The sequence below is a fragment of the Kitasatospora nipponensis genome (assembly GCF_039528135.1).
GTDB lineage: Bacteria > Actinomycetota > Actinomycetes > Streptomycetales > Streptomycetaceae > Kitasatospora > Kitasatospora nipponensis.
In genome coordinates this window covers 1-40937 of the sequence record NZ_BAAALF010000059.1, presented here as the reverse complement: position 1 = coordinate 40937, position 40937 = coordinate 1, and the positions used below count along the sequence as shown (strand labels likewise).

Below are 40937 nucleotides of genomic sequence, written 5' to 3'. Positions count from 1 at the left end.
CGCTGGGCTGGGCCCACGCGGCCGGGTCGGGCGCGGTGGGGCTGGGGGTGCTGGTGGCGGCCCTGGGGCTCTTCGTCGCACCGGCGCTGACCAGCGCGTACCTGCTCGCGGACGAGCGCGCCGAGCCGGCCGCCCGCACCCGGGCCGGCACCTGGGTGAACACCGCCTTCAACGCCGGCTCCACCGCCGGCACCGCGGCGGCCGGCCTGGGCGCGGGCACCCTGCCGCTGCCGCTCTGCTTCACCCTGGCGGGCGCCGTGCTGCTCGCGGTCGCACTCGCGCCGACCCCGGCCCGCGCGCGGGCCCGGGCCCGGGCTGTGGCTCGGGCTGTGGCGGCACCCGCCCGCTGAGCCGCGCCCTCAGCGGGCGGTGGTCGCGAGCAGCGGGGCGGTGCGCACCAGCGTGGCGACGGCGAGCTCGATCTGGGCGTCGGTCAGGTCGGCGCGCGCCGTCAGCCGCAGCCGGGAGAGGCCGTCGGGGACGGACGGGGGGCGGAAGCAGCCCACCGCGAGGCCGGCCCGTCGGCAGTCGGCGGCCCAGCCGAGCGCCTCCTGCGGCCCGGGGGCGCGCACCGAGACCACGGCCGCGTCGGGAACGCTGGCCAGCAGGCCGGCGGCGGTGAGCCGGTCGGCCAGGGTGCGGGCCACCTCCCGGGCACGCTCGGCCCGCTCGGGCTCGGCGCGCAGCAGGCGCAGCGCACCGAGCGCGGCGCCGACGGCGGCCGGGGCCAGACCGGTGTCGAAGATGAAGCTGCGGGCCGTCTCGACCAGGTGCCGCACCACCCGGCTCGGCCCGAGCACCACGCCGCCCTGGGAGCCGAGCGACTTGGACAGGGTGGCGGTGGCGACGGCCGACTTCCCCCCCGCCACCCCGGCCGCGGCCAGCAGGCCGAGCCCGCCGGGGCCGAGCACGCCGAGCCCGTGGGCGTCGTCCACCAGCAGCGCGGCGCGGTGCGCGCGGGCGGCGGCGGAGAGCTCGGGCAGCCGGGCGGCGTTGCCGTCCACCGAGAAGACCGAGTCGGTGACCACCACGGCGCGCGGCTGCGCGCGGTCGGCGAGCGCCGCGCCGACCGCGACCGGGTCGGCGTGCGGGGCGCGGAACACCTGGGCACGGGCGAGGCGGCAGCCGTCGATCAGCGAGGCGTGGTTGTTCGCGTCGGAGACGATCAGGGTGTCCGGGTCGGTCAGGGCGGTCAGCGCCGCCAGGTTGGCGGTGTAGCCGCTGGAGAAGACCAGCGCCGCCTCGACTCCGCAGAAGTCGGCCAGCTCGACTTCCAGCTCGGTGTGCAGCGCGGTGGTCCCGGTGACCAGGCGCGAGCCGGTGGAGCCGCCACCCCAGCGCAGCGCGGCCTCGGCGGCGGCCCGGGTGACCTCGGGGTGGTGGACCAGTCCCAGGTAGTCGTTGCTGGCCAGGTCGAGGACCGGGTCCTGGGCCGGGCGGCTGCGCAGGGTCCGGGTCAGACCGGCCCGGGACCGCAGCTCGGCCGCCTCGTCGAGCCAGTCGAAGACGGCGGCGGGGGCGGTCGGCCGGGCGGTCGCGTCGGTGTGCTGGATCATGCCCGGCAGCCTGGCACGGCCGCCCCCGGCCGGGCAATGTGCGCCGCGGCACAGCGCGGCGGCCCCGCGACGGGGCCGGATCGGGGGGGTGCCGGGCGCCCGGCCGGGCACCCGGTCTTTGCCCAGGTTGATCGGGACCAGGCAAGATAGGCCGGTGACCCTCCTCGACCTGATGCCCAAGCCCGCTGACCCCGACGCGCTGTACACCACCTTCGCCGCGTGGGCGGAGGAGCGGGGCATCACGCTGTACCCCGCTCAGGAGGACGCGCTGATCGAGCTCTTCACCGGCGCCAACGTGATCCTGGCGACCCCCACCGGCTCCGGCAAGAGCCTGGTGGCGGCCGGCGCCCACTTCGCCGCCCTGGCGGAGGGCAAGCGCACCTTCTACACCGCCCCGATCAAGGCGCTGGTCTCGGAGAAGTTCTTCGACCTGTGCAAGATCTTCGGCACCGAGCAGGTCGGCATGATGACCGGCGACGCGAGCGTGAACCCGACCGCGCCGATCATCTGCTGCACCGCGGAGGTGCTGGCCAACATCGCGCTGCGCGACGGCCGCCGGGCCGACATCGGCCAGGTGGTGATGGACGAGTTCCACTTCTACGCCGAGCCGGACCGCGGCTGGGCCTGGCAGATCCCGATCCTGGAGCTGCCGCAGGTACAGTTCCTGCTGATGTCGGCGACCCTGGGCGACGTCCGCCGCTTCGAGGAGGACCTCACCCGGCGCACCGGCCGGCCCACCACCGTGGTCCGCTCGGTCACCCGCCCGGTGCCGCTCTTCTACGAGTACAAGCGCACCACCCTGCACGACACCCTGGAGGAGTTGCTGACGACCGGTCAGGCACCGGTCTACGTCGTGCACTTCACCCAGAAGGAGGCCGTCGAGCGGGCCCAGTCGCTGATGAGCATCAACATGTGCACGAAGGCGGAGAAGGACGCCATCGCGGCACTCATCGGCAACTTCCGCTTCACCACCAAGTTCGGCCGCAACCTGTCGCGCTTCGTGCGGCACGGCATCGGCGTGCACCACGCGGGGATGCTGCCCAAGTACCGCCGGCTGGTCGAACGCCTGGCGCAGGCAGGGCTGTTGAAGGTGATCTGCGGCACCGACACGCTCGGCGTCGGGGTCAACGTGCCGATCCGCACGGTGCTCTTCACCGCGCTCTCCAAGTACGACGGCGTGAAGGTCCGCACGCTGCGCGCCCGGGAGTTCCACCAGATCGCCGGCCGGGCCGGCCGGGCCGGCTTCGACACCGTCGGCCAGGTGGTGGCGCAGGCGCCCGAGCACGTGGTGGAGAACGACAAGGCGCTGGCCAAGGCCGGCGACGACCCGAAGAAGAAGCGCAAGGTGGTCCGCAAGAAGGCCCCCGAGGGCTTCGTGGGCTGGAGCGAGGAGACCTTCGAGCGACTGATCGCGGCCGACCCCGAGCCGCTGGTCTCGCGCTTCCGGGTCAGCCACGCGATGCTGCTCTCGGTGATCGGCCGCCCGGGCAACGCCTTCGAGGCGATGCGCGGGCTGCTCACCGACAACCACGAGGAGCGCTCCGCCCAGCGCCGGCACATCCGTTCGGCGATCGCCATCTACCGCTCGCTGCTGGCCGGCGGCGTGGTGGAGCGGCTGCCGGAGCCGGACGCCGAGGGCCGCATCGTGCGGCTGACCGTCGACCTCCAGGAGAACTTCGCGCTCAACCAGCCGCTCTCCACCTTCGCGCTGGCCGCCTTCGAACTGCTCGACCCCGAGTCGCCGACCTACGCGATGGACGTGGTCTCGGTGGTCGAGGCGACCCTGGACGACCCGCGCCAGATCCTGGCCGCGCAGCAGAACAAGGCGCGCGGCGAGGCCATCGGTGAGATGAAGCGCGAGGGCATCGAGTACGAGGAGCGGATGGAGCGGCTGCAGGAGGTGACCTACCCCAAGCCGCTGGAGGAGCTGCTGAACCACGCCTACGAGGTCTACCAGCGGGCGCACCCGTGGATCGGCGACTACCCGCTGCAGCCCAAGTCGGTGGTCCGTGACCTCTACGAGCGCGCGATGACCTTCACCGACTACGTCGGCCACTACGACCTGGCCCGCACCGAGGGCATCGTGCTGCGCTACCTGGCCGGCGCCTACAAGGCGTTGGAGCAGACCGTGCGCGAGGACGCGAAGACCGACGACCTCAAGGACGTCATCGCCTGGCTGGGCGAACTGGTCCGGCAGGTCGACTCCAGCCTGCTCGACGAGTGGGAGCAGCTCGCCAACCCCACCGACGAGGCCGACAAGGAGCGGGAGTTGGACACCAAGCCGCTGCCCGTCACGGCCAACGCGCGGGCCTTCCGGGTGCTGGTGCGCAACGAGATGTTCCGCCGCGTGGAGCTGTGCGCGCTCGAGCGCTACAGCCAGCTCGCCGAGCTGGACAGCGAGTACGGCTGGGACGCGGACCGCTGGGCGGACGCGATGGACGCCTACTACGAGGAGCACGACGACCTCGGCACCGGCCCGAACGCGCGCGGGCCCAAGATGCTGCTCATCGAGGAGAACGAGGACGAGGGCTCCTGGCGGGTGCGGCAGATCTTCGACGACCCGGCGGGCGACCACGACTGGGGCATCAGCGCCGAGGTGGACCTGCACGGCTCCGACGAGGAGGGCCGGGCCGTGCTGCGGGTCACCGCGGTCGACCGGCTGGGCTGACCGGACGGCGGGCGCCGCGCCCTGACGGATCGTCAGGGAGTGGCGCCCGCTGCTGGGTTCAGGACCACATGAAGGCGGCGCCGGCCGTGTAGGAGGCGTCCCGGGTGGCCTCGGCGAGGTCCGGGTCGGGGCTGGTCGCGGGACCGTGCCCGTCCGCGAAGCGCGAACCGGTGACCGTCACATAGCGGTTGACCGCCTCGGCCCGCGGCGCCTGGTCGTTCTTCGCGCCGGCCGCCGGCGGGGTCTGCGCCACGCCGCTGTCCGGCGTCATGAAGCGCAGGGCGCCGCCCTGGCCCTGCAGCGCCGCCACCGCCTTCGCGGCGGCCGCGTCGTCGGCGAACCGCAGCACGGTGACGCTGGTGATCACCTTGGTGTCCTGCCGCACGAAGCTGACCGTCAGGTAGCCCTGGCAGTCGATGTCGTGCAGCGGGTTCTTCGCCGGGTCCTGCACGATCTCCGAGCAGTCGCCGCCCTGCTGGGCCCGCGCGCGCTTGGCGTGGAAACCGCCGAGGTCGATCTGCCGGGTCGGCGGGAAGTAGCGGTCCACCGAGAACGGGTTGGGGTCGGTGGCCGAGGTCGGCGCCGGGCTGCCGATCACCAGCGACCTGCCGTCGTCCTTGCTGGAGGGGCCCAGGCCCGGCAGCCAGTCGCCGGGGTTGGGACGGGTCACCAGCCAGCCGCCGGCACCCAGGGCCGCGACCACGACGCACCAGGTGACCACTCGCCTGGAACCGCCGCGCGGACTGCTTCTGACGGCTTCCCGGGTACGGTCGGAGTCGGCGGATATCGGGCGGGAGTCCCCCTGCGTGGTCATGGCGCAGATTCTAGGCGGGGATCGCCGACCGCAGGTCAGGGGGGATCCGTTGACGCCGGGACCCGGCCGGGCGGCCGGCCACGGTGCTTGCGGCGCGGCGGTGGGACGTCCACGACCGACCGGCCGGACGAGCACGATCCACCTGGTCCGGGGGCGCACTGTGACAACTCGCACACCTTTGCAGAGATCTTCTGGCCGGTTCGCTATGGCGCCGGTGAAGGTCGGCCGGGCAGGATCTGTGCCATGGATCTGCTTGACACCCTCACCGCCAAGGGCCTGAACCGCGAGCTCCCCACCAGGGAGGAAGCGCTGGCCGTCCTCGCCACCACCGACGACGAGCTGCTGGACGTGGTCGCGGCCGCCGGGCGGGTGCGCCGGCAGTGGTTCGGCCGCCGGGTCAAGCTCAACTACCTCGTCAACCTGAAGAGCGGGCTCTGCCCCGAGGACTGCTCGTACTGCTCGCAGCGGCTGGGCTCGAAGGCCGAGATCCTCAAGTACACCTGGCTGAAGCCCGGGGAGGCGGCCGAGGCGGCCACCGCCGGGGTCAAGGGCGGCGCCAAGCGGGTCTGCCTGGTGGCCAGCGGACGCGGCCCGACGGACCGTGACATCGACCGGGTCGCCGGCACCATCGCCGCCATCAAGGAGCAGGAGCCGGCGGTGGAGATCTGCGCCTGCCTGGGCCTGCTCTCCGACAACCAGGCCGAGCGCCTGCGCGCGGCCGGCGCCGACGCCTACAACCACAACCTGAACACCTCCGAGGGCACCTACGGGGACATCACCACCACCCACACCTACGCGGACCGGGTGGACACCGTCTCCAAGGCGCACGGCGCGGGCCTGTCGGCCTGCTCGGGCCTGATCGCCGGCATGGGCGAGAGCGACGAGGACCTGGTGGACGTGGTCTTCGCGCTGCGCGAGCTGGGCTCGGACTCGGTGCCGGTGAACTTCCTCATCCCCTTCGAGGGCACCCCGCTGGCCAAGGAGTGGAACCTCACCCCGCAGCGCTGCCTGCGCATCCTGGCGATGGTCCGGTTCGTCAACCCGGACGTCGAGGTGCGGATCGCCGGCGGCCGCGAGGTGCACCTGCGCAGCATGCAGCCGCTGGGCCTGCACATCGCCAACTCCATCTTCCTGGGCGACTACCTGACCAGTGAGGGCCAGGCCGGACAGGCCGACCTCGACATGATCAAGGACGCCGGCTTCGAGGTCGAGGGCCAGGGCGAGGCCACCCTGCCGCGCCACCGCGCCGAGCTCGGCTCGGCCTGCGGCGGCCACGACACGGCGGGCGCCGACGGCGGCAACGGCGGCGGGTGCGGGACGGGCGGCGGTGGCTGCGGCAGTGGCCGGGCGCCGGCGGCCGAGGCCGGTTGCGGTGGACACGGCACGGACGGCTGCGGGCCGTGCGGGGAGCCCGGCGACGAGGCGACCGGTGGCGAGGTGGCCGGTGGCGGGGCAGTTGCCGGTGGCGGCGACGAGGAGGCGCGCACCGACCTGGTGCGGGTGCGCCGCCGCGGCGCCGGCACCGAACTGGCCCCCAACGCCTGACGACCAGGAGATCCCTGCCATGTCCCCGCGCGAGGCGAACTCCCCGCTCACCGTGCCGTCCCTGCTCGCCCTGGACCGGGCGCACGTCTGGCACCCGTACGGTCCGATGCCCGGCACCGCGACCCCCTACGTGGTCGAGTCGGCCGCCGGGGTGCGGCTGCGGATGGCCGAACCCGTGGGCGGCCACGACGAGTTGATCGACGGCATGTCCTCCTGGTGGGCCGCCCTGCACGGGTACAACCACCCGGTGCTCAACGAGGCGGTCCGCGAGCAGCTCGGCCGGATGAGCCACGTCATGTTCGGCGGGCTCACCCACGAGCCCGCCGTGCGGCTGGCGGCCAAGCTGGTGGAGATCACCCCCGAGCCGCTGCAGCACGTCTTCCTGACCGACTCCGGGTCGGTCGCGGTCGAGGTCGCGCTGAAGATGTGCCTGCAGTACTGGCGCTCGCTCGGGCGTCCGGAGAAGCGGCGGGTGCTCACCTGGCGCGGCGGCTACCACGGCGACACCTTCCACCCGATGTCGGTCTGCGATCCCGAGGGCGGTATGCACCAGCTCTGGGAAGGGGTGCTGCCGCGGCAGCTCTTCGCGGGTGAGCCGCCGACCGGCTTCGACGCCGAAGTCGACCCGCAGTACGCCGCCGAGCTGGCCGACCTGGTCGAGCGGCACGCGGGGGAGCTGGCCGCGCTGATCGTGGAGCCGATCGTGCAGGGCGCCGGCGGGATGCGCTTCCACTCCCCCGGCTACCTCCGCCTGCTGCGCGAACTCTGCGACCAGCACGGGGTGTTGCTCGTCTTCGACGAGATCGCCACCGGCTTCGGCCGGACCGGCCGGCTCTTCGCCGCCGAGCACGCCAACCTCTCCCCCGACGTGCTCTGCCTGGGCAAGGCGCTCACCGGCGGCTACCTGACGATGGCCGCCACCCTGTGCACCGGCCGGGTCGCGGACGGCATCAGCCAGGGCGAGGTGCCGATCCTCGCGCACGGACCGACGTTCATGGGCAACCCGCTGGCGGCCGCGGTCGCCAACGCCTCGATCGACCTGCTGCTCGGCCAGGACTGGCAGGGCGAGGTCAAGCGACTGGAGAGCGGACTGCTGGCCGGACTGGCCGGCGCCGCCGACGCCCCCGGCGTCAAGGACGTCCGGGTGCTGGGTGCCATCGGCGTGGTGCAGCTCGACCACCAGGTGGACATGGCGGCCGCCACCGAGGCGGCGGCCCGGGCCGGGGTCTGGCTGCGGCCGTTCCGCGACCTCGTCTACACCATGCCGCCGTACGTCACCGGCGACGACGACCTGGCGCGGATCTGCGCGGCCGTCACGGCGGCGGCGGTGGCCGGATGACCCGCCTGCTCTTCGTCACCGGCACCGGCACCGAGGTCGGCAAGACCGCGGTGACGGCCGCGGTGTCCGCGCTCGCGGTCCGGGCCGGCCTGCGCACCGCGGTGCTCAAGCCGGGCCAGACCGGGGTGGCCCCGGGCGAGGCGGGGGACGCCGAGGAGGTCGTGCGGCTGGTGGACGCCCCGGTGGCCGGCGCGTCGTCGGGCGGGGCAGCCGGCGGGGCGGCGTCGGTCGGGGCACCGTCGGGCGGCGGCTCGCTGACAACGCGCGAACTGTGCCGCTACCCCGAACCGCTGGCGCCCGAGCGGGCCGCCCAACGGGCCGGGCTGCCGTATCTGACCTTGCGTCAGGTCAGCTCCACGATCGACGAGTTGACCGCCGCGCATGACCTGGTCCTGGTCGAGGGCGCGGGCGGCCTCCTGGTCCGCTACGACGCGGACGGGCTGACCCTGGCCGACATGGCCGGGGCCGCCGGAGCGGCGGCGGAGGTGCTGGTGGTGGCCAGCGCCGGGCTCGGCACTCTCAACACGACCACCCTCACCGCCGAGGCGCTGCGCGCTCGCGGGCTGCGCAACGCCGGTGTGGTGATCGGCAGTTGGCCGATCGCCCCGGACCTCGCCACCCGCTGCAACCTGGCCGACCTGCCCCGGGCGGCCGGCGCACCGCTGCTCGGCGCGCTGCCCGCCGACGCCACCGGCACCGGCGGGGCGGCCTTCGCCGAACTCGCCGCCGCCGCGCTGGCCACGGCACTGGGCGGGGTCTGGGACGCGGCGGCGTTCAGCGCCACGCACCGGGCGCGGTAGGCACGGTAGCCGGGTCGGGCGCGGAGGCCGGGTGGCTCAGCAGGTGGGCGGCACGGCTGATGGGCGGCGCGGCTGGTGTGGCGGCTCAGCCCGTGAGCGGCTTGACCCAGCGGCGCCAGCGTTCCTCGCGCTGGTAACCGGCCGCCTGCCAGGTGCGCCGGCCCGGCGCGTTCGCCTCCAGCACCATGGCGTCCGCCCGGCGCCCGCCGACCGCCAGGAAGCGCTCCTCCGCCGCCGCCAGCAGCGCCGCGCCGATGCCCTGGCGGCGCTGCGCCGGGTCGACCGCGAGCCGGTAGAGCGAGGCGCGCCAGCCGTCCCACCCGGCGATCACGGTGCCGACCACCGCGCCGGCCCGCTCGGCGACGATCAGCGCCTGCGGGTCACGGGCGATCAGCCGGGCCACCCCCGCCGGATCGTCGGAGATGCTGGTGCCCTCGGCCGCGCGGGCCCAGAAGGCCAGCAGTGCGGGGATCTCGTGCTCGGTCGCCCGGCGGATGGTGATCTCGTCCATCACCCGATCCTCACAGCCCCGCGCGGCCGGGCGCACCCGGATTCCACGTCGTGGGACGGCCGGTGCGGGCGGTTCACCCCAACTGCCACACGGTGGTCCGCTTCACCGCCCGGTCCTCCAGGTCGGCCAGCACCGGCACGTCGTACTCCGCGAGCGCGGTGAAGCGCTCGCGCGGCAGGTACGCCCGGCCCGGGTCGCCGACCAGCACCACCGCGCCGCGGGCGACCGCCCGTTCCAGGAACGGCAGGAACCGGGCCGCCATCGCGCGCTCGTAGAACACGTCCCCCGCCAGCACCACCTCGGCGGGGGCGCCGTCCCCGTCCAGCAGGTCGGCGCAGCGCGCCTCGATCCGCACCCCGTTGGCCTCGGCGTTGAGAGCGATGGCGGCCACCGCGTAGGCGTCGATCTCGGCCGCCCGCACCACCGCCGCCCCACGCAGCGCCGCCGCCACCCCGACCAGCCCCGACCCGGCGGCCAGGTCCAGCACCTGACGGCCGGCGACCAGCTCGGGGTGGTCCAGGACGTAGCGGGCCACGCCCAGGCCGCCCGCCCAGGCGAAGGCCCAGAACGGCGGCGGCAGCCCGATCTCACCACGCTCCGACTCGGTCCGCTCCCACAGCTCGATGGCCTCCTCGGCCAGGTGCAGGCTGATCTCCGGCACGAACGGCACCGCGGCGAGCCGGGTCTGCGCCCGCACGAAGTCGGCACCCGCGGTGGCGGCGCCGTCCCGCGCGGCAGCGGCATCGGTGTCGGTATCGGCAGCGGTATCGGTGCCGGTCGGGGCGGGCGTCGTGACGAGGCCGGACATGGCGCTCTCCTCTGGTCAGGGGTGGCGCGTGGGGGCGGTGAGCCGACCCTAGTCCACCCGGCGCCCCCGCTCGCGCACGCTCGGCGCCCACCGGCGGGTGATCGGGGCCCGGCCCCGCTGACGTCCGGTCAGCCGGGCCCGCGCGGGCCCGGCACACCCACGGTGGCCGGTAGGTCAACTTTCGATACCGAACCGGTCATGAGCTGCACAGATGCTCGCGGCGGCCGGGGCTCGCGGGTACGATCCGGCTGACGCCCTCCGGTACGCGGCACCTGGTGCCGCACCGCCGGACGGCCAATCCTCGCGGGGCACCGGACGTCACCGCGCACTCGTCACCGCGCGCCAGGGCTGTCGCGCGAACGCGGAAAGGCAGCGTCTTGGCGGATCGGCTCACCGGAGGAGACTCCTCGCTGCTGCGTCGGATCAACGCCGCGGTCACCCTGCGCGCGCTGCGCGACGGGCAGTCCGTCACCCTGACGCAGCTGGTCGGCGACACCGGGCTGTCCCGGCCGACCGTCGAGGGCGTGATCGAGGGCCTGGTGGAGTCGGGCCTGGTCGCCGAGGTGGAGCAGACCCAGGACAGCGGACGCCAGCGCGGCCGCCCGGCCCGCTGGTTCCGGTTCCGCGCCGAGGCCGGGCACACGCTGGGCGTGGAGATCGGCGTGCACGGGATCCGCGTGGTGCTGGCCGACCTGACCGGCCGGCAGATCGGCAGCCACGCCCGCGCGGTCGACGAGGCGCTGGACGCCGAGGAGCGGCTGGGTGCGGTGCGCACCGCCGTCGCCGAGGTGCTGCGCCGGGCCGGGGTCTCGCGCGACAGCCTCTGGGCGGTCGGCGTCGGCACCCCGGGCATCGTGGACAAGGACGGCAACGTCCAGTTGGGCACCGCGATGCCCGGCTGGACCGGGCTCGACCTCGGGGCGCGGCTGCGCCGCTCGTTCCGCTGCCCGGTGCTGATCGAGAACGACGCCAACCTCGCGGCCATCGCCGAGCACTGGCAGGGGGTTGCGGTCGGCATGGGCGACGTCGTCTTCGTCCTGGCCGGCCTCAGTCCGGGCGCCGGCTCGCTGATCAACGGGCGGCTGCACCGCGGCTTCGGCGGCGCGGCCGGCGAGATCGGCGCGCTGCACCTGCTGGGCCGCGAGGCGACCCCCGAGCGGCTGCTCTCCACCACCGGCAAGCCGCTCGACCCGCTGGACGAGGCCGCGGTCGCCCGGGTGCTGACCCTGGCCCGCGAGGGCGACCAGGTGGCGATGGTCGCGATGGACCGCTTCCTGCGCCGGCTGGTGCACGACGTCACGGCACTGGTGCTGGCGATCGACCCGCAGCTGGTGGTGGTCGGCGGCTGGGCGGCCGGACTGGACGACGTGCTGGAGCCGCTGCGCGAACAGCTGGCGCTCTACACCCTGCGGGCACCGGAGGTGGCGCTCTCCGTCCTGGGCGAGGACGTGGTGGCGCTCGGCGCGCTGCGCCTCGCGCTGGACCAGGTGGAGGAGCAGCTCTTCGCCGTCGACCAGCCGGTCTCCCGGAGCTGACCCGGGCCCACCACCGGGCAGGGACACCGTCCGAGACGGAACGGGGCAGGACGGCACGGGGCGTGAACACGACGCGCCCCCGGGCCCTGGAACTTCAGGGACCGGGGGCACGCTCACGTCTCAGCGGGTCGTGGTGACGACCTCAGGCAGTCCTGGTGGCGGTCGGCGTCGCGGCCGCGACCGGGGTGACCTCGACCAGTCCGGTCTCGCCGAAGGTCAGCCGGCAGGTGTCGGCACGGTAGGTGGAGACGCCCAGCGCCGCCAGCCGGCCGGCCGACGCGTACTGGGTGGTCACCACCAGCACCGGGGTACCCGGCGGACGCTGCAGCAGCGCGGCCTCCTCGGCCTCGGCCACTCCCAGCTCCACCGCGCGCGACTCGCCGTCCACGGTGAGCCGCTCCAGGCGGCGCATGAGCGAGCGGGCCTGGTCGTCGCCCTCGGCCGCCGCGCCCGACAGGCGGATCGCCGGCACCTGGGCCACCGTCGCGTCCGGCACGTGCAGGGACTCGGTGGCCACCGTCTGCCCCTGGGTCACCCGCACCCGGCGCACGGTGTGCACCGTCTCGCCGGCCTGGATGCCGAGCGCCTTGGCGAGCTGCTCGGACGCCGGTGCGCTGGTGCAGTCGATGTTCTGCCAGACCTGCTCGCGGGTACCGCCGGGCCAGCCCTCCTCGCGCCGGCTGACCGGGACGCCGACCCGCGGAGCGGCCACCAGCGTGCCGATGCCGCGGCGGCGGACCAGCCGGCCCTCCAGCTCCAGCTGGTCGAGCGCCTGGCGCAGGGTCGCCCGGGCCACCCCGAAGCGGGCGGCGAGATCGCGCTCGTTCGGGATCACCTGCCCGGTGGAGAACTCCGAGTCGATGGCGCGCAACAGCACCGAGCGCAGGTGCCAGTACTTCGGCTCCGGTACCGCCGTCAGCTGAGCTGTCCCCACCGTGTCCTCCACCCTGGCCGGCCTCCGGTCGTGCGGGGCGACCGCCGGCATCCTGAAGGACCGTGTGCGCTCCGGCCGCACCGGCAGGTTCTGCCAGGTGAGGGCTCGGGCTTTATCCGTCCTTCTTTATTAAAGGTCTTTGCAGTAAGTGACCCTAGGCCGTCCGGCCGGAGATGGTCAAGACCAATGGCAGCGGTCGGCGGGGCCCGCGGGGACATTCATGCCGTGTTCACGATTCGCCGTCGCCGCCCGCACACCTGCCCACCGCGGGGGCACCCGCAGGCCATCCGCCCCGCCGCCCACCGGCCGTCGCGGCGACCGGCGCGCGGCGGGGCGGCGCTGTCCGGGCGGGCGGGTAGGCTGCCGGGGTGACCGTGGTAACGACTGTGAATGTGAACGGGATTCGGGCCGCCGCGAAGAAGGGCTTCCTGGAGTGGCTGGCCGGCACCGACGCCGACGTCCTCTGCCTGCAGGAGGTCCGCGCCGAGGCCGGGCAGTTCCCGGCCGAGCTGCGCGAGCTGCCCGGCTGGCACGCCCTGTGGGCGCCGGCCGCCGCGAAGGGCCGGGCGGGTGTGGCGGTCCTGTCGCGGACCGAACCGCAGCGCACGCAGATCGGATTCGGTTCGGCGGAATTCGACAATTCGGGCAGATATGCCGAAATGGACATTCCGGGCCTTACCGTGGCGAGCCTCTATCTCCCCTCCGGCGAGGTCGGCACGGAACGCCAGGAGGAGAAGGAACGCTTCATGGCCGAGTTCCTGGTCCACCTCACCGACCTGCGCGCCCGCGCCGCCGCCGACGGCCGCGAGGTCGTGATCTGCGGCGACTGGAACATCGCCCACCACGAGGTCGACCTCAAGAACTGGAAGGCCAACCAGAAGTCCGCCGGCTTCCTCCCCGAGGAGCGCGCCTGGCTCACCCGCGTCCTCGACGAGGCCGGCTACGTCGACGTGGTCCGCCGCCTGCACCCCGGCCAGGAGGGCCCCTACTCCTGGTGGTCCTACCGCGGCCGCGCCTTCGACAACGACACCGGCTGGCGGATCGACTACCTGATGGCCAGTCAGAAGTTGGCGGACTCCTGCAGCAAGGCCCACGTCGAGCGGGCCGCCACCCACGCGGAGCGCTGGAGCGACCACGCGCCGGTCACCGCCGTCTTCGACCTCGACCAACTCCGGTAACCCTGAGAGAAGTTCGGCTAGCTGGTTTCAGCTCACGCGGTCGTCGCACTGCCCTCCCGGAGCGACGACTGCGGCTGTTTCCGGCACGGCAACTGCACTACTACGCGGTTGACGGCGATGCGACCGGCGCACGTCGATGCTCACCGGCCCCGTCGCCCACCGTCGCCGGCGCTGGCGGCGGCGGCAGCAGCGGCGCCTACGGCTCTGGTTCGAAGACCATGACGAACTGAGTGACCCGCTTTCGGTCGCTTCCGTGGACGCCGACCCGGTAGAGGCCCGGCACGGGCAGGGTGACGGTTGCCGTAAGACCGCCGTCGGAGGTGGACGGGCGTGGCCGGGAGATGGTGGCACCGGTTTCGACCTGGACGATCTCGCAGGTCACTCCGGTGGGGCGGGTACGTCCGGTGAGCCGCAGCCGCCAGGGCCGGCCGGCGATCACGCCCGCATCCGGCAGGTCGAGTCCGAGTTCGCCCGGTGCCATCGGGGGGCCGGTGTGCGGTTCCTGCTCGGTGAGTACGCCGTGAACATACGCCAGCGCGTGGCGGTCCTTGGCGAGAGCCCCGTGCTGCAGGGGGAGGGGAACCGGTTTGCCGGTGCCGCCGCTCGCGGCGTCACGGTAGACCGTGCCGTCGCCCTGGCGGTCCGACCAGACTGGCATGCCGTTCGCGTCGCGGACCAGGAGACCTCGGGCGTCAGCTCTGAAGGCCCGGTGCTGCGGGTGGACAACGCCGCTGTCGATGCGGATGCTCTGCACGGTCGGCTGGGAGGTGCCGTACACGGCCCGGTGGTCGGGCAGACGGGGCGGTGGCTCGGAGCGCATCGCTTCCCGAAAGCCGGCGGCGGTTGCGCCGAGATACGGATCGCCGCCGATGCCGGCGATCATGGCCGGGGTGAGACGAATGACGTCCCTGCCCTCGTCCACACAGCGGTAGTCCGGCACGAGGTCGTATACACCGGGCATCGTCGCAGCCATGGCCTGCGCCCGGTCCCGGACCGCGGCCTCGGCTCCCGAGGCATTGCGGCCGCCGTTCAGCATCAGGGCGGCTTTGGCCGCGCCCAGGAACGGCGTGCCGAGGGTGATCACCGTCCGCGTGTCGGACGCCAGGTCCCCCTGCCGGGCCAGCGCGCTCCGGGTGACCAGCCCGCCCATCGAGTGGGCCACGAACACCAGGCGCGGCATCCCGTCCGTACACAGGCCACGCAGCTCAGGGCTACGGGTGACGGTGGCCGTCCAGGTGTCCAGATGCCGACGCGCCTCCTCCGCGAGGAGTCCTCCGTTGTACGCCACCGACAGCCGCCAGTCGTATGCGAAGCGCAGGATCGCCCGCTCATCGGCCACCGCACCGAGTACGGTCCGGCAGAGGTCGTGGTACGGCTCTGCCCCTCGCAGGACCGGGAGCCAGGCCGGGAAGGCCAGCAGCCCGGACGCCCGCACCCGCACGGGCCGTTCTGCTGCCAGCTCCGCCTCCGTGACATGGAGTGCGGCCAGGCCGCCGTCGCGGCCCAGGGCGCGGCCGATCATCCGCGGTTTCAGGCCCCAGAGCAGATCACCGGTACGGGCGTCGCGTAGTTCGCTCCCCATGATCCCTGGCACGATCACCACCGCGTCCCGGGTGACGTCCCGCGCCCGCCCGGCCTCCGGGTGCCGGAGGGGACCACTGGTGTCCTTCACGGATTCTCCCCCTCACCCGTTGCTCGTGCAGCACACTAACGGCCATGACGAGCGCGCGAGAGGCCGTTCCCGAAACCGACCGAACGCAACGCCGTCTTCTGACAGTCGTCGTGACGGGCTATCAGGATGGTGACGAGGCCTTCACCGACGGGATGAAGGAGCAACTGCGTGCCCTGGAGGCCTGGTGGTGCGATCCTGCCCTGGGCCGTCGACGCTTCACCGCCGAGCACGCGACCGGTCTCTCCAGGCGCAGCGACATCGACGGCTTCCTGCACGCCAGTGACCTGCGCGAGGCCCCGGCGGGCGACGCCTTGGTCCTGTTCGTATCCGGTCACGGCGAGGCCACCGCGGCGGGGAGCCACTTCCTCCTCTTGCCCGGAACCGACCGTGACCGGCTGACCGCCACCGCCTACCGCACCGCCGACCTCATCGGCGCCGCGATCGACTCGCGTGCCGAGCACGTGCTGGTCATGGTCAACACCTGCTATGCCGGTGGCGTCGGCATCGGACTCGCCGAGCTGGCCCACGACCTGGATGTTCGCCGTTTCGGAAGCCCCACGCTTGCCGTCGTCGCCACCACCGGTGTTGCCACCACGGTCGGCGTCACCGACTTCGCCACCCTCCTCGGCCAAGTGCACCGGCAGTTGAGCACCACAGCCGGTCTGACGGCCGAGTACCTGAGTGTCAGCGACTTCATGGAGCAGCTCTACACCGCGGCCCAGCGCACCGGGCTCACGGCACCCCTGCAACTGCTCGGGACGGACGGCTCCCGCGCGGCGCACCTGTGCCTGCCGAACCCCGGCTACCGCCGCACGGACCGCCTGGTGGATGCGCAGCGCAGCCAGCTCGCCGTCACCCGTCAGGAGTTGGACTACTGGACCGGCCGGGCCAGCGGTCGCCCCCACCGCAGCGACCCGGGCTGGTACTTCCGGGGACGGCGCCCGCTCACCACCGCCCTGGCCGGATTCCTCCGGGAGGGGCCCCCGCCCGGGCACAGCCCGTCGCTGGTCGTCACCGGTACCGCCGGCAGCGGCAAGTCAGCCGTCATCGCCCGCGCCGTGACCTTCGCCGACCCCACCTTCCGTGCTGACCCCGCCTATGCTCGGGCCGTCGAGGCCTCCCCCGGGGACACCGTCCCCCCACCGGGCTCCGTCGACGTGGCGGTCCTGGCCCGTCGGCGCAGTGTCGAGCAGGTCACCGCCTTCCTCCTCGAAGGCATCGGGCACGACGCCCCTGCGCCCGAGCCGGGCAAGGACTGGCTCGCCTCCCTTCGCGGCGCCCTGCTGACCGCGCTGCGCGAACTGGGCCGCGCGGGCCGACAGCCCGTGTTCGTCATCGACGGCATCGACGAAGCCGAAGCCCCCGGCCTGCTGATCAGTGGGCTCATCGCGCCGCTCGCCCAGGTCGAGGAGGGCTCCCCGAGGCTGGTCATCGGCGTCCGCAGCCACCTCTCCACCACGGTGGGGAGCCCGCCGCCCACACATCCCGCACGGGACACGGCCCTCCTCGATCAGCTCCGCCGCGCCCTCAGCCTCCGATCCGGCGGCCTGCCACCCGTCGAACTCCGCACCGACGGCCCCGAGACGGTGGGCGACATCCGGTCCTATCTGGAGGCCCTGCTCACCGACCTCGTCGACACCGGCGTCGACCCCGCCGCGACGGCGGCGCGCATCACCCGGCACATCCCCCGGATATCGTTCCTGGACGCCCGGTTCGCCGCCGGCCAGCTCCGCGAGGACGACTCCCCCGCCGACCTGCTCGACGACCCGCACTGGTGGGAATCCATCGACCAGGGCCTGGTCGGCCTGCTCCGCCAGGACCTGCGCGGACTGGCGGGACACCACCTGACCCCGGGCACCGCCGTCGGCCTGCTGCAGGCCGCGGCCTTCGCCCAGGGCGCCGGGATCCCCTGGGGACCGGTCTGGCCCGCAGTTGCCGAAGCCGTCCTGGACCGCACGCTGCCGGACGCGGACGCCGCCATCGCCGAACTCCTCGCCGGCCGTCTGGCCGGCTACCTCACCCAGGACGGTGAGGACGGCCGCACCGTGTACCGCCTCGCCCACGAGCGCCTCGCCGAAGTACTCCGCGACGAGCCCCACCGGCTCGACCTCTGGGCGAGCGGACGGGCGGCGGCCAGGGACCGGTCGGCCCCGCACACGCCCGTGCACCGCCGGATCGCCGAACGGCTCGCGAAGCTCGCCGTGACCGGGCCGGACGTCCCCCCGCACCCCTACGTCCGACGCCACCTCGTCCAGCACGCAGACCTCGGTGGCGTGCTGGACGATGCCCACCTGCCCGCGGCGTTCCTGCCCTGGGACACCGACGGCCGGATCCTCGGACGCCTCGGTCTGCCGCTCATCCCCGCACCCGACCGACGCACGCTCGCCGCCTGGGCCGGCATCGAGCCCTTCCTGCACGGCGCCGACTGGCAGACCCGAGTGACCAGCCTTCAGTTCGCCCTGGCGACGACCGGGGCCCCAGCCCAGGGTGACGCGGTCGTCCTCCCGTGGTTCAGCCGCTTGCACCGGACGGGAAACGTGGCAGCCGCCACCGGCACGGGCCTGGCCTCGCTGACCGTGTTCCCGGGCCCGGACGGCCGTCGTCTGCTCGCACTCGGCGGCAGCGACGGGGTCGTGCGGGTCTGTGATCCGTTGACCGGCACCCAGGTCGGCGAGTACCCGACGGGCACCAACGGCGTCCATGCCTTGGCCGCCTTCACGGACCGGGACGGCCGCCCGTTGCTGGCGAGCGGCAGCAACGACGGGCTGCTCCAGGTATGGGATCCGCTGGCCGGCACGCCTGCCGGTGAACGGCTACGCGGCCACGGGGGCACGATCTGGTCCCTGGTCACGTTCACGGACCCGGACGGCCGCCCCCTGCTGGCGAGCGGCAGCGACGACGGGACGGTACAGGTATGGGATCCGCTGACCGGTGCACCGGTCGGCGAGCGGCTGACCGGCCATCCCGGCGTCACCGCGCTGACCTCGTTCACGGACCGGGACGGTCGCGTGCTGCTGGCAAGCAGCGGTAACGGTGGGGACGTGCTGGTGTGGGACCCGCTGACCGGCACACAGCCAGGCAAGCGGATCTACAGCCACCGCTACGGGACGTGGTGCTTGACGTCGTTCACGGACCGGGACGGCCGCCCGCTGCTGGCGAGCGGCGGCGACGAGACGGTGCGGCTCTGGGACGCGCTGACGGGCACGCCGGCCGGTGAGCGCCTGAGCGGACACCTGGGCGCGGTCGCGTCCCTGGTGACGTTCCCCGACCCGGAAGGCCGGGCTCTGCTGGCGAGCGGCGGCGACGACGGGATGATACGGGTCTGGGACCCGCAGACCGGCACCCGGCTCGGCGAGCACCGGACCGGACACCTGGGCGGGGTCTCCTCCCTGGTGACGTTCCCCGACCCGGAAGGCCGGGCTCTGCTGGCGAGCGGCGGCGACGACGGGACGGCACGGGTCTGGGACCCGCTGGCCGACAGAGCCGCCGGCGAGTACCCGGTCCACACCTCGGGGGAAGTACGCGCCCTGGCGTCGTTCACGGACCGACGCGGCCGTCCGCTGCTGGCGAGCGGCGAGGGCGACGGGACGGTACGGGTGTGGGACCTGCGGAGCGGCACCCAGCTCGGGCGGTACCTGACCCCCGGAAGCGTCTACGCGGTCACGGCACTGGTGCCACGCGTCGGTCGGTCGGGGCGGCCGCTGCTGGCCAGCGGCCACGTCAGAGGAGACCTGCTGCTGTGGAACCCGCTGACCGGCGCGCAGGTCACCAGATTCGAGGCAGGCTTCGGCAGTTCCGTGTGGGCGGCGACGTGGTTCACCGACCATCACGGTCGGCTGCGTCTGGCAAGCGGCCACGGTGACGGGGTGATACGCATCTGGGGTCCAGCCGGCAAGGAGCTCCGCACCAGGCTCGTCGCTCATGGGGAGGGGGCGTCGACGGGGGTGTCGGCAGTGGTCTCGTTCGCCGCACCGGACGGCCGGGCACTGCTGGCCGCTTGCCATGCCGACGGAGTGGTACGGGTGTGGAACCCGCAGACCGGCGCACAGGTTGCTGAGCATCCGGTCGGGCTCACGGGCGAGGTCACGTCCCTGCTGCCCCTCGTCGACCCGGCGGGCCGGACGCTGCTGGTAAGTGGCCACCGTGGGGGGGTCGTGCAAATGTGGGACCCGCTGGACGCCACCCCGATCGGTCGGCCGCTGACCGGTCATGACACCCGGGTGGGAGCCTTGATCTCGTTCCCGGGCCCCGAAGGCCGAGCGTTGCTCGCCAGCGGCGACCGAGCGGGGTCCGTGCGGATCTGGGACCCCTTCTCACCCCGATGCCTCCTGCACATGAGGACCACCCAGGCCGTCCACGCTCTCGCCGCCGTGCGCGGGGCCCCCGGCGACACCTACGGGCTTGCCGTCGGCGGAAACGCGGGCTTCGCGCTCGTCGGGATCGATCTGAGCGCGCTGTGAGTGGAGAGGCGGCGACCTGGGGTCACGACTGGCGCACCACGTCGCGCAGGAGCGCCACCCTGCGGTCGGTGTGCGGCATCCCGGGAGATCGTGAAGTAGGCGCGGTGTGCCTCTTCATCGATGCGGAGGCCGCCAAGGACAACCCCGACGGCTACGGCGTCGCGCTGCCGTGCCGCGTGCTGGGCGTCAACCGCTCCACCTACTACTCGGGGCTCGCGTCACGACCGGCCTGCGCCGAACGGCAGTCCACTGAGGACGAGTTGGCCGGTCGGCTCCGGGAAGGCCACGCCGCTTCCCGGGGCGCCTACAGCGCACCCCGGGTGCATGCGGCCCTGCGCAGGCAGGGCCGCGGCATCAACCGGAAGGGGGTCGAGCGGATCATGCGCGAGCGCGACATCCGCGGGATCACCCGCCGCAGGCGCCGCCACCTGACGAAGCAGGACACGAGGGCCGCCCCGGCCCCCGCCCTGGTCGGCCGCGACTTCGCCGCTGCCGGGCCCGGCCGGAAACTCGTCGGCGACATCACGTATCTTCCGACGATCGAGGGCTGGTGGTACCTGGCCACCGTCATCGACCTGGCGACCCGTGAGGTGATCGGCTACGCGATCGATGGCAGACCGCCACCTCGCCGAACTGGTTACCGATGCCCTGAAGATGGCTGCCGGCCGCGGTGACCTGCAGCCCGGCTGCATCATGCACACTGACCGCGGAAGTGAAACCAGGTTCAACCAGTGGACGCAACACCGGCTTGGAAGATGCACACCTCAAGCTCCGAATGAGATGACTTCCTGGACGCCCGTCACCGCGGGCAGACCGTCGGCTGGGGCCGACGCCGGGAATGGCCTGACAGCCCGAGGCGTCCATTCCATCCGGTACCCCTGTGGTCGGCGAGTCGCTCGGGGGAACCCTGTCGGGCCGCTGTCCCGTGGGGACAGCGGGCCGACGAGCGGGCGGTCACGGGCGGGCGCCGAGGCGCATCTCGAACGGGTGCCCGTGGAGGGAGGCTCAGGCCCTCAGTTGCACACGCCCTGCCACTTGACGATGCCCGTGCTCAGGTCGTAGATCTGCGGACACATGTAGTTGGTCGGACCGTCGTAGACCCACCCGGTTCCCGCGCTGGGAGAGGCCCAGATGATGTTGCCGTTGTTGAGGAGCCTGTACCCGCAACGGGCACCGGTGGTTGTCGGGAAGAACTCCATCTGGTCGTGGTAGCCGCCCTGGACGTACTGCACCTGAATCTCCTCGGTGGCGGCGCAGCTGCCCCAGGTTCCGTAGTAGGTGCCCTCGTTGGCGGCGAAAGCGGGCGTGGCGACGGTCGTGGACAGGGCGATCGCGGCACCGACGCCGAGGACGGCTACAGCGGATCGCAGGGACGTACGGCGAGTCAGCATGAACGGGGTCCCCCATCTGGACATGACGAGAGAGCCCTACGCCCCCCGTCGGCTAGGACCCAGCCTAGGAGTGGTAGGAGCGGTGAGGGGGAGGCCAATACCAGCCATTTGATAGTGAGTTGACGAACGATGGGCTATGCCGGGCTCCCTTCGTGAAGGGAGCGGAGCTTGAGCTCGTACAGCGCCAGCTCGTGCAGCGCCTTCATTGCGCTCAGCCTGGCGCAACGGAGCAGGACCGGCCCGTCGAGAGCCCCCGCGTCTGACCGCGCCAGTTGCTCTGACCGCACAGGCCGCCCACAACGGCAAGAAGATCCTGCGCTGGGCGAAGAACAACGACGTCCACCTGTGCTAGGCGTGCAACGCGCGGGTGACACTACGTCCGCTTTGGGAGTCGCTTCTTACACGACGTACGACAGCATCGGTTCCGCCCCTGGGCAGCAGATGGTGTCCTCATCAGCAATCTCCGTGATGCAGCCTCCACAAAGCCACACCGTTTCGGGCTCCACGGGCCCGGAAGCGGACACCTCGTTGTCACGCACTGTCAACTGCCAAGTGTCCCAGTCCTCCGCGCCCTGCGCGTCGATCACACCGTTGAGCAGGTGATCGAAGGTGAAGCTCTCGAACCCCGGCTCGCCTTGGGCGTGGGCGCCCGGCTTGAGGAAGTGATCGATCAGGTATGTCATCCACTGGGGTGAGTCGTAGAACTTCTCGGTCCGATTCCATTCGATCGCTGCCCCGTCATCCGTTGGCTCCCACTGGCACCACAGGCCGGGCTGGCCCTCCGAGGGCTCGCTGTACTCGCGGATGTCGGCGTCGCGGCCCTGTCCCGCGTAGCCGGTGCCGTCGACGAAGTAAGGGCCGTTGTCACGGTTCATTCGCCGGGTCCCGGCGAACTTCCGCAGGTAGGCGTTCTCCTGCTCGTTGAGCGGCGGCTCGACGGCGATCTGACCGGTGAATGTCGTGGTGTAGCCCATGCCGGGCATGGTAGCCACGCCATCCGACACCGCCCGATGCCGGTATGGACTACTCCGAACTCACCAGGTCCGCGACCAGGTCGGCAGGCGTCGACGGTGACCCGCAACATGAGATGTCTTGCTGCTCAGGCCGCCCCGGGACCGGCCGAGCCCGGCCGTCGCCGTCCGTACCCCGCGCCGACGGCGGGCTTCGGCACGAGCCCGGGAGGGGTCGCCCGCGCGGTCCGACGTCGTTGCAGCGCCCAGGCGGGGCAGTACGTCCGGGGCGTCAGGTCCTCGGTGCGAGCTTGACGAACCCACGGTCCAGCGCGTGGAAATCGGCGTCGGCGACGGTGCAGCCCCAGTGGTCGATCAGTAGGTCCGCGATCCGCTCGGGCAGGATGCGGTCCACCGTGAACTCCGGTCTGATCCTGGACAGTTCGTCGGTCAAGCGGTGGCAGGCAGCGGCCGTGCGGACCGCCTGCGCGAATTCGGGGGTGGTTTCCAGCTCGTCGAGGAACGCCGAGTCCCCACTGGTCCCGGGATCGATCTCGAAGCTGCGGGCAAGGAACAGACGCAGCTGGTGCTGCCGATCGCCGCAGGTAGCCTCGTCGGTGGTGAGCCACGACCGCAGGAAACCGAAGCCGTCCGGGGCCGGGCCCGCACCGCCCCACCGCCCCACCGACCCCTCGAGCCGTCGGCCGCACCCCCCGGCCGGCGGCTCGAGGCCTGCCCCGCGACGGGCCCCGGCGCCGTCCGCGCGAGGGCGCGGACACCTGCCCCATCGGGCAGTGTCGGCGGGCGTCGGGCGATCTTCGAAAGCACCCCATTGACAACACAGTTGGTCTAGTCCAATGTGGTGAAACAAGGTCATCCGCGGGAGCCGGGCGGTGCCCCGCGCCCCCGCCGGGCTCCGCCGCAGCGCCGTGACCTCACCGGTGGCCTCGTCCGTGGCGACCTGACGGGCCGGTCCCAGCCGCCGTCCAGGACAGCATGTCGCGCCCAACTGACGCCTGCCGCACCGCATCTGACGATCAGACGGAGAGTCCTCACACCATGCAACGAGTCTGCCTCGCCCTGCCCACCATGCGTGCCTGCCCCGGCACTATCGTGGACCTCGCCGCGGAGGCGGCCTACGCCGTCGCGACCTTCGGGGTGGAGGTTCACCTCCTCGTCCTCGACACCACCGACGCCGCCGAGTTCGCGAAGAACGCGGCCGCCGTGGCCTCCCTCGCGCCCACGCCCGGCGTGTTCGTCCACCACCTCGGCGAGGCGCGGCAGCGGGAGTTCCTGAGCCGGGTGGCCAAGGGCTCCGGCGCGGCCGACCCCGAGCTGCTGCTCGACCTGATGCTCCCGAAGGCCGTCGCGTACGGGTCCTGCGTCAACCGGCTCTTCCTGGGCGCGGCCGCCCTGGGCTGCACCTCGGCGCACCTGCGCAACGACGACTTCGACTACCAGGTCGTCGATGGTCGCCCGATGTTCCCGATCCACCACGAGTTGCTCTCGATCGGCCGGCCCGCCGGCGAGGCGGTGGCCGGCGTGTCCCGCTCCGAGCTCGACCCGGCCGACGCGGACAAGCCGGTGATGCTGGTCAGCGGCTCCTTCATCGGCGAACTCAACGTGGACATCGGCGAGATCCACGAGATGGACCCGGACGTCTACCGCGACCTGGTGCGTCTGTGGACGCCGCCGGTGTGGTCGCAGGAGGAGCGGGACGCGATGGTGGACGTCTCCTTCAAGGGCGCCGGCTCCGAGCCGTTCGGCACCGACGACTCCGTCCTGGGCGTGCCCGACATCTGGGACGTCTACATGTGCAACATCGCCCTGGACCACCGGGCTTACGAGGTGCTGCCGCTGCTGCCCTCGATCCAGACCATCGGCAGCGACTACGCCCTGCTGCACGCCCTGGTCCACGCCCGGCTGCCCGGCGTCGTCCACAAGCGCCACATCGTCAACTACTACACCCCCGAGCGCCGCATCGGCGCCGGCTTCATCTCGTACCAGATGCGGTTCGTCAAGTTCCTGCTCTCGATGCTGTACCTGTACCCGGTCTACGGCGGGATGATCGACCTCGGCCGCGGGATGCTGGACGAGCGGAACGAGCTGAAGGTCGAGCCGATCCTCGACCTGGTGCGGGGCACCTTCGACTGGGACCGGGCCGGCAACGAGCACTGCCTGGACGTGGTGGACCGCTCCTACCGCAAGCTGGGCGGCAAGTACGCCGAGCTCGCGGACGTGGTGGCCGGTCAGCGCCGGCAGCTCCTGGACGAGGCCCAGGAGGACGCCGAGCGCTGGGCGGTGCTGGTGGAGGCCTGGGCGGGGATGGTGGCCGCCGCCCGTGCGGAGGGCCTCGGTGCGGACGGGGCCACCGGGTGAGCGGGGAGTTCCTGATCCGGCAGCTGATCGACGACGACTGGGACGCCGTGGTCGCGCTGGAACACGACGCCTACGCGGCCGACGGCCTCTCCGAGGGCCGGGAGGCACTGCAGTCCCGCGCCCTCGCCTCGCCGGGGACCTGCTTCGTGCTGGAGCAGCACGGCGCGGTCCGCGGCTACCTGCTGAGCCTGCCGTACCCGCCGCTGCGCTGCCCGGACCTCGCCGAGGCGGAGTCCACCGCGTTCGAGTCGGGCAACCTGCACGTGCACGACCTGGTGATCGCCGAGGACCTGCGCGGCCGGGAGGTCGCGGAGGACTTCATGGGGTACGTCCGGGCGCGGGCCGTGGAGGCGGGCTTCCAGCAGATCTCGATGGTCGCGGTGCGCGGCGCGGACATCCTGCTGCGGCTGCTCGGCTACCGCGCGCACCGGGAGGTGGCCGTCCCCGCGTCCTACGGGCGGCGTGCGGTCTACATGTCGATGCCGGTGCGGTGATCGATGGCAGTGCCCTGACCTGCGGGGGTCCCTGGACGGCTCGCCACGCGCGGCCGTTCAGGGCAGGCGCGGGGCGACCCAGCCGCGCTGGCGGACGGTGAAGGGACGGTCCACGTCGGCGGCGACCGCCGCGTGGAACGGGCCCGGCACCCTGACGTCGGCCAGCCACAGCGGGCCGGGCCCCAGCGCGCCCGCGTGGGCCAGGCGCAGCGGCGAGGGACCGGCGAGCGCCAGGCCCAGGCCCTGGGCGAGCCGGCCGCCGTGGACCTTGACGCAGGCCTCGCGACGGCACCAGAGCCGGGTGAAGCGCTCCGCGCTCTCCGCCGGGGTCGGGGCGTGGAGGACGAGCGCGGCGTCGGGGGCCGGGAAGTGGCGGCGGGCGATCCGCGCGCCGACGCCGGGTGGGTGGATCTCCTCGACGTCCGCGCCGACCCGGCGCCCGTCGGCGACGGCCAGGACCGCGAGGGCGCCCGAGGCGGACCAGTTGACGTGGGTCCGCCCGGATCCGGGCGACAGGACGGGCGCGGGTTTGCCGTGCGGGCCGCGCTGCCACACGACGTCGGCGGCGCCGGTGCCGAGCCGGTCGGCGACCAGCAGGCGCACCGCGCCCCTGACCACGGTGAAGCGCGCGCCCTGGACCGGGTCGTGGGCCCGGTCGGCCCGGTCGCGTTCCTCGCGGTCGAGCAGGCCTCGCAGTCGGCGCACGACGGCCGGCGGCTGGTCGGTGGCGATGGTCCAGAGGTCGATCACATCGGCGGCAGCGTCGGCGGCGGCCGCCTCGGCCACGGGATCGGCGGTCACGGCAGCGTCAGGGTGCTGAGCCTGCCCAGGCGCCGGTCGTGGTCGGCGACCAGCAGCGGGCCACCGGCTTCGGGGCGCCGTGCGAGGCGGTCGGCCAGCAGGGTCCAGACTCCGGTGAACGGCTGTCCCGGTCGGGCGCTCTCGACGGCCTCGGGGCCGCCGTGCGCGTCGAGGTCGGCCGTCCGGTCGGCCATCCGGGCGGCGCCGGCCAGGTCCGCGGCCAGCAACAGGCGGGCCCCCCGGCCCCGTTGCCGATGGTCGGCGAGTGCTGACCGCAGGGCCTGCGAGCCGTCCGCCTGCGCCTGCTGCCGGACCCGCAGGCCCTCCCCCGCGCTCTCCTCGCAGACCAGGACGACGGCCCGGTGCTCCTGGGGCAGGCCGACGGGCTCGGCGGGCTGGTAGTGCAGGGCGCTCTGCTCGGCGAGCACGATCACCGCCCGCCGACAGCCACCGGTGCGGTGGTGGGCGGCGGCGATCCGAAAGGCGGTGAACGCCGCCGCGCTGCCCTGGTCGCAGACGGCGAAGGCCGTCGGCTGCCCGGGGCAGTGGCGGCTGAGGTGGAGGGCGGCGGGGGCGCCGGGCCGCACGTCCGGGGAGGAGAAGGCGAGGATCAACAGGTCCGCGGGCTCGCCCGCGGGCAGGGCCCTGCCCAGGAGGCCCTCGGCCATCTGCCCGTAGTCGTGTCCGACCCCCTCGCTCAGCAGGTCCTCGCGCAGGGGCAGGCCGTACGGGCGGACCAGGTCGCCGACGAAGGTCCGCAGGTCAGGGTGGAGCGAGGCTTCGGAGCGGCCCTCGAACCCGGCGCAGACCGCCCTGGTGACGCGCAGGCCCCGGGACTCGGCGGCGGGCACCGGGTCAGTCCCCGTCGACGAGGTGCCCGGCGACGTAGTCGGTGAGGCTGCCGATCGAGCGCAGGTCGTCCACGCCGAGGTGCTCGATGTCGATCTGGACGTCGAGCTCCTCCTCGATCTCGAGGACCAGCTCGATGGTGCCGGACGAGGTGAGGCCGAGGTCGTCGAAGAAGCAGGCGTTCTCGGGGATGTCGGCGAGCTCGATCTTGAGAATGCGGGGTAGCACGTCCTCGATGCCGCGCCTGATGCGGCCGCGCAGCTCGGTGTCGACCGGTGCGGTGGTGGAGAGGGCGGAGTCTGACATGGGTGGACCGTCCCGTGGTGGGTGATGGGGATGCGGTGGCGAGGCGCCGTGGCGGGCGCGGCGACGGTGCGCTGTCGGCGCGTCAGTGCCGCAGGACCATGGCCGAGAAGGTGGCGCCGACGCCGGCGGCGGCCATCAGGTAGTGATCGCCCGGCCGGAGCACTCCGCCGGTGATGGCGCTGCGGAGGTTGATGAAGGCGTCTGCAGCGAAACTGTGCCCCACCGAGGGCACGTTGTCCAGCACCACCCGGTCGAGCGGATAGCCCAACTGACGGCAGATCATGCGCCAGGATGCCTGGTTGACGTTGTGCGGAAGCAGCAACACGATTCCGGAGAGGTCCAGACCAGCTTGGTCGAGCGCGGCCTCCAGGGTCTCGATCATGGTGGACTGGTACTCCCGCTGGTAGCGCGCCAGCAGCTGCGGGTCCTCGGCCAGCCGGCCGTCGAACTCGGGCCGCTGGCGCACCGCGTAGGAGAGCACGCGGTCACGGGTGCCGCCGGGGCTGACCAGGCAGGCCGCCGAGGCCTCCGCGAAGATCGAGGTGTCCGGGACGAGCTGGGCGTCCAGGGTGAAGGTCTTCTCCCCCGCCACCACCAGGGCCAGCGCCGACGGATCGCCGTCGTCCGCCAGGAGTCGCCCGGCGAGGTCGACGGCCAGCAACGAGGCCGCGCAGGCCTGCTGGGTGACGGTGAACGCGTTGGCACCGGTGAGGCCGAAGCGTTCCTGGAGCCGGTGCAGCGGGTTGAGCGGATAGGGCACCGCGACCGGCATGCTGCGCGCGTGCAGCAGGTACCGGACCCGGTGTTCGTTGCCGCGCAGCTCGGGCAGGGCCCGGAGCGCGGCGTCCAGCAGGTCGAGCAGCGTCCCGTCCGGGTCCAGGCGTACCCGGTCCAGGCCGTGGAAGCGGCGGAAGAGTCGAAGTTGACGTGGGGTCAGGCCGATCCGCGCGCCCACGTCCTCGATCGATTCGAGTCGTGGGGGGAGGTGGACGGCCACTGCCTCCAGTGCGGTCACCCGGGCTAGTATTCCCACGCTCCGCAGGTCGCACAAGTGATCACCGACCCGGAGCCCTCCCTTTCGCCCCCGTGCCGTCGAGCAGGTGGAGCCCCCGATGACTGACATCCGGCCTTCCTTCGTACACCCCGGAACCGATCCGAATATGCCACCCGACACGCCCTGCGGACCGCCGTCCGCCGTGGACCCGGAGCTCGTGGCGCTGCTGGTCGCAGCCGCCGACGCGTTGCCCGATTGGGCACAGTCGGTGGTCCCCCAGGCCCGGCTCGACGCCGATCTGGCGCTGGACGAAACCGAGTTCGCCGTCCTGGACACCTTGCTGCGGGAGCGCTTCGGCGCCGATCTGGGCGCGCTGCGGGCCGGCCTGGACCTGGATGCGCTGGCCGCGCTGACCGTCGGCGACCTGGCGGAGCTGGTGCGCCGATGAGCCGCTTCCTGCTGGTGGTGCCCCCGCTGACCGGGCACGTCAACCCGGCGTCCGGCATCGCGAGGGAGCTGGTCGCGCGCGGCCACGAGGTGGCCTGGACCGGCACCGAGACGGTGTTGCAGCCGCTGCTCGGTCCGCACGCGCGGGTCTTCGGCACCGGCACCCGGGCGTTCCGGGCGCTGGGGGGCCACGGCCTGGCCTCGCTGCGCTCGCTGTGGGAGGGCTTCGTCGTCCCGTACGCGCGGTTCACCGCGAAGCCGCTGGACGCCGTGGTGCGGGAGTTCCGGCCCGATGCGCTGCTGGTGGACCAGCACACCCCGGCGGGCGCGCTGGTCGCGCACCGGCACGCACTGCCGTGGGCGAGCTTCGCGCCGGGGGCCATGGAGCTGGGCCGCCCCTACCGGGCCCTGCCGCGGGTCGAGGCCTGGATGACGGGCCTGCTGGAAGGGCTGTGGCGGCGGGCCGGGCTGCCGGTCGCCGAGTACACCGACCCGCGGTTCTCGCCGGACCTGGTGCTGGCCACCACCGGCCGGGCGCTGCTCGGCGACCTGCCCACGCCGCCGCAGTACGCGCTGGTGGGACCGGTGCTGACCGAGCGTCCGGCGGATGCGAAGTTCCCGTGGGAGCGGCTGGACCCCGGCCGGCGCACCGTCCTGGTCACCATGGGAACCATGTCGGACGCGGTCGGCGCCGACTTCCTGGACCGCACCGTGCGGGCCCTGGCCCACCACGGCGAGGGCATCCAGGCCGTGATCGCCGCGCCGCGCGGGGCGCTGCCCGCCGACCTCCCGGACTCCGTGGTGGCGGTCGAACGGGCGCCGGTCCTGGAGCTGCTGTCGAAGGGCGCGCTGGACGCGGTGCTCTGCCACGGCGGGATGAACACCGTGGGCGAGTCGCTGGCGCACGGTGTCCCGCTGTTGATGGCGCCGATCCGCAACGACCAGCCGTTCGTGGCGCAGCGGGTCGCCGAGGCCGGGGCCGGCCTGCGGGTTCCGTTCGCCCGGGTCGGCCCCCAGGTCATCGCCGAGCGGCTGCGGCGGGTGCTCGAGGAGACCTCCCACCGCACGGCCGCACGGCTGATCGGACATCAACTGCTCTCCGGTGGAGGGGCGGTGGCGGCCGCCGACCGGCTGGAAGCACTGGTCACGGGCTCACCGACATCCCTTCAGTTGGTCTAGGCCATTGTTTCCCGGGGGCCTGAACCTCTAGTGTGAAGCCGAAGCACCGGTTCCCAGGAGCCCCCGCATCCCATCCCTGCACGGGAGTTCTGGTTGATCGAGACCAAGGGACTTCGTAAGTCCTATCCGTCCGGAAAACGCGGCCACCAGGTGGTCGATGCCGTCCGCGGTATCGACCTGGACGTCCGGACCCGTGAAGTCTTCGGATTCCTCGGCCCCAACGGCGCCGGGAAGACGACCACCCTGCGCATGCTCGCCACGCTCATCCGCCCGGACGGCGGCGAAGCCGTGATCGCCGGCGCCGACCTGCTGGCCGACCCGGCCCAGGTCCGCCGACGGATCGGCTACGTCGCCCAGGGCGGCGGCACCGCCGACGCGGTCACCGCCCGCGAGGAACTGGTGCTGCAGGCCAGGATGTACGGCAGCGGCAAGGCCGAGGCCCACCGACGGACCGAGGACGCCCTGGCGGCCTTCGACCTCACCGAGTTCGCCGACCGTCCGTGTGCCACCTACTCCGGCGGCCAGCGCCGCAGGGTGGACATCGCCCTCGGGGTGATCCACGCCCCGCAGGTGCTCTTCCTCGACGAGCCGACGGTGGGACTCGACCCGGCCAGCCGCAGCCAGGTGTGGGCCGAGATCAAGCGGCTGCGCACCGAGGGCATGACGGTGGTGGTGACCACCCACTACCTGGAGGAGGCCGACGCGCTCTGCGACCGGGTCGCGATCGTCGACCACGGCCAGGTCGTCGCCGAGGGCACGCCCGAGGCGCTCAAGCGCGAGATCTCCGGCGACGTCGTCCTGCTCGGAGTCGCCGCCGGCGAGATCAGGCCCGCGGCCGAGGCCCTGCGCGACCAGGCCGACCTGCACCGGCTGGAGCAGGTCGAGGACGGGCTACGGCTCTACCTGCACGACGGCGCCGCGGCCATACCGCAGGTGCTGCGTGTGCTGGACGGGGCGGGGATCGTCCCCGGCACCGTCCAGCTCCAACGGCCGAGCCTGGACGACGTGTTCCTGGCCCGCACCGGCCGCTCCATCGAACAGTCCTGACAATCCCCTGGGGTCCCTTCCGTGAAGCTCGCCCGTGACACCTGGCTGGTCTTCCAGCGGCAGTTGCTGCTGATGTGGCGTACACCGATCTGGATCGTCGTCGGGGTGATCCAGCCGATCTTCTACCTGCTGCTGTTCGCCCCGATGCTCAAGAAGGTGCTCGAACCCATGGGTGCCACCACCTATGCCGAGGCCTACCAGATATACGTCCCGGGCCTGTTGGCGGTGCTCTGCATCTTCGGCGGGCTCTACACCGGGTTCAGCCTGCTCGGCGAGCTGAAGGCCGGCATCATCGAGCGCTCCCGGGTGACCCCGGTCAGCCGGCTCGCCCTGCTGCTGGGGCGGGCGCTGCGCGAGATGGTGGCACTGCTCGCCCAGGCGGTCATCATCACGCTGATCGCGCTGCCGTTCGGCCTGCGCGTCGACCCGCTGAACCTGGTGCTGGCCTACCTGTTGCTCGGCCTGCTGGCACTGATGACCTCGGCCATCTCGTACGGCATCGCGCTGGTCCTGCCCAACGACGCCGCGATGGCGCCGGTGGTGAACACCCTCGCCCAACCCATCGCCCTGCTCTCCGGCGTGCTGCTGCCGCTGGCGCTCGCGCCGATGTGGCTGCAGACGATGGCCAAGTGGAACCCCTTCTACTGGGCGGTGGAGGGCATGCGGGCGCTCTTCTCCGGCAACACCGGTGACAGCGTGGTCTGGCAGGGGCTGCTGATCGTCGTGGTGATGACGACCGGGGCGGTCTTCTGGTCGGCCCGGCTCTTCTCGGCCCGGATCCGGTAGCGGCGCGGTTCCCACAGCGGCGCGGATCGGGTAGCGGCACGGTTCCCACAGCGGCCCGGATCCGGCTCGGCGGCGCGACAGGCGACCACCCAATGGTCTAGACCTTGCTTTGCTCGATCGTCTGTGCAATCGTCAGGAATCGAACCGATCACGTCAGTTGTGACCGGCGTCCATCAACCTCCCCCTTCGTGGAGTGGCGTTGACCCGCTCTTCTTCCCTTCCTCCCCTGCCGACCGGGGCCCCGACCGCCAAGGCCCCGCAGGACTGGGTGGATCACCTCCTCCTGGCCGGCCCCGATGACGAGGAGTGCCTGCGCTTCGGCACCCCCGTCGACCGCACCACCCTGCGCGCACTCGTCGCCGAGCAGACCGAACGGCTCCGGGCCGCAGGTCTGACGACCGGCGGCACGGCCGCCCTGCGGCTGGCACCCTCGCTCGGCTACACCACCGCACTGCTGGCCTGCTGGCGGCTGGGCGCGCAGGTGCTCCTGCTGGACCACCGGCTCACCGATCACGAGGTCGGGCTCGCCCTCGAACGGCTGGCCCCCCAGGTGCTGGTGGAGTCGGCGCACCGCCCCGCCGCGGCACTGCGCGGCTTCACCGAGACCGACCCCGTGCCGCTCGCCCGTCCCGGCGGCCGCCCCGCGGCGACCGACCACGCCCTGCTCCAGCTCAGCTCGGGCTCCACCGGCCCCGCCAAGGTGATCGCCCGCACCGCCGCCGACCTGCTGCGCGAACTCGACTGCTACCGGCGGCTCGCGCTCTTCCCCGAGGCCGGTGAGAGGGTCGTCCTGCTCTCCTCCGTCGTGCACGTCCTGGGCCTGGTGGGCGGACTGCTCAACAGCCTGCACGCCCGGGTACCGCTGACCGTCCCGGAGCGGATGACGCCGGCCGGGATCCTGGCCGCCATCGCCGAGGACGACCGGCCCACCACGGTGATCGGCGTCCCGTTCCACGCCGAACTGCTGGCCGGCGCCACCGCTCCCCCGGCGCTGCCGCAGCTGCGCCGGATGATCGTCGCCGGCGAGCTGGTCCGCCCCGCGCTGCCCGCCGCCTTCACCGCCCGCTTCAAGGTGCCCCTGGGCACCATGTACGGGATGACCGAACTCGGCGTCATCGCCACCGACCTCGACGGCAGCCTGCACCCGCAGGTCGAACCGGTGCACGGCATGGAGCTGCGCGAGGACGGCGGCGAACTGCACATCGCCATGGCCGACTCCCCCTACCCCGGCCTGTCCGACCCCACCCGCTGGTCAAACGGCTGGCTGCACACCCGGGACGCCGCCCGGGTCGACCCGCGGCACGGCCGGGTGACCGTCCTGGGCCGCCGCGACTCCCAGGTCTCCATCGGCGGCCTCAAGGTCGACCTCACCGAGGTCGAGCAGACCCTCGCCGGCCTGCCGGAGGTCCGCGAGGCGGTGGTGGTCTTCGAGAACGGCGCCATCGAGGCCTACCTGGCCACCGAGCCCGCCGCCGGCCCCGCCACCGCCGACCCGGCCGTCGTCCGCGACGCCGTCCGCGACGCCCTGACCCGTGAACTGGCCTCCTACAAGCGGCCCCGACAGCTCTCGTTCCTCCCGGCGCTGCCCCGCACCGCCACCGGCAAGCTCGTGCGCGACACCACCGTGCTGCACGACGCCGCAGCGCGCGCACGCTGATCCGTCGCGCGCCCGCACCACCGCACCGGTCCCCGACACAGCACGAGGAGCACCACCATGCACGAGCGCATCCGCGAGTTCGTCCTCGCCGCACTCGCCGAGATGAACTACGACGTCAGCGAGGTCACCGGCGACACCGACCTCGGCCCGGCCGGGCTCGACCTGGAGTCGCTGGCACTGGCCGACCTGTCGGTGCAGGTCGAGGACGAGTTCGGGGTCAAGTTCGACCTCGACGAGATGGAGAGCACCGCGCTGATGACCCTGGACCAGTTCACCGCCGACGTGGCCCGACGGGTGGCCGCCGCCCCGAGCGCCTCCGGCAGCCTCGCGTGAGCGCGCCCGTGCCGCCGGACCGGGCCGAGGTGGTGGAGATGCTGGCGGCGTTCGGCAAGCGCACCGCGGACAGTGTCCCCGAGGCCCTTGGATCCCTCGAACTCACGTGGCTTACAGCCGAGTTCGAGCAGCGCTACGACGTCGTCCTGGAACTCTCCGACGAGCGGTTCGAGGCCGTCCGCACGGTGGACGACGCCGTCGCGGTGCTGCGCGAGGCCGTCCTCGCCACCGCCCCCGCCCCCGCCATCGGGGCCACCGCAACGGGTGGGGTCGCCCGGTCATGAGTACCGCGGTCAGGAGGACCAGCGCACCGCCGGCGCCGCGGCCGGTGTTCACCGGTCTCGGGGTACTCAGCGCCTTCGGCCCCGGGCTCGCGCCGCTGGCGGCCGCGACCGCCCAGGGCACGGCCGGCTTCACCGAGGTGACCCGCTTCGACGTCCGTGGACGCAATACCCGGCGGGCGGCCCTGCTGCCCGACGCCCCGCCGCTCGCCCGAGCGGTCCTCGCCGCCCTCGCCGACGCGTGCCACCAGGCCGGGTTACCCGCCGGGCCCGGCGACACGCCGCTGCTGCTGGCCCTGCACAGCGATCTGCGCACCGGCGAGGTGGCCGAGGCCGTGACCAGGGGATCCGCCGCCCTGGGCCTGCCCGGGGTGAGCCGCGTCTACACCGGCGCCTGCGTGGCGGCCTCCACCGCGGTGGCCGACGCCGCCGCCCTGCTCGCCGCCGGCCGGCACCCCCGGGTGGTGGTCGCGGCCGGGCACCTGGTGGAGCCTGGCGTCTTCGCGGCCTTCGACGCTGGCCGGGCGCTGTCGCGCGACGGAGAGCTGCGGCCGTTCAGCAGCGGGCGCAGCGGCACCCTGCTCGGCGACGCCGCGGCGGCCGTGGTCATCGAAGCGGACACCGCCGCCGCACGGCGCGGGGCACCCCCGCTGGCCCGGCTCGCCGGCTGGGGCCGGTCCGGGGACGCCCATCACGTGTGCCGTCCACGCCCCGACGGCGAGGGCGTGGCCAGGGCCGTCCGGTCCGCGCTGGCCCGGGCGGGTGTCGCCCCGGGCGAGGTGGGCTACATCAACGCCAACGGCACCGGTTCGCCGCTGTCCGATCTGGCCGAGGCCCGGGCACTGCGCGATGTGTTCGGCCAGGCCCTGGAGGCACTGCCGGTCAGCTCGAGCAAGTCCGTCCACGGCCACGCCCTGGAGGCCTCGGCGCTCCTCGAACTCGTCGTCACCATCGCGGCGTTGGACAGCGAGCGGCTACCGGTCAACGCCGGCTGGCTGGGCCCCGACCCGGAGATCGGCCTCAACCTCGTCCTGGCGGGAGGGCGCCGGGAGCAGCCCCGCTACGCCCTCAGCCTCAACTCGGCGTTCGGCGGCGCCAACACCGCACTCCTGGTCGCCGCCGCATGAACCCACTGCGCACGCTCGCCACCGCGACCTGGCCGCCCCCGCAGGGGAGCGCCGAGCTGCCCGCGGTGCCCGGCTTCTCGGCCTCCACCTTCAACCCCCTGGTCGCGGCCGTCGCCGAGCTCTGCCTCAGCCGGCACCGCGACACGGCCCGGGCGGGCAGCGGCCCGCACGAAGCGGGCGGGGACCGGCCGTCGCCACCACCCGCGACCGACCGCACGGGGCTGGTCCTCGCCAGCGCCGCAGGGGACCGCGCCACCGCCCTGGCCATCGACACCGCGGCCGCCTCCGGGCGCCGGATGCCGCCGCTGCTCTTCTTCCAGTCCAACCCCAACGCGGTCCTCGGGCACATCGCCGCCCGCTGGGCACTGACCGGCCCGGTCGTCGCCAGCTGCCCGCGGGAGGCCGCCGCACCCGGCCAGATCCCGGCGGACGCACTGGAGTTGGCCGCCCTGCTCCTCGCGGACGGCGACGCCGACCAGGTCCTGGTCATCGCCGCGGAACAGGCCGGACCGGCCCGGGGCACCGAACACGCCACCGCCGTCCTGGTCACCTCCGCCTGACCGCCTGAACCCACCGGCGCGCCCCTGAGCGCGCATCCACTCCAGCCACCCCGTCCGTCCGCGTCCCAGACGCCGCGCACCGCACCCGCATGGCCAGCACCATGGGGAGGGATCCATCACCATGAGCATCCGCAGTATCCGCAGCCTCCTGGCAGGCGACCCGGACGTCGGCGCGGGGAACGTGCTGACCAGCAGGATCGCCCTGGGCCTGGGTCTGGACGACCCGCTGCTGACCTTCGACACCGCGGTGGACGACCACGCGGCCTGGCAGGCCCTCACCCTGCGCGAGGTGGACCGCGCCGTCCGGGCCCGGGCGGCCGCGCTGCACGCCCTGGGGGTGGGCCGGCGGGACCCGGTGGTGGTGTACGCGACCGCCGCCGCCGACCACGTCCTCTCCTTCCTGGCCCTGGTCCGGCTCGGTGCGATCCCGGCGCTGCTCAACCCCGGGGTGGCCGGCGAGCGCGCGGCCCGCTACATCGCCCGCCTCGGCGCCGTCGGCATCCTCACCGACCCCGAGCACCGGGCCGAGCTGGCCGGGCACGACCCGGCGGCCCCGGTGCTCGCCGACGCCTCCGAGCTCGGCAGCGGCGATCCGGACGCGGCGCCCGCGCCGTACCGGCACGCCCCGGGCGACCCGGTGGCGATCACCCACTCCTCCGGCACCACCGGCATGCCCAAGGCCGTGGTGCACTCGCACGCCAGCCTGTACGCGGCGATCCGCCACCGTGCCACCCTGCCGCGCCCCCAGGGCTCGGACCGGATGCTCAGCGCGCTGCCCGTCCCGCACGCGGCCACCGTCATCGCGGTGAACTTCGCCCTCAGTACGCACGGTGAACTCGCCCTGCTCTCCCAGCAGTCCGGCGCCGGCGTGCTGGACGCCATCGAGAGCTGGCAGCCGCGCGGCGTGATCGGCTTCGCCACCACCTGGGCCGACCTCGCCCGCCACGACCTGGCCGCCCGCGACCTGGGCACGATCGCGCTCTGGTGGAACACCGGGGACTGCGCGCACGAGGCGCACATCCGCCGGCTGATCGCCACCGGCTCGCGCGAGACCGTCACCCGCCGGGGCCGCGGCCGCGAGCCGGGCTCGGTCTTCGTCGACGGCCTGGGCTCGACCGAGATGGGCCACTCGCACTTCTTCATCACCCACGCCCCGGGCACCGAGAAGTACGGCCGCTGCGTCGGCCGCCCGCACACCTTCGTCGACTGCGAGGTGGTCGGCCCGGACGGCGAGCCGCTCGGCCCCGGCGAGGTCGGCGAACTCGCCACCGCCTCCCCGACGCTGGCGCCCGGCTACTGGAACGACTCGGTCACCACCTACCGCACCCGGCTGCGCGGCCGCTTCCTCACCGGCGACCTGATGTACCGGGACGAGGAGGGCTTCTACTACCACGTCGACCGGTTGGTGGACTCGGTCGACCTCGGCGAGGGCCGGCGGCTGTACACCGCGATGTCCGAGGAACGGGTACTGGCCCGCGTCCCCGGCGTCCTGGACTGCACGGTCGTGGCGGCGAAGGACGGCGACCGGGTGGTCACCGACGTGCTGCTGCTGCTCGCGGACGCCGCCGACCCGGCCGCCGACCGCCGGCAGGAGGTCGTCGCCGCGCTCGAGGAGCACACCGCCGCCACCGTCCGCTCGGTCCTGGTGGTCGACGGCGACGACATCCCGCTCGGCCCCACCGGCAAGGTCCGCAAGGTCCTGCTGCGCGAGCGCTACCTCGCCTCGGTGGCCGTCCGATGACCGCGAGCCGGACCCCGGGGCGGCCGGGCGCCGTCGTCACCGGGATGGGCCTGGTGACCCCGCTGGGCCGCGGGCCCGCCGAGGTGTTCGGGGCGCTGACCGCCGGGCGCAGCGGCATCGTCGCGGTGCCGCAGGGCCACGCGGCGCACGGGTGGCTGCCCGCCGCCGGGATCGCCCCGCACATCGACGGCCGCGAGGTGCTGCCGCCCACCGAGACCCGCTGCGTGGACCGCTTCGTGCTGCTGGCCCTGGCCGCCGCGGACGACGCGCTGGCGGATGCGGACCTGGTGGTGGGCCGCGACGTCGACGCCCGCCGCACCGCCGTGGTGCTGGCCACCGGCGGCGGCGGCCTGGAGACCTTCGAGCAGCAGTCGCACCGGCGGCTGGAGCGCGGCCGGCCCGGCGTCAGCCCGTACCTGCTGCCGGGGATGCTCTCCAACATGGCGACCGCACGGGTGGCGATCAAGCACGGGATCCGGGGCTACAGCACCGCGATCGTGACGGCCTGCGCGGCCGGCGCCCAGGCGGTGGCCGAGGGGCTGCGCCTGATCCGGGCGGGCGACGCCGACGTGGTGGTGTGCGGCGGCACCGAGTCCTCGCTGCATCCGACGATCGCCGCGGCCTTCACCAACGCCCGCGCCCTGGCCCAGGGTTGGGAGGATCCGGCGCAGGCGAGCCGCCCCTTCGACGCCCGCCGCAACGGGTTCGTGCTGGGCGAGGGCAGCGCCGTCCTGGTGCTGGAGAGCGCCGAGCACGCGGACGCCCGGGGCGCGGCCGGCTACGCCGAGCTGGTCGGCTGGGGCTCGACCACCGACGCCCACCACCCCACCATGCCCCGCCCGGACGGCGAGGGCGCTGCCGACGCCATGCGCACCGCCCTCGCCGGCGCCGGCCTGGCCGCCTCCGACATCGGCTACGTCAACGCCCACGGCACCGGCACCAAGCTCGGGGACGTCGCCGAATCGGCCGCGCTGAACGCGGTGTTCGGCGAGCACCGGCCCGCCGTCAGCTCCACCAAGGGCGCCACCGGCCACCTGCTGGGCGCCGCCGGAGCGGTGGAAGCCGCCGTCACCGCCCTGGCCGTGGCCCGCGGACTGCTCCCACCCACCCTCAACCTGACCGATCCCGACCCGAGTTGCGACCTGGACCACGTCCGCGGCGCCGCCCGGCCGGCCGAGCTGCGGGCCGCGCTGAGCAACGCCTTCGCGTTCGGCGGCCACAACACCAGTCTGGTCTTCGGGCCGACGCCCACCCGCGCCACCAAGTAGGCCGCCCCGGCCCGCCCGTGGGCACCGCGCGGCCGGGGCCTTCTCCGCCCCCGCCGCCACTCGTCCCTCCGCTCTCAACTCCTTCTGCCAGGAGCTCCGTTGTCCATCCAGACGATCACCCACGTCGAGTACCACTGCGCGGACGCCGCACGGACCGCCACCGACCTGCAGACCCGCTTCGGTTTCCTGCCCGACGCCGACCAGCCCGCGTGGAGACCTGGCCTGCGGGCCGTCCACCTCCACCAGGGCACCATCCGACTGCGGCTGCGCTCCAGCGAGAACACCGATCACCCGGTGGCCCGCTACGTCGAGCGGCACGGCGAGGGCGTCGCCGCGCTGGCGCTCGGCTGCACCGACCCGCAGGCCGCGCTGGAGCGGGCCGAGCGGCACGGCGCCGTGGTCCTGGACCGGGCCGGCGGGCTGATCGCCGGCTTCGGCGACACCGCGCTGCGCTTCGTGCCGCTGCAGGATGCCGCGGCCGGCACCGGCGGCGAGCTGCTGGAGGCCCTCGACCACGCCGCCATCTGCCTGCCCGCCGGGCAGCTCGCGCAGGCCGTGCGGTTCTGCGAGGCCGCGCTCGGCTTCCACCGGATCTTCGGCGAGTACATCGAGGTGGGCGAGCAGGCGATGGACTCCAGCGTCGTGCAGAGCCTCTCCGGGGACGTCACCTTCACCCTGATCGAACCGGACACCAGCCGCCAGGCCGGCCAGATCGACACCTTCCTCGCCGACCACGACGGCGCGGGCGTCCAGCACCTGGCGCTGCGCACCGCCGACATCGCCACGGCCGTCCGCACCGCCAGGTCGCGCGGCGTCGAGTTCCTCGCCACCCCGGGCACCTACTACGACGGCCTGGCCGAGCGCCTGGGCGGCACCGCGATCCCGGTGGAGACGCTGCGCGAGCTGGACGTCCTGGTCGACCAGGACCACGGCGGCCAGCTGTTCCAGATCTTCGCCCGCTCGACCCACCCCCGGCGGACCTTCTTCCTGGAGGTGATCGAGCGCCAGGGCGCCGGCACCTTCGGCACCGCCAACATCAAGGCTCTCTACGAGGCCGTCGAGCGCCAGCGCGCCGCCGCCACCGTCTGACCCGCCGGCGCGGCCCGTCCGTGCGGCCCGTGCGAGCGGCCCGTGCGAGCGACGCCTCCGTCCGACCTCCGAGGAGGAGCACCCCATGACCACCGCACCCGAGTTCGCCGTGTCCCGCAGCGAGCCCGCCCTGCCCCGGGCCGAGTTCGTCCTGACCCCGGCCGAGCGCGCCCTGCTCCCCACGCCCGAGGAGGTGGCCGGCTACCGCGGGCGCGGCTGGTACCTCTCCCGGCGGCTGTTCACCGACGAGGAGCTCGACACCCTCGAGGCGGCCACCGAGCGGTACTACGAAGGCCACCGCGACCGCACCCTCGCCGTCCGGCCGCCGAACCTGGCCTCCTGGGAGCCCTCGCACGGACCGGTCCAGCGACACAACGACTACGTGCACTACGAGAGCGAGGCGATCGCCGCGATCCTGCGCAAGCCCCTGGTCGGCGCCGTCGCCGCCCTGCTCGCCGGGGCCCAGGAGATCCGGATCTTCCAGTCGACCCTGATCCTCAAGCCGCCCGTGCCCGAGGAGCCCTCCAACCAGGTGCCGTGGCACTTCGACAAGCACTACTGGCACACCTCGTCCTCGGACGACATGCTGACCGCCTTCATCCCCTTCCACGACTGCGGGGTGGCGAACGGCACCATCACCATGGTCGACGGCAGCAACCGCTGGCGGGAACTGCCCTCCGGGGAGGACGCCACCCGGCACTTCGCCCGGCGCGACCGCTCCGAACTCGAGTCGATCCTCGCCGCCAACGCCCACCACAACGGCGAACAGGTGCGCAAGGTCCCCGTCGTCATCCCGCGCGGGCACGTCAGCTTCCACCACTGCCGCACCTACCACGGCAGCGGCGCCAACCTGGCCGACACCCCGCGCCGGGCCGTCTCGCTGCATCTGCAGGACGGTGCCAACCAGTACCGCCACGCCACCCGCCCGGACGGCACCCCCGCCTCCTACAACCACGACGTGGTGGTCCGCCGCACCGCCGACGGCCGCCCCGACTACGCCGATCCCCGGATCTGCCCGGTCATCTGGCGGGGAACCCCGTGACGCACCCGGCCCACCCCGACTCCAACGGCCTCGACTCCCCCGCCGCGCGCTACCGGAGGCTGCGGCTGATCCGTGGCTTCGAGGAACTGGCGCTCGGCCTGGTGAAGTCCGGGGCGATCACCGGCGGCATCCACCCCTACATCGGGCAGGAAGCGGTGGCGGTCGGCGTCTGCGCCGCGCTGCGCCCGCAGGACCGGATCACCTCCACCCACCGGGGCCACGGCCACGTGCTCGCCAAGGGCGCGGCCCCGGACCGGCTGCTGGCCGAACTCCTCGGCCGCACCGGCGGGTTGAATCAGGGCCGGGGCGGCTCGATGCACGCCGCCGACTTCTCGCTCGGCATCCTGGGCGCCAACGGCATCGTCGGCGCGGGCGCCCCGATCGCGGTCGGCGCCG

General features: G+C 73.5%; 37 protein-coding genes and 1 pseudogene. 25 read left to right on the top strand and 13 right to left on the bottom strand.

The features are described 5' to 3' along the window. Window positions 1-350: pseudogene (locus tag ABD323_RS18295) on the top strand (MFS transporter); the annotation flags it as partial. A 9-nt stretch (window positions 351-359) separates the two neighbouring features. On the opposite strand, the gene ABD323_RS18290 reads toward ABD323_RS18295, so the two are convergent. Then, window positions 360-1556: an 8-amino-7-oxononanoate synthase gene (locus tag ABD323_RS18290; protein WP_344442749.1), complete on the bottom strand. Its 1197-nt coding sequence runs from the start codon at window positions 1554-1556 to the stop codon at window positions 360-362. 172 nt (window positions 1557-1728) lie between these two features. Here ABD323_RS18290 and ABD323_RS18285 point away from each other — a divergent pair, with 172 nt between their 5' ends. Continuing rightward, window positions 1729-4224, top strand: a complete 2496-nt coding sequence (locus ABD323_RS18285; protein WP_425556053.1) for a DEAD/DEAH box helicase — start codon at window positions 1729-1731, stop codon at window positions 4222-4224. A 58-nt stretch (window positions 4225-4282) separates the two neighbouring features. On the opposite strand, the gene ABD323_RS18280 is transcribed toward ABD323_RS18285, so the two are convergent. After that, window positions 4283-5038, bottom strand: a complete 756-nt coding sequence (locus ABD323_RS18280; RefSeq protein WP_344442747.1) for a hypothetical protein — start codon at window positions 5036-5038, stop codon at window positions 4283-4285. 243 nt (window positions 5039-5281) lie between these two features. Here ABD323_RS18280 and bioB point away from each other — a divergent pair, with 243 nt between their 5' ends. Genes bioB through bioD form a run of 3 tightly spaced genes read left to right on the top strand, consistent with a single transcriptional unit; the run spans window position 5282 to window position 8722 of the window. After that, complete coding sequence (bioB, locus tag ABD323_RS18275) at window positions 5282-6583, top strand: biotin synthase BioB (protein ID WP_344442746.1); 1302 nt, start codon at window positions 5282-5284, stop codon at window positions 6581-6583. A gap of 19 nt (window positions 6584-6602) precedes the next feature. Then, the gene (locus ABD323_RS18270; RefSeq protein WP_344442745.1) at window positions 6603-7922 is read left to right on the top strand and encodes an adenosylmethionine--8-amino-7-oxononanoate transaminase; all 1320 of its coding nucleotides are present in this window, start codon (window positions 6603-6605) and stop codon (window positions 7920-7922) included. Next, entirely contained in the window at window positions 7919-8722 is an 804-nt protein-coding gene (gene bioD, locus ABD323_RS18265; RefSeq protein ID WP_344442744.1) for an ATP-dependent dethiobiotin synthetase BioD, read from the top strand. Before ABD323_RS18270 ends, bioD begins: the two co-directional genes overlap by 4 nt. Before the next feature lie 85 nt (window positions 8723-8807). Here bioD and ABD323_RS18260 read toward each other — a convergent pair whose 3' ends face one another. After that, window positions 8808-9233, bottom strand: a complete 426-nt coding sequence (locus tag ABD323_RS18260; protein WP_344442743.1) for a GNAT family N-acetyltransferase — start codon at window positions 9231-9233, stop codon at window positions 8808-8810. Between the two features lie 73 nt (window positions 9234-9306). After that, a complete protein-coding gene (locus tag ABD323_RS18255) occupies window positions 9307-10041 on the bottom strand; it encodes a class I SAM-dependent methyltransferase (RefSeq protein WP_344442742.1) in 735 nt (244 codons plus the stop codon). Between the two features lie 377 nt (window positions 10042-10418). Between ABD323_RS18255 and ABD323_RS18250 the strand changes: the two genes are divergently transcribed. Continuing rightward, on the top strand, window positions 10419-11576 hold the full coding sequence (locus ABD323_RS18250; protein WP_344442741.1) for an ROK family protein: 1158 nt from the start codon (window positions 10419-10421) through the stop codon (window positions 11574-11576). A 142-nt stretch (window positions 11577-11718) separates the two neighbouring features. On the opposite strand, the gene ABD323_RS18245 is transcribed toward ABD323_RS18250, so the two are convergent. After that, window positions 11719-12510 (bottom strand): GntR family transcriptional regulator, encoded by a 792-nt coding sequence (locus ABD323_RS18245; RefSeq protein WP_344442740.1) that lies wholly within the window; start codon window positions 12508-12510, stop codon window positions 11719-11721. Between the two features lie 368 nt (window positions 12511-12878). Here ABD323_RS18245 and ABD323_RS18240 point away from each other — a divergent pair, with 368 nt between their 5' ends. Beyond that, window positions 12879-13688, top strand: coding sequence for an exodeoxyribonuclease III (locus ABD323_RS18240; protein WP_344442738.1), 810 nt, complete (start codon window positions 12879-12881; stop codon window positions 13686-13688). Window positions 13689-13884: 196 nt separating this feature from the next. Here the strand turns inward: ABD323_RS18240 and ABD323_RS18235 are convergent, their stop codons facing one another. Then, on the bottom strand, window positions 13885-15027 hold the full coding sequence (locus ABD323_RS18235) for an alpha/beta hydrolase (RefSeq protein WP_344442737.1): 1143 nt from the start codon (window positions 15025-15027) through the stop codon (window positions 13885-13887). A gap of 443 nt (window positions 15028-15470) precedes the next feature. On the opposite strand from ABD323_RS18235, the gene ABD323_RS18230 reads away from it, so the two are divergent. Together ABD323_RS18230 and ABD323_RS46045 are read left to right on the top strand one after the other, a co-directional pair. Beyond that, window positions 15471-19820 (top strand): AAA family ATPase, encoded by a 4350-nt coding sequence (locus tag ABD323_RS18230; RefSeq protein ID WP_344442736.1) that lies wholly within the window; start codon window positions 15471-15473, stop codon window positions 19818-19820. A gap of 68 nt (window positions 19821-19888) precedes the next feature. Beyond that, window positions 19889-20494, top strand: a complete 606-nt coding sequence (locus ABD323_RS46045) for an IS3 family transposase (RefSeq protein ID WP_425556050.1) — start codon at window positions 19889-19891, stop codon at window positions 20492-20494. Window positions 20495-20833: 339 nt separating this feature from the next. On the opposite strand, the gene ABD323_RS18215 is transcribed toward ABD323_RS46045, so the two are convergent. From ABD323_RS18215 to ABD323_RS18205, 3 genes are all read right to left on the bottom strand, one after another. Continuing rightward, window positions 20834-21211: a hypothetical protein gene (locus ABD323_RS18215; RefSeq protein WP_344442734.1), complete on the bottom strand. Its 378-nt coding sequence runs from the start codon at window positions 21209-21211 to the stop codon at window positions 20834-20836. 398 nt (window positions 21212-21609) lie between these two features. Further along, the gene (locus ABD323_RS18210; RefSeq protein ID WP_344442733.1) at window positions 21610-22185 is read right to left on the bottom strand and encodes a hypothetical protein; all 576 of its coding nucleotides are present in this window, start codon (window positions 22183-22185) and stop codon (window positions 21610-21612) included. 268 nt (window positions 22186-22453) lie between these two features. Further along, window positions 22454-22846: a hypothetical protein gene (locus ABD323_RS18205; protein WP_344442732.1), complete on the bottom strand. Its 393-nt coding sequence runs from the start codon at window positions 22844-22846 to the stop codon at window positions 22454-22456. Between the two features lie 374 nt (window positions 22847-23220). On the opposite strand from ABD323_RS18205, the gene ABD323_RS18200 reads away from it, so the two are divergent. After that, window positions 23221-24540 carry a DUF6271 family protein gene (locus tag ABD323_RS18200; RefSeq protein WP_344442731.1) on the top strand — a complete coding sequence of 440 codons (1320 nt, stop codon included), beginning with the start codon at window positions 23221-23223 and terminating at the stop codon, window positions 24538-24540. Further along, entirely contained in the window at window positions 24537-25034 is a 498-nt protein-coding gene (locus tag ABD323_RS18195) for a GNAT family N-acetyltransferase (RefSeq protein WP_344442729.1), read from the top strand. The genes ABD323_RS18200 and ABD323_RS18195 overlap by 4 nt, the downstream gene beginning before the upstream one ends. Before the next feature lie 57 nt (window positions 25035-25091). Here the strand turns inward: ABD323_RS18195 and ABD323_RS18190 are convergent, their stop codons facing one another. The 4 genes from ABD323_RS18190 to ABD323_RS18175 form a co-directional block, all read right to left on the bottom strand. Next, window positions 25092-25835, bottom strand: coding sequence for a 4'-phosphopantetheinyl transferase family protein (locus tag ABD323_RS18190; RefSeq protein WP_344442728.1), 744 nt, complete (start codon window positions 25833-25835; stop codon window positions 25092-25094). Then, window positions 25832-26686 carry a hypothetical protein gene (locus ABD323_RS18185; protein WP_344442727.1) on the bottom strand — a complete coding sequence of 285 codons (855 nt, stop codon included), beginning with the start codon at window positions 26684-26686 and terminating at the stop codon, window positions 25832-25834. Before ABD323_RS18185 ends, ABD323_RS18190 begins: the two co-directional genes overlap by 4 nt. Before the next feature lie 4 nt (window positions 26687-26690). Beyond that, window positions 26691-26990: a phosphopantetheine-binding protein gene (locus ABD323_RS18180; RefSeq protein WP_344442725.1), complete on the bottom strand. Its 300-nt coding sequence runs from the start codon at window positions 26988-26990 to the stop codon at window positions 26691-26693. Between the two features lie 82 nt (window positions 26991-27072). Further along, the gene (locus ABD323_RS18175; RefSeq protein ID WP_344442724.1) at window positions 27073-28005 is read right to left on the bottom strand and encodes a 3-oxoacyl-[acyl-carrier-protein] synthase III C-terminal domain-containing protein; all 933 of its coding nucleotides are present in this window, start codon (window positions 28003-28005) and stop codon (window positions 27073-27075) included. Window positions 28006-28201: 196 nt separating this feature from the next. On the opposite strand from ABD323_RS18175, the gene ABD323_RS18170 reads away from it, so the two are divergent. The 14 genes from ABD323_RS18170 to ABD323_RS18105 all read left to right on the top strand — a co-directional run. Beyond that, window positions 28202-28432, top strand: coding sequence for a hypothetical protein (locus ABD323_RS18170; protein WP_344442722.1), 231 nt, complete (start codon window positions 28202-28204; stop codon window positions 28430-28432). Continuing rightward, window positions 28429-29610 carry a glycosyltransferase gene (locus tag ABD323_RS18165; protein ID WP_344442721.1) on the top strand — a complete coding sequence of 394 codons (1182 nt, stop codon included), beginning with the start codon at window positions 28429-28431 and terminating at the stop codon, window positions 29608-29610. The genes ABD323_RS18170 and ABD323_RS18165 overlap by 4 nt, the downstream gene beginning before the upstream one ends. Window positions 29611-29703: 93 nt before the next feature. After that, entirely contained in the window at window positions 29704-30657 is a 954-nt protein-coding gene (locus ABD323_RS18160) for an ATP-binding cassette domain-containing protein (protein ID WP_344442720.1), read from the top strand. Window positions 30658-30678: 21 nt separating this feature from the next. Continuing rightward, on the top strand, window positions 30679-31443 hold the full coding sequence (locus ABD323_RS18155) for an ABC transporter permease (RefSeq protein WP_344442719.1): 765 nt from the start codon (window positions 30679-30681) through the stop codon (window positions 31441-31443). A 268-nt stretch (window positions 31444-31711) separates the two neighbouring features. Further along, window positions 31712-33100: a class I adenylate-forming enzyme family protein gene (locus tag ABD323_RS18150; protein WP_344442717.1), complete on the top strand. Its 1389-nt coding sequence runs from the start codon at window positions 31712-31714 to the stop codon at window positions 33098-33100. Between the two features lie 57 nt (window positions 33101-33157). Next, window positions 33158-33433 carry an acyl carrier protein gene (locus tag ABD323_RS18145; RefSeq protein WP_344442715.1) on the top strand — a complete coding sequence of 92 codons (276 nt, stop codon included), beginning with the start codon at window positions 33158-33160 and terminating at the stop codon, window positions 33431-33433. Continuing rightward, window positions 33430-33717, top strand: coding sequence for an acyl carrier protein (locus tag ABD323_RS18140; RefSeq protein WP_344442714.1), 288 nt, complete (start codon window positions 33430-33432; stop codon window positions 33715-33717). The genes ABD323_RS18145 and ABD323_RS18140 overlap by 4 nt, the downstream gene beginning before the upstream one ends. Next, window positions 33714-34841 carry a beta-ketoacyl-[acyl-carrier-protein] synthase family protein gene (locus ABD323_RS18135; RefSeq protein ID WP_344442713.1) on the top strand — a complete coding sequence of 376 codons (1128 nt, stop codon included), beginning with the start codon at window positions 33714-33716 and terminating at the stop codon, window positions 34839-34841. Before ABD323_RS18140 ends, ABD323_RS18135 begins: the two co-directional genes overlap by 4 nt. Further along, window positions 34838-35401, top strand: coding sequence for a hypothetical protein (locus ABD323_RS18130; RefSeq protein WP_344442712.1), 564 nt, complete (start codon window positions 34838-34840; stop codon window positions 35399-35401). Before ABD323_RS18135 ends, ABD323_RS18130 begins: the two co-directional genes overlap by 4 nt. Window positions 35402-35522: 121 nt before the next feature. Then, window positions 35523-37142: a class I adenylate-forming enzyme family protein gene (locus tag ABD323_RS18125; RefSeq protein WP_344442710.1), complete on the top strand. Its 1620-nt coding sequence runs from the start codon at window positions 35523-35525 to the stop codon at window positions 37140-37142. Beyond that, window positions 37139-38410 (top strand): beta-ketoacyl-[acyl-carrier-protein] synthase family protein, encoded by a 1272-nt coding sequence (locus tag ABD323_RS18120; protein ID WP_344442708.1) that lies wholly within the window; start codon window positions 37139-37141, stop codon window positions 38408-38410. The genes ABD323_RS18125 and ABD323_RS18120 overlap by 4 nt, the downstream gene beginning before the upstream one ends. A 99-nt stretch (window positions 38411-38509) precedes the next feature. After that, a complete protein-coding gene (gene hppD, locus ABD323_RS18115) occupies window positions 38510-39499 on the top strand; it encodes a 4-hydroxyphenylpyruvate dioxygenase (RefSeq protein WP_344442706.1) in 990 nt (329 codons plus the stop codon). Between the two features lie 85 nt (window positions 39500-39584). After that, entirely contained in the window at window positions 39585-40541 is a 957-nt protein-coding gene (locus ABD323_RS18110; protein WP_344442704.1) for a phytanoyl-CoA dioxygenase family protein, read from the top strand. Next, on the top strand, window positions 40538-40937 hold a 400-nt coding region (locus tag ABD323_RS18105), incomplete at its 3' end, for a thiamine pyrophosphate-dependent enzyme (protein ID WP_344442703.1). The genes ABD323_RS18110 and ABD323_RS18105, both read left to right, overlap by 4 nt.

What these genes read in the sequence shown, in the direction of transcription:
- ABD323_RS18125 (WP_344442710.1), top strand. Translation starts at nt 35,523, where the DNA reads ATGAGCATCCGCAGTATCCGCAGCCTCCTGGCAGGCGACCCGGACGTC.
- bioD (WP_344442744.1), top strand. Translation starts at nt 7,919, where the DNA reads ATGACCCGCCTGCTCTTCGTCACCGGCACCGGCACCGAGGTCGGCAAG.
- ABD323_RS18135 (WP_344442713.1), top strand. Translation starts at nt 33,714, where the DNA reads ATGAGTACCGCGGTCAGGAGGACCAGCGCACCGCCGGCGCCGCGGCCG.
- ABD323_RS18280 (WP_344442747.1), bottom strand. Translation starts at nt 5,038, where the DNA reads ATGACCACGCAGGGGGACTCCCGCCCGATATCCGCCGACTCCGACCGT.
- ABD323_RS18145 (WP_344442715.1), top strand. Translation starts at nt 33,158, where the DNA reads ATGCACGAGCGCATCCGCGAGTTCGTCCTCGCCGCACTCGCCGAGATG.
- ABD323_RS18165 (WP_344442721.1), top strand. Translation starts at nt 28,429, where the DNA reads ATGAGCCGCTTCCTGCTGGTGGTGCCCCCGCTGACCGGGCACGTCAAC.
- ABD323_RS18130 (WP_344442712.1), top strand. Translation starts at nt 34,838, where the DNA reads ATGAACCCACTGCGCACGCTCGCCACCGCGACCTGGCCGCCCCCGCAG.
- ABD323_RS18255 (WP_344442742.1), bottom strand. Translation starts at nt 10,041, where the DNA reads ATGTCCGGCCTCGTCACGACGCCCGCCCCGACCGGCACCGATACCGCT.
- ABD323_RS18290 (WP_344442749.1), bottom strand. Translation starts at nt 1,556, where the DNA reads ATGATCCAGCACACCGACGCGACCGCCCGGCCGACCGCCCCCGCCGCC.
- bioB (WP_344442746.1), top strand. Translation starts at nt 5,282, where the DNA reads ATGGATCTGCTTGACACCCTCACCGCCAAGGGCCTGAACCGCGAGCTC.
- ABD323_RS18215 (WP_344442734.1), bottom strand. Translation starts at nt 21,211, where the DNA reads ATGCTGACTCGCCGTACGTCCCTGCGATCCGCTGTAGCCGTCCTCGGC.
- ABD323_RS18270 (WP_344442745.1), top strand. Translation starts at nt 6,603, where the DNA reads ATGTCCCCGCGCGAGGCGAACTCCCCGCTCACCGTGCCGTCCCTGCTC.
- ABD323_RS18110 (WP_344442704.1), top strand. Translation starts at nt 39,585, where the DNA reads ATGACCACCGCACCCGAGTTCGCCGTGTCCCGCAGCGAGCCCGCCCTG.
- ABD323_RS18180 (WP_344442725.1), bottom strand. Translation starts at nt 26,990, where the DNA reads ATGTCAGACTCCGCCCTCTCCACCACCGCACCGGTCGACACCGAGCTG.
- ABD323_RS18285 (WP_425556053.1), top strand. Translation starts at nt 1,729, where the DNA reads ATGCCCAAGCCCGCTGACCCCGACGCGCTGTACACCACCTTCGCCGCG.
- ABD323_RS18200 (WP_344442731.1), top strand. Translation starts at nt 23,221, where the DNA reads ATGCAACGAGTCTGCCTCGCCCTGCCCACCATGCGTGCCTGCCCCGGC.
- ABD323_RS18210 (WP_344442733.1), bottom strand. Translation starts at nt 22,185, where the DNA reads ATGGGCTACACCACGACATTCACCGGTCAGATCGCCGTCGAGCCGCCG.
- ABD323_RS18120 (WP_344442708.1), top strand. Translation starts at nt 37,139, where the DNA reads ATGACCGCGAGCCGGACCCCGGGGCGGCCGGGCGCCGTCGTCACCGGG.
- ABD323_RS18260 (WP_344442743.1), bottom strand. Translation starts at nt 9,233, where the DNA reads ATGGACGAGATCACCATCCGCCGGGCGACCGAGCACGAGATCCCCGCA.